Origin of the sequence: Streptomyces sp. NPDC004732, assembly GCF_040609235.1 — a bacterium.
GTDB lineage: Bacteria > Actinomycetota > Actinomycetes > Streptomycetales > Streptomycetaceae > Streptomyces.
The window spans coordinates 226,810-282,805 of the sequence record NZ_JBEXJR010000001.1 but is presented as its reverse complement, the minus strand read 5'-3'; the positions used below and the strand labels follow the sequence as shown (position 1 = coordinate 282,805).

Sequence of the window (55,996 nt, the reverse complement as noted above, 5' to 3'; positions counted from 1 at the left end):
GACGTCGTCATGTGCTGCTGTACCTGCCGTGTCTAGGGGAAGTTCCGGGGACGCGAGACGCGGGCGGGCCGCCGTGGGATCACCACCGGCGCTGCCAGAGGCCCTGCCGTTGAACGCATGAGCTTGATTGCCGAGGTTGCCGGCAGGCGTCTGAGCACATCACCGTAGGTGGCCGCGGCAGGGGAGCGGGGCCTGATGACCAAAACGCTGATGTGCGGCCGGGGCCGGAAGCCGGAAGCGCCCGGCCGAGCCCCCTCGTCCCGCGTGAGTCGGCGGACGTTGCCCGAACTCGGCGCAGAGGAGCACGGAATGGTCTGGCTGGAGGCCGACCTGCCCTCCGGGCTTGGGAGGAGAAGCGCGGCCCCTCACCGTCCCGTTGCGTCAGGCGTGAGCGGCCTGGTGCACCGCGGCAACCTCCCATGCCATGAGGGGCAAAGCGAGGGCGACATGGTGGACGCATGACTGTGCTTGCAGCAGCCCCGGTAACTTCCTGTCGCGACGTGCCCTGGTCGCGGGCGCGCGAACTGGCCCACGCGGCTCCCACGCCCCTGTCGGCCGGGCGGGTGCCGCTCACGCGAGCCGCGGGGCTGACACTCGCCGAGGACCTGTGTGCCCGTCAGCCGCTGCCGCCCTTCGACACCGCGGCCATGGACGGGTACGCCATCGCCGGGCCGGGCCCGTGGCTGCTGTCGGCGGACGTCGTGCGCGCGGGGGCTGTCGATGTGCCCGAGGAAATGGCCGAGGGCGAGGCAGTGGAGATCTCCACCGGGGCGCAGGTGCCGTGCGGCGCCGAGGCGGTGCTGCCGCAGGAGCACGCGGTGCGTGCGGGGGCGGGGGTGCGTGGCCCGGCGCCGGTTTCGGGGAAGCACATCCGCCGGGCGGGCGAGGACGCTTCGGTGGGCGCGTGCCTGGCTCCTGCCGGGACGCGGGTCGGCCCCGCGCTGCTGGGTCTGGCCGCCGCGTGCGGCTACGACACGCTGTTGGTACGGCCCCGGCCCCGGCCCCGGCCCCGGCCCCGTGTCCGGATCCTGGTCACCGGTGACGAACTCATCCACGCAGGGCGGCCTGCCACCGGCCAGATACGCGATGCACTCGGTCCTTTGCTGCCGCCGCTGGTGAACACGCTCGGCGGCGAGGCCACCGACGTACGCCCTGTGCCGGACCACCCTGTCGGGGCACTGGCGACCGCCGTCCTCGCCACGTCGTACGACACCGACGTGATCGTGGTGACCGGCTCCACCTCGGTCGGCGCGACCGACCAGCTGAGACGGCTGCCGGCCGAGCACGGTGCCCGGTGGGTGGTGGACGCGGTTGCCTGCCGCCCCGGCCACCCTCAGCTACTCGCCCAACTCCCGGACCGACGCTGGACCGTGGGTCTTCCCGGCAACCCGTACGCGGCCCTGACCGCCGTCCACACCCTGCTCGCCCCGCTCCTCGCGGGCCTGACCGGACGCCCACTGCCGGCTCTGCCCCACGTCCCGCTGACCGGTGGCATCCTGGTTGTGTCATTCTCCGGGGGCTCTGGCCTGCGAAGGCGGACCGGTGGTGGGTGTGTGTGCGAGCCGCTGGCGGGTCGGGCGCAGTCGATGGCGGTCGTCCATGTCGGCGGCGGCAGGTTACGCCCACAGGAGCACGGTCACGCCATCGGAGCCCTGGTAAATGCTTCCCGTGGCCATTCTCGTGTAGGCCCTCTGGCCGTGGTGGCGAGAGGTATAGGAGTGCGTTACGAGGTGGAGCACCCCTGCGTGCTGCCGGGGAAGCCCGGCGTCGGCGTCGGCGTCGGCGAACCACACGTAGACGAAGTTCGTGTCGTTCCTGGCTGTAGTGCCGAGATCGGGTCCGTACCAGTGCTTGTGGGGGCGGCGGTCGCCCACGTGCGGAGCCAACGCCTGGACGGCGTCATCAGTGTCCAGCGCATCCGCCCAGGGCCGGAATAGGGAGTGCAACTGCGCCTGCTGCTCCCACCGATCGCGGCGGTCGGCGGACCGGGCCTTCTGGCGCTTCTCTTCATAGCGCCGCTCTTCTTCCTCCAACAGGTGGGCAGAGTACGTCGGCGCAGCAGTCAGCCATTCCCGGACCTCTTGGGCTCGGAGTTCCATCTGTCTGCGCTCTGCCTTCCTCCGTGCCTCGAACCGTTCCACAAGGCACGCGGAGCATGTGATCCGTAACTGGTTCCAGCCCTCCCTCCAACTCACCGGGTGCCGCCGACCGCAGACATCGCAACGTCGTCTCACGGGCACAGGCTAGTCAGAACAGCCGGAAGGGGCCCGGTACTACGCAGGTCTGATGCCCTCGTAAGAAGCACCCCGACAGCGCGCCAGCCGGGCATCACAAGAAGTGGACCAGAGCCTCTCCGGGGAGGTCGATTCGACGTGAGTTCGGGAGTCGCTCGCCGCGCGCAATCTCAGCTCCGCTGGTTCCTGTGATGGATCTGGCGCGTGGCGGCTACATGGACGGGGTGCGCAGTAGTTCTTGAGTGAGATGGTGCAGGCGCATAGCGGTTTCCTGGTTGAACGACGCGCCTTTGAGGGGGAGTTGGCGCGTGTTGCGGTAGACGGTGAACCGGTCACCCTGCGGTTCGTCCAGGAGTCGAGCCATCGGGGTGACGGCCTTCGCAACGGAAGTAGCGAAAACGGCGAAGGACGCCTTGGTGAGGGTGCGTAGCGGTTGCGGTAGGTGGTTCGGCATACCAGTCGCCACAACGCCGGGGTTGTAGCCGATGTAGCGGATCCGGGTGTCAGCGTGCACGGCGGCGAAGGCGACGCCAAGAAGATCGTTGGCGCGGAAAGACTGCAAGGTGGCCTTGGTGCCGCCGTAGCGCCGTGCGAGTTGCAGGTCTTCCCAGTGGATCCGGCCCAGGGGAATGCCCGGAGTTCCGACGTTCATGACGACGGGGTGCTGCGCGGCCTCCATCACGTCGCGCAGACCGTGGCTCAGGACGAATCGGCTCAGGTATGCGAGGGCGAAGCTGTGCTCAAACCCTTCATCGGTAACCGCGCGAGGGCCGAAGAGGCGGTAACGCTGGGCGCAGAGGACGAGCTTGTCCACCGAGGGGCAGGTGTTCTCGATTCTGGTGATGAGTTGCCTGGTCGCTGAGACCGACGTCAGGTCGGCCTGCAGGAAGGCGGCACGGTCAACGGCCGAGATGGCCGCCGCTTCCGCCAGGAGGGCCTCGCCCTTGGCGGGAGTGCTGCCGACGGCAAGCACGCGCGCTCCTTGTCGCAGGTAGTGCAGGGCGAGCCCTTTGCCGAGCCCGTCGGTACCCCCGGTGATGACCACGGTCTGCATTCCTGGTTCCCCTCTCCCGCGGGTTGGGGCGGCAGATGGGCTGCCTGGCGCCACGGAATCGCTATGCGGATATCTCGTATCCGCTTACGGGGACCGTACCATGGAACCGGATATGCTCTATCCGGTTCGGTCGGATCGGTGCGAGGAGTCGTTCATGGGCAGTCAGACGGAGGACGAGGACGCAGCCGTGGCAGGCGGACGCCCGCTGAGGCGGGACGCGGAGCTCAATCGTCAACGCATCCTCCAGGCCGGGCGCGAGATTTTCGCCGCACGCGGCCTCCAGGCCACCCTCAACGATGTCGCGCATCATGCTGGGCTTGGAGTGGGCACCGTCTATCGGAAGTACCGCGACAAGCAGACCCTCTCGGAGGCAGTCTTCGGCCAGGAGCTTGACGAGATTGCAGCGATGGCCCAGGAGGCCCGGGAAGAGGACGATGCCTTCGACGCCTTGGCCAGCTTCCTTGAGAGAGCGCTGGCGAGGGCAGCGAAGAACCGTGGGCTGCGCGAACTGATGCGCCAGGGCACCGTCGAGGCCGACGGCCTCGCTCGCGCGCGGCGGGAAATCACAGCCCACTGCAAGCACCTTGTGGAGAGGGCCAGTGCCGAAGGCGCGTTGCGCGACGGCATCACAGAGGCCGACATCGCACCGATCGCCGCGATGATCGACGCTGTCTTGTCACTGCCCGGCGAACATCCGTCTGAGATGTGGCGACGCTATTTCGCGATTGTTCTCGACGGGCTCCGCGTCCACCCGGATCAGAGGCCCTTGCCCAGTCCTGGAGACGCGACCTGACCTCGACCAGCGCAGTCAGGACCGCCCTGGGTCCCGGAAGGCCGTCTGCTCAGCCGATGGCGGTCTGTTCAGCCAGGGCTTCGGTGTGGGCGAGGCGGTAGGAGTCAGTGCCGGTCTGGATGATCGCGCCGTTGAAGGTGAGCCGGTCGACGATGGCCGCGCAGAGCCGCGGATCGGTGAACGTCCTCGTCCACCCCGAGAACGACTCGTCGGAGGCGATCGCGACGCTGTTCTTCTCCTCGCGTTCAGTCAGAACCTGGAACAGCAAATCGGCGCCGTGCCGTGGACACACGGGGGCTGCCGGTGATGATGATGGTCACTCCGGCGAGTGTCCACGACGCGTACGCGGCCCGCGACTTCCTCATCCGGCTCCGCCTCGCCCACCCCGAGATCACCCTGGTCTGAGCCGACTCCGCCTACGGCGGCGAGCTCGTCACCTGGGCCCGGGACCGTCTCCACCTCACCCTCAAAACTGTCAACCGGCCCAGAACGAAGGGGTCCGTTCTGTTGCCAAAGAGGTGTGACGGAGGCCTCAGGAGGAGAGCAGACCGTGGGTGGCGGCGCGTGTCAGTTCCGGATGGCTGAGGACATCCGTGCTGTCGACGAATTGGTCGGCTGTGCCGATCGGCGGCAAGGAGCTGATGTCAGGGTCGGTGATGCGGTTTCTCAGCGCCGCGGTGAAGCGTTCGGCGTGCAGGACCTGGAATGGTCTGGTGTGGAAGGGCCGTGTGGCGGGGTCGACGGGGTCGGTGAGGCCGAGCTGGTTGTGTGTGGCCGCGACGGCCTCGTAGGCGCGGGTCAAGTGGTGCTCGCGGGTGTGCCAGTCGGTGGCGGCGAGGGCCTCGGTGAGGACCGGGGTGAGGGCGGTTGCCTGGGGAGTGCGGGCGAAGGCGCTGCCGAGCCATTTGCTGTAGGGCGGGTAGCGGCGGTCCATGAGCAGGCAGAGCCGCATCAGATCGCGTACCAGGCGGGCGGCGACGACAGCGGAGCCGAGTTCGTCGCCCACTTCGCCGCAGCGGCCGACGAAGGCTTCTTCCTGGGAGATGCGCTGCCACTGGCAGGCGAGGAGGTAGCGCCAGAGGTCGTGGGGGTACCAGTCGAGGTTGGCGCGGGCTGGTGCGAGTTGACCGAGTCCGTCGTGGAAGACGGCACCGGCAGTGACCTCGGCGAGGAGCTGAGTGGGGGTGGCCAGCCAGTCCGTCAGGGTGATGCCGGAACGCGGGTCGAAGCCCAGTTGCGCGGTGAACCAGGCGCCTGGGTCTGTGACTTCGACCCGGTGGTGGACTGGCCCGTCAGTTGTCTGCATGACCCGGATGCCTGCTTCGCCGACGGGGGCGAAGTGCGTCGGGTAGCCGCGGAAGGTTTTCGGCAAGCGTTCGGAGAGCAGTGCCGTGATCCTCTCGCCGTGGCGTGTGACGTCCTGCGAGCGCAGGAAGATCTGCAGGCGGGGTCCCCACTCGTGGTCGGCGGAGCGGGCGGTGTCGAATCCGAGGACTTCCGAGCCGCCACCGAGGCGGGCGGCGGAGTGCCTAACCCCCGGGGCGGCCTCCTCCAGCAAAGACCGTACGGCTTCGAGGTAGAAGCGGTACGAAAGTTCCAGTCCGGGGATGAAGGACGGCGTGGTCATGCTGGAGAGGGTGCCGGATCAGCGTTTGGCCGGTCGAAGGCTTTTCCCCGTCCGGCAGGCATCAGGTCTGTCATGCGGCCCGAGACCGCGGCCGCACCTGCCGCACGTCCGCCTCAACTTCGCCCGCAGCTTCTCCACGAGATCCAACGATGTCTTAGCCACGCCCGACCAACGAGCAACTGATCGGACAATCACGCCACGTGACGGTCAGCCGAGGAAGCGGGACGGCTTCTAACGGATCCGGTGTCGCGGAGCTCCGCCCAGCGTTCGGAACGCATGCACGTGCCAATCGAAGAACGCCTCCTGGCCCGCGGTGGCGAACACCCGGTGCACCGCCTTGCCGGAGAACGACAGCCGCAGCGAGAACAGATAGACCCGCGTGTCCTGGCCCGCCAGGCGGACATGGAACTCGCCGAAGTCGACCTCGGCCTCCGCACCGGGCAGATGCGTCTGCGGCACGAACACCGCTCAGGCCCCAGCCCGGCTTCCCGCCGCACCTCCGCCCGGCGCCACTTCACATACCGACGCGCCATCGGGTACGAGATGTCGAGCGCGGCGTGCTCGTCGACGAACCGGTCGAAGATGCGCTGCGCGGTGTGCTGCTGCTTGACCGGCGCGTCCAGGTCCGTCCGCAGCATCTCGTCGATCAGATCCGTGTACGCATCCAGCCGTGACTCCCGCCGCCGTGGCGACTTGCGCGGCTCAGGCCACTGCCCGTCCAACGCACGCCGCACCGTGCGCCAGGTGACGTTGTACTTACGCTGCAACGCCCGCTGCGACAGCCCGTTCTGGCAATGGTCGCGGCGAATCGCAGCGTACAGATCGGCCTTCGAATCCGCCCCCCATCGGGCCCCTGCGAGAAAGGCACACCCCACCGTCCCACCGCAAGCCCCTGAGTCACGGCGCCGCCCTCGCCACCGCGCTCGCCGCCGTACCACCGCACTGGCAGTCAGGCGCCCCGGTGCTCGTGGTCCTGCTGCCGGGATGAGCGGCATCTTGCCTCGGCGGGCCCCGATCGAGCATCGCTTCGACCTGGCGAGCGGGGGCGAGCAGTTGCCGGGTGAGGGCGGTCGCCTTCGGGTGGTCTCAGTTGCGTGCTGCGACGCGTAGCCCGTCGATGACGATGGTGAGCATGCGTTCGCTGCGTTCCTGGGAGTCGGGACCGCTGTCGGTCTTCCACAGGAACGACACGAGCAGGAGGACCTCGTCGGCGTCGGCGTCGAGCCGTAGTTGCTTGGTGTCCTTGCAGGCGGTGAGCAGCTGGTCCAGCGCCGCGACGACCGGCGGGTGGTAGTGGCTCCCGAGGTCCGCGCGGGTGGCCGCCGCTATGGCCTGGGATGCCCCGTGCTTGACACGACCGTATGCGGCGAGTCGGCCGAACCAGAGGCGCAGTGCGTCCAAGGGGTCGTGCCCTTCGAGTAGGCGTGGGGCGGCTTCGACGAGCTCCTCGACGTCATTCCGATAGACGGCGAGGAGCAGTGCCTCGCGGTTGGGGAAGTGCCGGTACATGGTCCCCTGGCCCACACCGGCCGCCTTCGCGATCGACTGAAGGGTCGCGTCGGGGTGGCTGGCGAAGGCCCTGCCCGCGATCTCGATGATGCGGACGCGGTTGTCCCGGGTGTCCGAGCGCGCCGGGCGTCGGCGGAGCGGCGCCAACTGCCCGTGGTCGCGACTGGAATCGGGCATACGTCCCCGTCTCCCTCCTGTGGGCCGTGCTCCTGATGTCGTCATGGGGCGGAGCGCAGGAGGACGAGAGATCCGCTGTAGGTCGGCCGACTGCGCAGGTGGCCGAAGGCTTCGTCCCAGGCGCCGGATCCCAGGGCGCGGCGCAGGGAGATGTCGAAGTCCTGTCGGGCGCGGTCGTCGATGAAGCTCCAGGCCGAACAGGCTTGACGGGCGGCGGGGTTCAGGAGGAGCTCGGGTCGGCCGTAGTACGCCTCGTTGAAGCCGTCGGTGCAATCCAGCGGTACGGGGACGGGCTGGATGGTGGTGGTGGGGCCGAGCGCGGCCGTGATGCGGTCCAGGGAGGGGTAGCGGCGGGCTTCGGTCTCCAGGACGTCGGGGGCGTACTCGTAGAGCCAGAAGTCGCGCACACGTGCGGGGTCGCAGGTCAGTACGGCGACGGGGCCGCGAGTGACGCGGCGCATCTCGCGCAGTCCGGCTTCGACGTCGGACCACTGGTGGACGCTGAAGAGGGTCATCGACGCGTCGAACTGCCCATCGGTGAAGGGCAGGTCCTCGGCGACAGCATCGATGGCGGTGGCGAGCTGGGCCGGACGCTGGGCGCGCATGGCCAGGGACGGCTCGACCGCGGTGATCGTGCGCGCTGCGATCTCGTACGATCCGGTGCCCGCGCCGACGTTGAGGACAGTGCGCGCATCGCCGAGTGCTCGGGCGATGACGTGGGCGATGCGCTCGTCGGGACGGCGCAAGGAGGCGTGGGCAGGGGCCAGGACTCCGCGGCCGACGTCGTCGGCGCCGTGGTCAAAGGTACGCATGACCATGGGGGGACCTCGCCTTTCGGGTCTGGCCGGAGCTGCGGCACCCGCACCCCGAGCAATGCCTTCTATCTTGCATCTGCCACGTACATTCGCATAGTGGCCTTGTAGATGCTTGGTAGATCACCCAAAGAGTGAGGCATGTGCGTCGAGGTGCTTGGAGGTTGTGCCGACGCTGATGCGCCCGGTTACTGGTTGTCGTCTTCTTGGTGGGAGTGCCGCAGGCCAGTGCTGGGGTCAGCGATGTTGTGATAGCCGCGTTCCTCCCAGAAGCCGCGCCGGTCCTGCGTCATGTACTCGATGCCCCGCAACCACTTGGGGCCCTTGTAGCCGTAGAGGTGCGGGACGACCAGGCGCAGCGGAAAGCCGTGTTCGGCGGTGAGCGGTTCGCCGTTGTGGTGCGTGGCCATGACGGTGGAGGCGGCGGTGAAGTCGGCCAGGCGGAGGTTCGCGCTGTATCCGTATTCGGCCCAGGCCATGACGTGGGACACGCCCGCAGCGGGTGGGGCGAGATCCAGCAGGGCGGACGCGGGCACGCCGAAGAACTCGTGGCCGACGGTGCTGGTGCCGGATGCGCAGTGCAGGTCCGCGAGGACGGTGACCCTGGGCATGGCGGCGAGATCGTCGAAGTCCCAGGAGTGCTTGTCCCCGCTCTGGGTGGCGCCGAAGACCTGGAGTGTCCAGCGTTCCGGGCGGAAGCGGGGCACCGGCCCGTAATGCGAGATGGGCCAGCCCTTCGCCAGACGCTGCCCCGGCGGCAACATGCCTTGCTCCATCACGCGACCCTCTGTCTCCGTAGACGCAGATGCAAGGCAAAAGCCTAAGACAAGCTCACAGGAATCACTTGCATAGGGAATAAGGGCTCGTAGATGCCGATCTCTGGCGAGGTGGCAGGGGTGCTGCGTGGCGCACTCCGCGAGCGTCACGCAGCACCCTCTGCATGGTCCGCCGACCGGTCCGCGAGAGCCGGTGCGGATCTTTCGGCGGGTGGGGTCCAGTGCATCAGTGAACGTTCGGCGGTTCTACCGGATGGTGATCCGAAGAATGTCTGGCGGCGGGGTGGATCTGTGGTTGATCATCCAGGCCAGTGGCCGTGGTCCCCGCGCTGCGCCAGGTGATCTCGGCGACGGTGTCGGGGAATTGGCCGGAGGTGATGATCAGGCGCAGGCGGCTGCCGCTGGCGGTGATCTCCTGGATGGTGCCGGGCCAGACATTGCGGGGGCTGCCGGTGGGCTTTTCGCGGTGCAGGGAGATGGCTTCGGGTGGCACGACGAGGACGCGGTCGGCGAGGGAGACGGCCTCGACGGGGTCGTGGGTGACGATCAGGCAGACGCCGCCGAAGCCCGACAGGTGAGTGCGCAGGGTGTGCCGTACGTGGGCGCGGGTCGTCTGGTCGAGCGCGGCCAGAGGTTCGTCGAGCAGCAGAAGCCGGGGGCGCGTCGCCAATGCGCGGGCCAGGGCGACGCGTTGGGCCTGGCCGCCGGAGAGCTGGGCGGGCTTGCGGTGGGCGAGGTGGCCGACGCCGTGCCGGTCAAGCCACTCCTTGGCTTCGTGGCGGGATTCGGCGCGAGGGATGCCGTGGGCGCGCAGGCCGTAGGCGGTGTTGGCGAGCGCCGTCAGATGAGGGAAGAGGGCCCCTGTCTGCGGGACCCAGGCGACGCCGCGCTTGTGCGGGGGCATGTCGGTGACATCGGTGACATCGGTGTCGGCGAGCCGGAGCTCGGCGTGGGCGCGGGGGGTGAGGCCAAGCAGAGCACGCAGCAGGGTTGTCTTGCCTGCCCCGTTCTCTCCGACGGCGGCGATGGTGGTGCCGGGGGCGGCGTCCAAGGTGAGCTGGTTGAAGCTGGTGACCTCGGCATGCAGGGGCCAGTGTGCCTGCGGGGCTGAGGACTTGGCGGCCGCGGGAGCGGCGTCCTGCAGCGCGGCTGCGGGCTGAGCGTGCGTGTCCCGCGGATCCTCGGCCCGAGGGCGTGCGGTGCGACCGGCGGTGCCACCGGTCCAGCGCCCGCGGAGGCCGATCAGCACGGCCATGGCGATGGGAGCAGCAGGGAGACCGAAGTGGCGGCCTCGGGCTGATCCTGGAGGAGGAGGTAGACCTGCAGGGGCAGGCTCTCGTCATCCATGAGCAAGCCTTGGCCCACCTCTACGGCGAATGCCGCCAGATCCCGGCCGTAGGCCTAGCAGACGCGCAGCTTGCCCCATGGTGTAACGCTGCATATGAGAAACATTAGAAAGAAAAAGTGTGTATTTGCAATGCGTCAAGATCATGCCGTTACCAGAAGCGGATACGGAAACTGAGGCCCAAGGAATCATTGCGGCCAAGGAAGAGGTCCCGAATAACTCATGACTTTCGGGGTCGCCTGATCTGCCAGGCATACCGGGTCCGCCGACTGGCGGATGCCATGCTCCGTGCAACGGTCCCGCTTTCGGGCATTAACGTGTGAATCATGCAGGCCAGCCGCCTGACAGATCACCGCCCAATTACTTTGTGAGGCATTCCTTCATGAGCCTGAGCATCCGTAACCAGATCGTCGGCACGGTCACCTCCGTCACCCCGGGCGAGGTGATGGCGACCGTCAAGGTCCGTCTCGACGGCGGCCAGGACGTCACCGCCGCGATCACTTTGGAGGCCGTCAAGGAGCTCGGCCTCGCCGAGGGCTCCACGGCCAAGATCCTCGTAAAGTCCACCGAGGTTTCCCTGGCGACCGGCGCGGTCGAGGGCCTGTCCATTCGTAACCAGATCCCCGGCACCATCACCGACGTCGCCACCGGCGGTGCCATGGCGTCCGTCAAGATCTCCGTCCAGGGCGGCGAGTTGACCGCCGCCATCACCAAGGACGCCGTCGCCGACCTGAAGCTGGCCTCCGGCTCCTCCGTCGTCGCGCTGATCAAGTCGACCGAGATCTCCCTGGCCGTCTGATCCCCACACGCCTCAAGGCAGAGCAAGGGCCTCACACCGCAGCCGGTGTGAGGCCCTTGGCGGACCTGCCTCTATGCGCGGGCGGCTTCCACGGCCGTCACCACTCCCAAGGAGAACAGCGCGAACCCCAGCACCGCCCCGGTCACGCCAGATCCAGCAACTGCTCGTAGAAGCCGCCGAACCCCCGCCGCTTGTCGACGAAGTGGAGTTCCAGGATCCAGTGGCAGACCCGGCCTCTGCGATCGGTGCGGCGCAGCGCAGAGTCGTTGTCAGGGGTGATGTAGGACTCGGCCTTCGCCCCGTCGTTGGTCTCGTGCGGGAACTCCCCGACGAGGTGGCCGGCGTGCCAGATGCCGATCTCCCAGCCTGCCTCGGCAGCCAGGCGCTCGACCTCGGCGTACAGTTGCTTGCCGGTGATGCCCGGATCGGCGGCGAACACGGCACGCCCGGCGTCGAAGATGCGCGGCAGGTCGTGCAGGAGCCGATGCTTGTCCGGGTCGTCGCCGAAGACGTACGTCCGGCCGAAGTCCGCCTCGTACTCCTCGAAGATCGGACCGAAGTCCACGAACGCGATGTCGTCCTCGCCGATGACCCGGTCCGGCGGGTTCTCCCGGTACGGAGCCAGGGTGTTGGGTCCAGAGCGGATGATCCGCTTGTGCCAGTGCTTGGTCGTGCCGAACATGTCGTTCGCCAGATCCCGGATGCGGTCGCTCGCCTCCCGCTCCCCGACACCGGGCGCGACCAGTGAGCGCGCCTCCACCTCGGCGAACAGCGCAATCGCCTTCTCCTGTGCCGCCACCAGACCCGCGATACGCCGGGCCTCCTCCGGCCCTGCTGGTGTGTCCGTCACGCCGATTCCCCCATCTCCCCTGTGGTGCCGTGGCCCGCACACCAGGCGGGCGTATTCCGCAAATGCAACCCTAGTTGATGGGTTCCTTAATACCTGCTGGGGTTCCTACGCCAACTCCCTTGCATATGGTGGTTCTCGCACATGCCATCGCTAGCGCCGGGGGACACCGGGTGCGTGAGCCGCCACTCGGTATCCGATTTCTGGGGGACGAGTGCTGCGACAGTTGGAGTATCTGGTCGCGCTGGCCCGCGAGCGGCACTTCGCGCGGGCCGCCGCCGCATGCTTTGTGTCGCAACCGTCGCTGTCGGCCGGGATCCGCAAGCTGGAGGCCGAGCTCGGGGTCGCCCTCATCCGGCGCGGGAGCCGCTTCCACGGCCTGACACCCGAAGGCGAACACGTCCTGGGCTGGGCGCAACGCGTGCTCGCCGAACGCGACGCGCTGCGACAGGAACTTGCCTCTCTGCAGGGGGAATTGACCGGCACCTTGCGTCTGGGGGCGATTCCCACCGCGCTGACCGCCTCCTCGCTGCTCACCACGCCGTTCTGCGAGCGCCACCCAGGTGTGAAGGTGAGCCTGGAGTCGCTCTCCTCGCGCGACATCACCCGCCGCCTGACCGGCTTCGACATCGACGCGGCCCTGACCTACCTCGACGACAGCTCTCTGCGCGACATGCGGTGCCTGCCGCTGTACGAGGAGCGGTACGTGTTACTCACACCGGCCGACGGGCCGTATGCCGAGGGCACCGAGGTGAGCTGGGCCCAGGCGGCGGCACTGCCGCTGTGCCTCCTCTCGCCGCGCATGCGCAACCGCCGCATCCTGGACGAGAACTTCGCCGCCGACAACGCGACGGCCGCACCTGCGGTCGAGTCCGACACGGTCGCGGGCCTGTACGCGCACCTCGTCACCGGCCGCTGGTCGAGCGTCATCTCGCATGCCTGGCTGCACATGTTCCCGACCCCGCCCGGCATGCGCGTGGTGCGGCTCTCCGGGCCCGCCCGCGGCCCCCGGGTCGGACTGGCAGTCGTGGCGCAGGACACCCAACCGGCCATGGTGCGTGCCCTGTTCGCCGTCGCACGCGATGCCGGAGTGCGAGACGCCCTGGACGACTTGCTCAGCTCCCACCTGGGCTCATAGCCCAGGGCTCACCGCGGATAGAAGACTTCGTTTTGACCACGGCGGGTCAGGCGCGGACCGTGAGAGACATCCCGCACGTCCGCCCTCTCCAACGAGGAGCCGTGACCATGGCCAAGGTGCTCTGCGTCCTGTACGACGACCCCGCCACCGGATATCCCACCGCCTACGCCCGCGACGATCTGCCGCGCATCGAGTCCTACCCCGACGGCCAGTCGGCGCCCACACCCAAGGACACCGGATTCACCCCCGGCCACCTCCTGGGCAGCGTCTCCGGCGAACTGGGCCTGCGGGCCTTCCTGGAGAGCAGGGGCCACACCCTTGTGGTCACCTCCGACAAGGACGGCGGCGGCTCGGTCTTCGACCGCGAGCTGGCCGATGCGGACGTCGTCATCTCGCAGCCGTTCTGGCCCGCCTACCTGACCGCGGAGCGCATCGCGGCCGCCAAGAACCTCAAACTGGCCGTCACCGCCGGGATCGGCTCCGACCACGTCGACCTGGACGCCGCCATCGCACACGGTGTGACCGTCGCCGAAGTGACGTACAGCAACAGCATCAGCGTCGCCGAGCACGTGGTCATGATGACGCTCTCGCTCGTCCGCAACTACCTGCCCGCCCACCAGGTGGTCCTGGACGGCGGCTGGAACGTCGCCGACTGCGTCGCTCGCTCCTACGACCTGGAAGGCATGCATGTCGGCACCGTCGCGGCCGGACGCATCGGCCTCGCGGTCCTGCGCCGCCTGGCCCCCTTCGACGTGAAGCTGCACTACACCGACCGGCACCGGCTCCCCGCCGGGGTCGAGGAGGAACTGGGCCTGGAATTCCACGAGTCGGCGGCCGACATGGTCCCACACTGCGACGTCGTCACCATCAACGCGCCGCTCCACCCGGAAACAGAGCACCTCTTCGACGACAAGCTGCTCGCCACCATGAAGCGCGGCGCGTACCTCATCAACACCGCCCGCGCGAGGATCGTCGACGAGGATGCCGTTCGACGTGCCCTGGACGATGGGCAGTTGGCCGGTTACGCGGGTGACGTCTGGTATCCGCAGCCCGCGCCCGCCGACCACCCGTGGCGCACCATGCCGCACCACGGAATGACCCCGCACATCTCCGGATCCTCCCTCTCGGCACAGGCCCGCTATGCCGCGGGCACCCGCGAGATCCTGGAGTCCTGGCTCGACGGGACCCCCATACGCGACGCATACCTGATCGTCTCCGGCGGCGCCCTCGCCGGTACAGGCGCCCGCTCGTACGCCGTGAATCCCACCGCCGAGAGTTAGGGGCCACCCCTCGGTCGGTGTCTGTGACACCCAGCCGGTCGGCCGCGGCAGGGGATCTAGAGTGCGGGTGTGTCGGCGTACAGCATTGGGCAGGCAGCGAGGCTGCTCGGCGTGAGTTCGGAGACCGTCCGGAGGTGGGCGGACTCCGGACGGCTCGGCATGGTCCGGGACGGCCCGGGGAACCGTGCGATCGACCGGGTGAGTGTGGCGGCGTTCGCGCAGGAGCGGGCGCAGGGGATGCATCCGCTGTCGGAGAGCCCCGTTGCCACTTCCGTACGGAACGCGTTCGTCGGGATCGTGACCGGGGTGGCGCTCGACGACGTCGCCGCGCAGGTCGAGATCCAGTCGGGGCCGCACCGCATCGTCTCGCTGGTGACACGGGAGTCCGTCGAGGCGCTCGGCATCGAGGTCGGCGTCACGGTCACCGCACGCGTGAAGTCGACCGATGTGCACATGGACACTCCTTGAACCGGCGCCGCCTCGGTGAGCCTCTCAGCGGCACAGGAGTGCGGCGCGCAGGTCGAGTTTGTGGTCGAGGCGGGAGAGGTCCCGGCCGGTGAGCTCCTGAACCCGTTCGATGCGGTAGTGGACGGTGTTGACGTGCAAGTGCATGGCTTCGGCGGTGCGGGCCCAGGAGCAGTTGTGGGCGAGGAAGACCTCCAGGGTCTCCAGAAGCCTGTGGTGTGAGGCCAGTTCGCTGTCGGCCAGCGGCCCGAGAGCCGTGGCGCTGAAGACCGTTCGCACGCCGACGGGGACTCCAGCCAGGAGTGTGTCCAAGGAGGAGAGTTCCTCGACGGCGGTCACACGACCGGTCGTCGGGGAGTCGTGCCGTGCCGCCGCGAGAGCGTAGCGGGCCTGGGCGAGGGCGGCGTGGAGTGTGGTGGGCTCGGCGGTGGCGGCACTGACGCCGACGTGCAGCGGACTCTCGGGTCGGCAGCCGTTCAGGAGGGACCAGGGTCCGCGGAGCGACGCGGTGGCCTCGCTGCCACTTCGTACGACGGCGACGGCTTCCCCCTGCAGGGTGGTGCCGACCGCGAAGTCTGTGGAGGGGAGGTGCCGCAGCGCTTCCGTGAGTGCTTCCGTGGCGACGCTGTCCGTCAACTGCCCGCCGGTGGTCGTGACCACGACCTGCCAGGGTCCCTGTACGAGCGGGCCGCAGGACTCCAGGGCGTTTGTCAGAGCGACGGTGTCCGCGCCGCCCCTGTCGACGAGAGCAATCAGCTCCTGTCCGGTCCGGCGACGAGCCGCATGCTTGCGATCGTGGTGGTGACGGTACTGCCCGATGACTTCGGCTATCTCGTGCAGGGCCCGGGGAGGTGCTCCACCGGCCTGTGGCACGTGGAGGTACCAGGTGTCGTACGGCGTGGTCTCGGCCTGGACGCGCAACGTTTCACCGGTGAGGTCGCGCAAGTTCTCCACGGCCTGCGCGGCCGGGAGGCCAGGGGCCGATGCGGTGCGGGCGATCGTGCGTCCGCTGCTGGTGAGCACGTAGCACGACGGTGTGCCGAACGGAGCCAGCGCGCTCGCCAGCAGCTCGTCGGCTTCGGCGCCTTGATCGAGGAGGCGGCCCAGTTCGCCCCTTACGTTCTCGGGCAGGGCGAAGTGGTCCGCGGGGCGGCGGTTGAGGTCGCCCCACTGGCGCCGGTACACGGCTTCGGTGATCGCCCGGAAGTTGGTGTGCGCCGGAACGGCCAGGAGCGCGATGCCGTGTTCGCGGCAGGAGCCGACGATGTCGGCGGGGACGGAGCCGTGGGTCTCCTCTCCGGCGAGGAGTGCCGTGGCTCCGGACTCCGCCAGGGCGGAGACGAATCGCTCGGTTCTGGCCCGACGGTCCGTTTTGCTCCACCACACCAGGCCGCTGAGCACGATCTCTCCGGGCTGGAGAAAACGGGCGGGGTCCTCCAGGTCGGTCGCGGTCACTCCGCTGATCGCCTGGCTGAGCAGATTCTCGCCACCCCAGATGAGAGTGAGATCGAGTTCCTCGATCTGGAGGAGGTCTCCGACGTGCATGTACTGACTCCTTGCATAGCCACCGAGCCCTCGCCTCGGCTTCTCACATCCACTAGGTGGGTGCGAGTCGAGTCATCGTAAATGCAAGGCTCTGATGACGGTGCGGCTCTTGGATGATTCACCAGGGCGGGAACGGTCGGGAGGGAGGTTTTCCGTGCCGCGCACCAGTCGTTTTCGGCCTGTCGCCGGGCTTCACTGACGTAGGAGGCAGAGACCGAAGACGGGGGAGACATGGATCTGAACACGGTTCTCGACGTGCGTGACGCACGCCGTCACGAGCCCTGGCGTCCCGGCGATGCCTGGCTCGGGGGCGGAACGTACCTCTTCTCCGAACCTCAGCCGCAGCTGCGACGCCTGGTGGATCTGAGCCGGATGGGCTGGGAGCCGCTCCGCACCCTGCCCGACGGATCGCTGGAGATCGCCGCCACCTGCACCATCGCGCAGCTGTCGCGGTTCGGGCGGGCCCTCGACGCGGCAGCCGCCCCTCTCTTCGAGCAGTGCTGCCGGGCCTTCCTCGCCTCGTTCAAGATCTGGAACATGGCGACGGTCGGCGGGAACCTCTGCAACGCCCTGCCCGCAGGGCCGATGATCTCGCTCACCGCCGCCCTCGACGGCGAGTGTCTGCTCCAGGCCCAGGACGGTTCGCTCCGGCGGGTCAAGGCGGCCGACTTCGTCACCGGAGCCGGCCGCAAGGACCTTGCGGAGGGCGAACTCCTGCGCTCGGTGACGATCCCCGCCCGCTCGCTGGACTGTCGTACGGCTTTCCGGCAGGCGTCCCTCTACGGCCTCGGACGCTCCGGTGCGCTCGTCATCGGAACGCTGGATCCGTTGGACGGTTCGCTGGCCGTGACCCTCACGGCCGCGACCCGACGGCCGTTCCGCCTCTGGTTCTCCTTGCCCCCGCACCGGGACGAGCTGCGCGCGGCGATCAGGTCGGCCGTGGGCGAATCCGACTGGTTCGACGACATCCACGGGCTGCCCGAGTGGCGACGGCACATGGGCTTCCACCTCGCCGAGCAGGTCCGCCACGAACTCACCCGGGACGGTGTGCGATGAGCTTCAGCATCCAGGTCAACGACAACACCTTCGACTCCGAGCCCCGCCCTGGGCAGTGCCTGCGCACGTATCTGCGCGAGCGCGGCTGGTTCGGGGTGAAGAAGGGCTGCGACGCGGGCGACTGCGGTGCGTGCACCGCGCACGTGGACGGGGAGCCGGTGCACAGCTGTCTCTACCCGGCAGTGCGGGCGGAGGGCCGGTCGGTCACCACGGTGGAGGGCCTGGCCGACAAGGGCGGTGAACTCCACCCCGTACAGCAGAAGTTCCTTGATGCCCAGGGCTTCCAGTGCGGGTTCTGCACGGCGGGATTCCTGATGACCACGGCCGCCCTCGAACAGGAGAAGGGCAGTGCCCACGACGACGGCAAACTGGACGACCTCCCGCGCGCCTTCAAGGGCAACATCTGCCGCTGCACCGGATATCGCGCCATCGAGGACGCCGTCCGCGGCGTGCAGCACACCGAGCGCCCCTGTGCCGGAAAGGCGGTGGGCAAGAGCCTCGGTGCCCCGGCCGGACCCCAGGTCGTGACGGGCACCGCCCGGTACACCTTCGACGTCGAGGTCCCCGGACTCCTCCACATGAAGCTGTTGCGCTCCCCGCACCCCCACGCCCGCATCCTCGCCATCGACACCTCCGCGGCCCTGCGGGTGCCCGGCGTCCACGCCGTCCTCACCCACGAGGACGCCCCCGCCACGCTGTACTCCAGCGCCCGGCACGAGCACCCCACCGAGGACCCCGACGACACCCGCGTCCTGGACGACACCGTCCGCTACGTGGGCCAGCGCGTCGCCGCCGTCGTCGCGACGAGCGAGCAGGCGGCCGAGGAAGGCTGCCGACGGATCGACGTGACGTACGAGGAACTGCCCTACGTCACCGATCCGGAGGATGCCATGCGTGACGGAGCCCCCGTGATCCACGCGGGCAAGGGACCGGAGGTACGGATCGCCCGCGTCGAGAACAACGTGGCCGGCGAGGTGCACGGCGAGATCGGCTCCGTCGACGACGGGTTCGCGGAAGCCGCGGTCGTCTACGAGGAGACCTTCCGCACCCAGCGCGTCCAGCACGCCAGCCTGGAGACCCACGGCTGCGTCGCCTACTTCGAACCGAAGGAGGACGGCACCGGCGAACGGCTCAGCGTGCGCTCCAGCACCCAGACGCCCTTCCTCACCCGCCGTGCCCTGTGCGCCCTCTACGGGCTTGGAGAGGACGAGGTCCGCGTCGTCGCGGGCCGGGTGGGCGGCGGCTTCGGCGGCAAGCAGGAAATGCTGACCGAGGACATCGTCGTCCTCGCCGCACTCAAGCTGCGCCGCCCGGTCAAGCTCGAATACACCCGCGCCGAGCAGTTCTACGGCGCCACCACCCGCCACCCGTTCACGATCGGCATCAAGCTGGGCGCCCGCGCCGACGGCACGCTGACCGCGATCCAGATGCGGGTGGTCTCCAACACCGGCGCATACGGCAACCACGGCCCGGCGGTGATGTTCCACAGCGTCGGCGAATCCTTCGCCGTCTACCGGGCCCCGAACAAGAAGGTCGACGCCTACTCCGTCTACACCAATGGCGTCCCCGCGGGCGCTTTCCGGGGCTACGGCCTGGGCCAGGTCACCTTCGCCGTCGAGTCCGCCATGGACGAGCTGGCCCGCCGCCTGGACATGGACCCGCTCGCCTTCCGCGAGAAGAACATCATCGGCCCCGGCGACCACATGCTCAGCCCGATCGGCGAGGAGGAGGACCTGCACATCGCCTCGTACGGCCTCGCCCAGTGCCTGGGAATCGTCCGCAGGGCCATCGCGGATGACCAGAGCGCCGACGACGTGCCGGAGGGATGGCTGACCGGCCAGGGCACGGCCATGGCGATGATCGCCACGGGACCGCCCGGCGGCCACTACGCCGACGCGACCGTCAGCCTCCTCTCCGACGGGACCTACGACATCGCTGTCGGCACGGCGGAGTTCGGCAACGGCACGACCACCGTCCACAAGCAGATCACCGCGGGCGCCCTCAACACCACCATGGACCGGATCGCCATCCGCCAGTCGGACACCGATGTCGTCCGGCACGACACCGGGGCCTTCGGTTCGGCAGGAACGGTCGTGGCGGGAAAGGCGGTCCTGCTCGCCGCGGAGTCCCTGGCCGGGCGTCTGAAGACCTTCGCGGCCCGGTACGTGGGTGTGGCCCGCCACTTGTGCACGCTCGGCGCGGAGGGGTTCGACTGCGCCGGCCGGACGGTCACTCTCAAGGAGCTCCACGAGGCGGCGCACGCCCAGGGGGCACAGGACGAGATCACTGCGGACGGCCACTGGGGTGGCACCCCGCGCTCGGTGGCCTTCAACGCCCAGTGGTTCCGGATCGCCGTCGACCCGGACACGGGCGAGATGAAGATCCTGCGCAGCGTGCACGCCGCCGACGCGGGCAAGGTCATGAACCCGCTGCAGTGCCGCGGCCAGATCGAGGGCGGAGTAGCCCAGGCCCTCGGCGCCACACTCTTCGAGACCGTACGACTCGACGAGCGCGGCGAGGTGACCACGGCAGCCTTCCGGCGCTACCGCCTCCCGCAGTACGCCGACGTGCCACGCACCGAGGTCCACTTCATGGAGACGACCGACGCGATCGGCCCCCTGGGAGCCAAGTCGATGAGCGAGAGCCCCTTCAACCCCGTGGCCCCCGCCTTCGCCAACGCACTGAAAGACGCCACCGGCATCCGCTTCACCGAGATGCCGGTGACCCGGGACCGAGTCTGGAAAGCGATGGATCAGCGGGCGGTGTGCCGGGCCGACTCCGTGGCGCAGTGACCTGCCCACCACGCGGAGCCCCGAGCGCTCAAGCCGGGTAGGCGTGGGTCTGCGCCGCTTTGACCGCTGCCCAGACCTGTGCACCTTCGTGCAGGTCGAGTTCCGCGGCGGCGACGGTGGTCAGATCGGCGGCCAGCGGGAGCTCACCGGTGAGGTCCACGCGGATCTGGTCGCCGTGCGTCTCCAGGCCGGCGACCTCGCATCTCCACAGGTTGCGTGCGCTGGACCCGCTGGGCCGGTCGCGGTACAGGGTCACGGCCCCCGGCGGGAACGCGACGAAGACCGGGCCGTTCAGATCCTCGGTCGTCGTGATCGCGGGCCCGGCATCGAGACGGACGGCGTGCCCCTCGGCCCGGCCTCGGTAGAGGTTGAGGCCGACCAACTGGGCGATGTAGTCGGTGCGCGGGTGCCGGGCGATGTCGGAGGGCGTGCCTTCCTGGACCAGGCGGCCGTGCTCGATGACGACCAGACGGTCGGCGAGCACCATGGCGTCCAGCGGGTCGTGGGTGACCAGTATGGCCACCGCCTCGAAGTCGGCCAGGTGCCGCCGGAGTTGGGCACGCACCTCCAGACGCGTGCGGGCGTCGAGCGCGGCCAGGGGCTCGTCCAGGAGCAGGAGCCGCGGGCGGGTGGCCAGGGCGCGGGCGAGGGCGACACGCTGGGACTGTCCGCCGGACAGTCGGCGGGGCTTGGCACCGGCGTGGTCGGCAAGCCCCATGCGGTCCAGCCACGCGGCGGCCTGGGTTCGGGCTTCCGCCTTGGACACGCCGTGGCAGCGCGGCCCGAATGCCACGTTGTCCAGGGCGGACAGGTGGGGGAAGAGCAGGTAGTCCTGGAAGACGACGCCGACGGGGCGGGACTCGGGCGGGGTGCGGTCCAGGGAGGCACCGTCGAGGTGGAGGTGGCCGCCGCTGGAGAGGGGAGTGAGCCCGGCGAGCGCGCGCAGTGCGGTGGTCTTGCCCGCGCCGTTCGGCCCGAGCAGCGCCACCACGTCGCCGGGCGCGGCTCTCAGCGTCACGTCGAGGTGGAAGGCGCCCTGGTGGACGACGAGTCGGGCATGGAGGCCCTCGCCGAGTCCATTGCTGGCGGCGTGGTCGACCGGGGTGTCTTCGGTGTGGGTCATGAGGCAGTCATCCAGCGGTCGCGCAGCCCGGCCAGGACCGCGATGGACACGGCGAGCAGCACCAGGCTCAGCGCGATGGCTGCGGCCGGGTCGCTCTGCAGGGCGAGGTAGACGGCCAGCGGCATGGTCTGCGTACGGCCGGGGAAGTTGCCCGCGAAGGTGATGGTCGCGCCGAACTCGCCGAGCGCGCGGGCCCAGGCGAGGACGGAGCCCGCCGCGATGCCCGGCGCGATGAGGGGGAGGGTGACCCGGCGGAACGCGGTGAAGCGCGATGCTCCCAGCGTCATGGCGGCCTCTTCGTAGCGGGGATCGGCGGCCCGCAGCGTGCCCTCCACGCTGATCACGAGGAAAGGCATCGCCACGAACGCCTCCGCGATCACGACACCGGTCGTGGTGAACGGCAGCGTGATGCCGAACCACGAGTCCAGATACTGCCCGACCACACCATTGCGTCCGAGCGCCATCAGCAGCGCCACACCGCCCACCACGGGCGGCAGGACGAGCGGCAGCGTCACCAGGGCACGGACCAGCCCCCGCCCGGGGAACTCCGTACGGGCCAGCACCCATGCCAAGGGCACCCCGATCACCAGACTCACCGCTGTTGCGGCCGTGGCACAGAGCAGGGACAGCTGAAGCGCCTGCCAGACCTCCGGACTGGTCAACTGCTCGGGCAGATCGCGCCACGGAGCCCGCAGGAGAAGGGCGACCAGCGGCAGCAACAGGAAGGCCAGGCCCACCAGGGCGGGCACCAGGAGGGGCAGCGGCACCCCGCGGCGCCGGACTCGCCCCTGCGCGCGGACGCGCCTGCGCCGCGGCCCACCGGTCAGGGTGTCGGCCGCGGCGCCGGACTTGTCGAGCTGGGTCACGGCTTGAGGAACCCGGCGGCGGTGAGGACCTTCTGGCCGTCGGCGGACTGCACGAGCTTGATGAACGCCTTGGCCGCTTCGGCGTTGGGCGCGTCCTTCAGCAGGGCGATCGGGTAGTCGTTGATGGCATCGGCCGATTCGGGGAAGTCCACGCCCTCCACCTTGTCACCCGCCGCCTTCACATCGGTCTTGTAGACGACCGCGGCGTCGGCCTCCTTCAGCTCCACCTTCGTCAGGGCGCTCTTGACGTCCTGCTCGTACGAGACCGGGGTGAGCTTCAGCTTGCTGGCATCCAGCGCCTTCTGCGCGGCCGCGCCGCACGGCACCGTCTTGTCGCACAGGACGACCTTGAGGCCGGACTTGGTGAGGTCCTTCAGCGAGGAGACCTTGTCGGGGTTGCCCGGCAGGGTCGCGATCTCCAACTGGTTGCGGACGAAGGTCGACGGGGCGCCGGCCGCATCCTCCTTGTCCGTCACGATCTTCATCGTCTTGGGGCTCGCGGCGGCGAACACATCGGCCGGGGCGCCCCCGGTGATGCCGGCGGCGAGCGAGTCGCTGCCGCCGAAGTTGAAGGTGACCTTCGTGCCGGGGTGGGCCTTCTCGAAGTCCTTGCCCAGCGTCGTGAAGCTCTCCTTGAGCGAGGCGGCAGCGAAGACCGTCACCGTCCCGGACAGCTTCTTCGACGAGGACTCCGAGGTGTCCGACTTGGTCGAGGAGTCGTCGTCGGAGGAGGAGCAGGCGCTCAGCGCCAGCAGCGCGGCGGCACCTGCACCGGCCACCTGCAGGGTCCGGCTGGTGCGGCGGGTCCGGCGCGCGGATCGGGTCATCACGGGTCTACTCCCTTTAGTCCTGTTAGTCCTGAGGACTTTTCTACGGTCTCTCGACGACCACGTTGGTCGACTTGATCACGGCAGTCGCCGGAACACCGGGTTCCAGCTTCATGTCTTCAGCCGACTCCCGGCTGACCATGGACACCACCCGGAACGGTCCGGCCTGGATCTCGACCTGCGCCGATACGTCACCCAGGATCACCTCGGTGACGATGCCGGAAAGGCGGTTGCGCGCCGAGGAAGCGTTGTTCGTGCGCTCGGCGTGATGCGCCTCGCGGGCGAAGGCGGCCAGCGCCGGTCCGGGGATGATCCGGCGGCCCAGCTCGTCGCGCTCGGCGTGCAGCCTTCCGCCGTCGACCCAGCGCCTGAGGGTGTCGGCGCTGACGCCCAGTAAGGCGGCCGCTTCGCCGATCCGGTAGGTGTGCATGCGGGGATCATACTGCCGCATTTGCGAGGGGTAAGTCTCTTGTTGCATCGCATGGGCTGGATGTCTGTGAGGTGGGGGTGGTATGTGCGTTTGTACGGGGCGGGGGCGCGGGTAACGTCATCCGGGAGGTAGTAGCCAGTGAGTCAATCCCTCGTGGAATCGGTCGCCGGCCCGATGGCGGAGCTCGCCCTGACCGGCGACCTTGCCCGCCCGGCCCGGTTGACGGTGCCGGAACTGTCCGCCTGGCCCCAGCACCGGGTGCAGGTCAGCTTCGAGTGCGCCACCAGTGGCATGCAGCACCATCACTTCTCGGGGCCGCTGCTGCACGACGTGCTGGCCGACGCCGGTCCGGTCTTCGATCCCGTGCGGCGCAAGGACCGCCTGCGCTTCCTGATCGCCCTGTCGGGCGCGGACGGTCATCGCGTCCTGTTGACCTGGGCCGAGATCGACCCCGACTTCGGCGGCGCTCCCGTCCTGCTCGCGCTCAGTCTCGACGACACCCCGCTCGACCGGGCCGGCCCTCAATTGGTGCTGCCCCAGGACCGCTGCGGCGGTCGGCACATCAGCGGGATCAACACCATCCGGGTCGACGGTCGCTACTCGTCCTGGGAGTAGTCTCGGCGCCTGCCAATGGCCGAATGATCCGTGAAGCCTTGCCGTACGACCTGTCCGGCCACGAGGCGCTCGTGGTGATGGATGGTCCGATGTCTGGCTACAGCGACGACGATTTCCCCACCCGGCAGGCGGAGCTGGCGCTGCTGCGCTCAGCGCTGGACGCTCAGGTTCCGGTGCTGGGGGTGTGCCTGGGAGCGCATTTGCTGGCCTTGGCTGCGGGTGGCACGGCCCGTGCGGGAGAGGCAGCCCAGGTCGGGTGGGGCCCCGTGCGGCTGAAGCCCGCGGCCGACAGGGATCCGCTGTTCGCCGGGGTGACGGAGCAGATGCGGGTGCTGCACTGGCACGGCGACACCATGGAGCTTCCAGAGGAGGCGGTTCTGCTGGCCTCCACCGACCGGTATCCCATCCAGGCATTCCGGGTCGGCACGGCGGCATGGGGGATCCAGTTCCACCCGGAGGCCGACGTCACCGCCGTGGAATCCTTCGCGACGGCCTTCCCTGAGGCGGCGGCCACCGCACCTCGACCGGTCGGGGCCACCCCGGCGGAGTCGGCCACGCCGACACCCTGCCGGGATCAGATCCTGGGCCGGTTCGCCGACTTGGCATCAGCTCGTGCCAGCCATACTTCGACCCGCGCATTCTTCACTCCGAGGGCCGACAGCTGGGAGGAGCGGTTCGCCGCGGACGAGCCCAGCTACGAGGCGGCCGTCGCCCGGATGGGACTCGGCTCGGGACAGAGGGTTCTCGATCTGGGGTGCGGCACCGGCCGAGCACTGCCTGCGCTGCGAGCCGATGTCGGGGACATGGGGATGGTCGCGGCGGTGGACGCCGTCTTCAGCGCCGGACTGCTCAACCACCTCGCCGAACCCACCGCGACCCTGCGCGAATGGGCCCGGGTCACGGCTCCTGGCGGCAGCCTGCAGCTCTTCCACCCCTCAGGCCGTGCCGAACGCGCCGCCCGGCACGGACGGCCCCTCGACCCCGATGACCCCCTGGAGGAGGCCAACCTCCGGCACGCGCTGCGCACGACCGGCTGGGAGATGAGCTGCTACGAGGACGCCGAACGCCACTTCCTGGCCCGCGCTGTACGTGTCGGCTGAGCCTCTCGAGATTGACCCGATTCGCGGGTCAACCCAGTCGGCCGAGCAAGGGTGGCCGGTCCGTCACTGTTCAGTACACGTCACGGATGTACCCCTGGTCGGCGGCGAGTTGTTTGACGAACGCAGTGGCACCGGACTCGTCGAGGCCGCCATGGATGATAGCGATCTCGCGCAGGACTCGGTCTACGTCCTTGGCCATGCGGGAGGCGTCGCCGCACACGTAGAAGTGCGCCCCGTCCTGGAGCCAGGACCACAGTTGAGAGCCGCCTCGCGCGTGGTGTCCCTGCCGCAGTTCTGGCTCTTCACCCGCGCCCCGCGGGACGCGATCACGCTCGGCGGGGTTGCCGCGGCCCTCACCGTGTTCGGCGGCACCCTCGGCCAGGGCTGGAGCCCTCAATTCCTCACCGGGAACGCGGTGTTCACCGTCGTCGCCTACGCCGCAGGGGTGGGTCTGGGGCTGTGGGTGTACCGCTTCGTCGGCCAGAGCAACGAGCGGCAGGAGCGCCTGACCACCGAACTGGCCGTTACTCAGGAGGAGTTGGCGGCCGCGTATCAGCAGCAGGGCGCGGCCGAAGAGCGCGAACGGCTCGCCCGGGAGATCCACGACACCCTCGCCCAGGGCTTCGCCTCCATCGTGGTGCTCGCAGAGGCCGCCCGCGCCGCCACCGTCACCGACCCCGTGCGCTGCGCCGAGCAGCTCACCTCCATCGAGCAGACCGCGCGCGAGAACCTGGCCGAGGCCCGGGTGCTCGTCGGCTCCGCCCCCGTGAGCGGCGTCGCACCCGGCTCGCTGGCCACCACCCTGCGCAGAACCCTGGACCGTTTCGTCCAGGACACCGGCCTCACGGTCACCGCCGAACTGCCCGACATGGACCTGGACCAGCGCACCCGCGTCGCCCTGCTGCGCTGCACGCAGGAGTCCCTCGCCAACGTGCGCAAACACTCGGGCGCCTCCACCGTGGGAGTGGTCCTCACCGAACTCGCGGGCGGTGTCGAGCTGGAGATCACCGACGACGGCTGCGGCTTCGTCGTCGGGGAGTCCTCTGGGTTCGGCCTCGACGGCATGCGCCGACGGCTGGCCGAACTCGACGGTGAACTCGCCGTCACCAGCTCCCTCGGGGACGGTACCCGTGTCCTCGCCAGCCTTCCCACGCACAGTCAGGACTGACCATGACGAACACCGCGTACGACCGGATCCGCGTGGTCGTGGTCGACGACCACGCCGTGATGCGCGCCGGAGTCATCGCCCTGCTGGCCGACGAGCCCACGATTGAGATCGTCGGCGAGGCGAGCGACGGCCGCGAGGGCGTCGACCTCGTCGAGCGGCTCGCCCCCGATGTGGCCCTCCTCGACCTGCGCATGCCGGTGCTCGACGGTGCGGCCGCCACCACCGAGATCGTCGCCCTGCCGATGGCCACCCGAGTGCTGATCCTCACCACCTACGACACGGACATCGAGATCGAACGAGCCGTCGAGGCCGGCGCCGTCGGCTACCTCCTCAAGGACACCACCCGCGAGCAGCTCGCCGATGCCATCCGCTCGGCGGCGCGCGGTGAGACGGTCCTCGCGCCCAAGGTCGCGGAGCGCCTGGTGGCGCGGATGCGCCGCCCCGAGCCGGTCGTGCTCACCGCCCGCGAGCGGGACGTGCTGCACGGCGTCGCCGACGGCCTGTCCAACGCCGAGATCGGCCGTCGTCTGGTCATCGGCGAGGCCACGGTGAAGACACATCTGCTGCGGGTCTTCGCGAAACTCGACGTCAGCGACCGCACCCGCGCCGTCGTCATCGCCCTGGAACGCGGACTCCTTGCGCACTCCTGAGGCCCGGGCGCACTAGAACGCACTGATGCCAGCACCCCGTTGACCCCCAGTGCGTGCTCCGGGCTGAACTGAGCGTTCGGCGGCAGCACCGGCACGCCAGGAGCACCGGATGTGATGCCGGCGAGGAAGCCGACCAGGCACTGGCGCTCGTGCTCGGCCAAGACCGGCGGTGGAGTGCGATCAAGGCCGAAGATGGCGGAGGGTGTGGCAGGGAGGGCAGCCTGTGTGGCGGCGGTCCCCGCTGAGAACGGAGCAGGCGTGGAGCTGGGCCGGGTGTCGGTGCCCATCCCGACATCGAGCACCATCCCGCAGCCGACACCACAATATGAGCAGACTGTCCCCACCTGCGTCGGGGGCGAAGTCACGGGCGGTGGCCCCTTTATCTGTGGGATCGGATGCTTCCGTGACCGAAGCTACGCAGTGATCAGTGATCATTGCGCTGCTGTGACACGGCCGGGTCACCTTGGGTTACGCCCACCACGCAGTTGTGTTCCAGAGGGTGAGTTCGCCGGGCAGCGCCCGGCCGCCAGTGCTTCGCACTCCAAGCGTTCGTTGACGACTTGTTGTCTGCGTGGCTGGACAGCGTCCGCAGACGTGGTGGTGTGTGTTGGGGGGGGCGAGCCGTCCGCCGTGCCAGGGATGCCCCTCACCCAGTGACGGGATGACCTACCGGCCGCCGGGGGAGGCCAGGTGCGTGGGCATCAGGCGCGGTCGATATGTACGTTGGTCGACTTCACGCGGGCGGTGGCCTCCATGCCGACCTCCAGGCCCAACTCCTCCACGGCCTCCCGGGTCAGCAGCGAGACCAGGCGATGCGGCCCGGCCTGGATCTCCACCTGAGCCGCGACATCGCCGAGCTTCACCGCGGTCACGATGCCCGGGAAGGCGTTACGGACAGAGGTGTAGGAGGCGTCCTCCTCACCACCGTTCTGGGCGAGCTCGACCGAGAAGGCGGCCAGGTCTTTCCCGTCGACGAGACGACGCCCGCCCTCATCGCGCTGGGTGGTCACGCGCCCGGCATCGGCCCACCGACGTGCCGTATCCGGGCTCACTCCCAAGAGGCGTGCGGCCTGCCCGATCGTGTAACTCTGCATGCGCGCAAGAATACGTGCAGAACTATTTTCCTCTGTCTCGACGCGTCAAAGCACGCTGCACTGGGGAAGTGCGACGGATGCCGCGGGGCTCTGTTCCCCGTTGCGTGCATTCTCTGTCACCTGCGGGCGCCGGTTGTCGGAACCTTTTTCTGGCGTCCACGTGGTCTAGATCGACGCCGTGCACCAGGTGGGGCGGCGATGGCATCCTGTCCGGCGGCCCATGCGGCGTGGCCGACGTGCCCGACTGCGATCAAGGTGCGGTATCGCATATCCGTTGTGCTCGGGCTTGGATGCAGTCTGCGCCAAGGTGAAGTCTTTGGCCTCTCCTCGCACTCCGCCATCGTGAGCATGTGGAGACCGTGGTGGACCAGTGGCGGAAGGACTGGCCTGGGCGGAGGGCAGTCGTGGAGGAATGGGGCCTCCAGCGTTGGGGAAGGTTGGGGCCCGGCGGCGTGCGGGCGATCCGTGATCATGTTCCCGACCGGCGCCTCGTGCACCAGGCCCATGCCGCCTTCCTGCCCGATGGCGGCAAGCTTCGGAGCGCGGTCCCGCAGACCTGGTCGGTGCCCGCCTGGGAATTTATGGTCGACGAATAGCACGTCGTCGGCGCATTGGCGTACTGAGAGGCAACCTGGTCCTGATTGGACCGTCGAGGCCCAGGTCCGTGGCACTGACGAGGCTGCGGTTGCCGAGGCGTTTGGGCTGGCGTGCCGAGAGGCAGCCGACCGAGCCACGCATCCAGAGATGTACGGCGACCCCGCGGATTGGTAGGTCCCTGCCACGGAGTACAAGGGGGAGCGGCAGCCGCCTTCGGCGTATCACCGATGGCTACTCTGCGTAACCCTGCCGGAGGCTGGTCCAGTCCGGTGGGACGTAGTGGTACCTGTAGGTCGGGGTTCACGGCAGTGATTACAGCCTGCGCGGGCCCCAGCCGATTCTCCCCAGAGGCCTCCAGGTGCGCCTGAGAGCAGCCGATCCGCATCTTGCGCGCGGATGTCCCCACCGTTGACGTGGTTACTCAGAGCCAATCTCGACGCTTGAATACAAGGTACAAAGCGAGGCAAACAATCCCCATTAGGGCAACGGCGAAGGGGTATTCGAGAACCCAGCGTAGTTCTGGCATGGCCTCGAAGTTCATGCCGTAGATCGTGCCGACCAGCGTCGGGGCGAAGAGAATGGCCGCCCACGACGAGATCTTCTTGAAGTCGTCGCCCTCGCGGCACTAACCTGCGGAAACTGGCTGCAGAGGCTGTCTGACCTCCGGCGATCCGTATTTTCGGCCCTTCCGCCGTGCTGCCCGTGGATGCGCCCGATTCTCCCCAGCTGCTCCCCAACGGGCCTTCATTCTCCCCGGATTCTCCCCGACCAAGATGCCTTCGATGGCGATTTGCCGCTGGTCAGAGGGGCGACTTGAACCGCGAGCTGTCATGGTCGGCGACGTGTCAGCCCCCTTGTCTAGCCTGTGAACCGCACGTTGACGTATGGATCGAGCGGGGGTTGATGCAGTGCAGTCCTCACGACAGCCCGTGGTAATCGACAAGAAGATCGATTTCCTACTGTTCCATGACATGCCCTGGGACGACTTCGAGCGGTTGGTCTGCGAACTCGTGCAGGCGGTGGAGTGTCTGTCGCCGTGCCACCGCTACGGAACGCCCGGGCAGGCGCAGGGCGGTGTCGACATCGTCGGGCGTGCAGCGGACGGCGACTGGCACGCCTTCCAAGTCAAGCAAGTGACCCGGTTCACGGACACAAACGCGAAGAAGGCGCTGGACACCTTCGTCCACGGTCCGCGCCCTCAGGGCGCGGCGCGCCTGGTCATCGTCACTTCGTGCAGGGGGACGCGCACCCAAGTGCGCGATCTGGCCCACGACTACCAGGGTCGGTATCCGGGACTGTCTCTCGGTGAGATCTGGGACGCAGAGCACCTGGGGATCCTGCTGCGTAGTCGGCCGCTCATCGTGGCCCGCTACTTCGGAGACGAAGCGGCTCGCCGGTTCTGCGATCGCGAGGCATCGGGGGAGCTCTCGCCCACGGAGAGCGCGGGCGGCCTGGACCGTCCGGGCATCCCAATCGCCGCCGCCGACCCCTTCGACCTGGAGGTCCACGAGGCGATCATCGTCGACCACGCCACTGACGATGGTGGGCCACTGCCCTCATACTTCCGCAGGCCCTTCGACGATGAACTCGGCACCGCCGTGAACCAGGCCCTCGCAGGGCGAAGCGTCATGAAGGTGCTTCTCGGAGACTCCTCCACGGGGAAGACACGAGCGGCATGGGAGGCGATTCAGCGGCTGCCCGGGGAGTGGCGACTGTGGCATCCGGCTGCCCCTGAGGACCTGCTCGCCGCGATCGACTTGGTAGGCCCCCGAACGATCCTGTGGCTCAACGAGATCAACCGCTACCTCATCTCCGGCGACGCCGATCGGGACGAGCAGGTCGCTTCCAGGCTGACGGGATTGCTTCGAAGCGCCCGATGCGTACCAGTGCTCGTCCTCGGTACGGCTTGGCACGAGCACTGGGCCACGATGACCACCGCGCCACGAGACGAACGCGCGCAGACGAAATCCCTGCTGGCCAGGTGCCCGATCCGAGTACCGGAAACGTTCAGTGAGGACGAGCTCACCATTCTCACCGCGGGGTCCGAGGTCACCGATGAACGGATGCTGCAGGCCGCGCGCCTCGCCGAGAGCGGACATGTTATCCAGTACCTGGCCGGTGGCCCGGCCCAGTTGGAGCGTTACGAGACGGGATCCCCCACCGCCCGCGCGGTGTTGCAGGCCGCCATGGACGCCCGTCGACTGGGCCACGGCCTCGATCTCCCGCGTGCCTTCCTCAAGAACGCTGCCGCGGTGTACCTCACCTCGCTGCAACGCGACCTGGCACGGCCCGACTGGTTCACGCGAGCGGTGGAGTACCTGTCAGCCCCGTGTCGTGGTGTACGTGGGCCTCTGACGCCGGCCCCGGGCCCATCTCTGTCGGACCTATCGGAACCGAGCCATTACCGACTCTCGGACTTCGTCGAACTGCACGCGAGAAGGCGTCGCCAACTGGATTGCCCGGCTGCGGGGTTCTGGTCCGCCGCCGTACAACATGCCGCCAGCGCGGGGGACAAGGGCAAGCTGAGCCGCGCGGCCTTGGCCCGCGGTATGAGGACGGACGCCGAGGCACTGGCCATGGCGGCGGCAGAGGAAGGCGAGGGCGCGGCACTGTCCGCGTTCGCCCTGTCGCTCGAAGACCGCGGCAAGGGCGAGGACGCTCTGTCCTATTTCGAGTTGGCCGCCGAGCTCGGCGATGCTGAGGCTCAAGTCCACCTGGCCTGGCGGTACGAGCGTGCGAAACTGCTCGACGAGGCGGAATGTTGGTACCGGAAGGCCGTCGAATCCAGCGGCAGGTTCGACGCTGCAGCGGGGCTCGCGTCCGTCCTGTCCCAGCGCGGAGACGACACGGCCGCGGAGCGGCTCTACGAGGCAGTCCTCGACCGCGGCTTCTTCGGAGCCCGGGCCGTCGAGTACCAGGCCCGCTGGCTGGCAGATTGCGAGCACCACGAGCGCGCCCTCCACCTCGCGACGCGATCGTTCGAAGCGGGCAACAGCGAAGCTTTCACCGGGCTTGCCTGGACCTATAGGTACACGGACACGCCTCGGGCAATCGAGGTGTTCCTGCATGCAATGGAGGCGGGCGACACGAACGCTCCGCGCGAACTTGCCTGGGTGTATGAGGAGGAGGGCGACACGGCCCGCGCCGAACGCTTCTGCGAGATTGCCGTGGCCGTGGGCGAGACGAATGCTCTGCGGGGTCTGGGCATGATCCGTCGTAGCAAGGGTGACTACCGATCGGCCGCTGGCCTCCTCTGGAGGGCTTACAACCTCGGCGTGGGCCACGCCTTGCCAGAGCTTGCCAGACTGCGGGAGGAGGAAGGCGAGCTCAAACGAGCGGAGCGGCTCTATCGGCGCATACTCCAGGAGGGGGACCCGAGCGCGGAGGCGGATCTAGTCCGCATCCTGGAGACGACGGGAAGAACACGCCAAGCTGAGGAACTGGCCGCTCGTTCCGTGCCCCTCATCGAAGCCCTCGCGCGCGCCCGCGCCGCCCGCGGAGAGCGCGAGGCGGCCGAACAGCTCCTGCTCCCAGCCATCCGCCAGGGTGACCCGCACCTCCTCTTGACTCTCGCAGCCCTCCGCCGACAACGCGGCGACATCGCGGGCGCGGAACGAGCCCTGCGCCAGGCACAGGACGCAGGTGTCCGCTTCGCCGCGGAGCGGCTGGCGGAGCTGGAAGCCGAAGCCGCCCGACCGGAGGCGCCCTGAGGTTCGAGAACGAGTCCGAGCTGCGTAGCGCAAGTAGATTTGCTCGGTTCTCTGCCGGCTGTGTCGTCCCATCATGTGACGCAAGAGAGCCCGGGATTCCCGGCAGGAAGCAGCTTCACCTGTCCGGCCGGAACACGCAGTGGGCGGTCGGCTGCGGCGTTCCACAGGACCACGTTGCCTTCGGCGACGCCGAACGAAAGGTAGGGGGTGCGTGGCACAAGCGCTCCGCCCTGCTCGTTCAGGGCGTGAACCGAGACTGTGGGACGGACGCAGACCCAGTCCGCTGAGATACCGAAATACGGTGGGGCCTTGGTGTGATGAGAGGCTGCTCGCTTCAGCTTGTCGGCCGCGTGCTGCGGTGACGCGAAGGTCCACTCGGCGGCTGTGAGCAAGCCAAGGGTGAGGAAGAGTGCGGCCATGGTGCCAGCGAAGACGCTCCGCGGCCGTATGAAGTGAAAGTAGCGCAGGACGCCCCAAACGGCTGCTACGAAGAGGATCGCCGCGAGGGTGGGCCACAGTAGTTTCACCGCCGCGACGAGCTGGTACGCCCCGCTGACCGCCGTCTCTTCCGGTGACAGGGACAGCTCGTCCGCGTAGCCGTCCTGCAGGATCCTGCCGGTGAGGGGCAGAGCCGCGACGAGCAGTGTGGCGAGCAGGGGAAGCAACGTCGCGGCCAGTATCTGCCATCGCCAGCGGCGCCCCAGCAGGATCAGACCGGTCACGTAGAAGCCGATTGCTGCCGTCACCCAGGCGGACCGGGAGTCGACGCCGTCGAAGAGCCCAGGGACGCCCAGCGTGTAGACGGCCACTGCGAGGGTTGCGATGACGCAGATAATTAGACAGTGGAGCCGAGAGTGAGCCAACGGCAGGGCGAAAGCCGTCCACCAGGCTGGGACGGCACAGACGACAGCGAGGAACCAGCACACTGCGGCCGCAGCGGGTATCAAGTGCTGAGCTGTTGACAGGAAGAGGGACATGGCGAGCAGTGGCCCGCCGAAGAGCGCCAGAGCCCTGTTGAGGGCGTCCTCCCGATGATGGATAGTCCCGGTGCGCCCCCGTCCGTCGAGCGGCCGCACGTCGAGGTCCGCTCGGGGTCCGTCCGTGCGCAGATGCCGGGCCAGGTGTCGGGCGGCGTCCTTGCTCGCATGGATGCGCACGCGGACGTCGAGGAGCCCAGTGTGCGTCGCGCACCAGCGCGTGACTGTCCGCCAAAGCCGACGGAAGCCCGGTGTGACGGTGCCTTCGGGATCGTGTTCGACCGAGTGCACCTGCCACTCGGGCTCTAGGACCCGATCGATCTCGTCACGCCGGAACAGCCGACCGTAGATCACAGTCTGTGCCGACCGGCTCAACTCCGTTATCTGCCAAGCTGCTTCGCGGTCGGCACGCCAGGTGGAGCCCTTGATCGGAACCTCCACCCACCAGAACTCGCTGAAATTGACGTTGGAGTCGAACGCCTGGCGGACCGTGCGTCGTTCCTTCGGGCTGAGCTCGTGGCACGTCCAGCCCAGCTCCCGTATCCGCCGCATGGCCTTGTCCCACTGCGGCCTGCCGCCTTGCAGCTCGATCAGGGTGGTTACCGTGCAGTCCGGTCCACGGGGAATCATCGAGCACCCTCGATATGGTCGGCGAAGTATGTTTCTTCAGCCAGCATGGCGGTGTCCGTCCTCAATCTGTCTCGACCGTCGGAGGCCAGAGAGACGACGACCAGCGCGGGCGGGGTCGTCGTCCCAGTGCTTGCATCAGGCGAAGGCAAGAGCCCTGAAGGCGTTGCGGACATTAGTGAGGGGCTGCCGATCGCGGGTGTAGTACAGCTTGTCGAAATCCCAAAGATATTCGCTCTTGTGAACTTCAGTGCTCGGTGCAGCCCGCTATCTACAGCCAATCCCGCCGCTTGAAGATGAAGTACAAGCTCACGCACACCACCGCCATCAGCAGGATCGCGAACGGATACCCCGCCGCCCACTTCAGCTCGGGCATCGTCTCGAAGTTCATGCCATAGATCGTTCCCACCAACGTCGGTGCAAACAGGATCGCCGCCCACGACGAGATCTTCTTGATCTCCTCGTTCTGTTCGAAGCCCGCCTCCGCCAGCGCTCGCATCTCCGCGTTCTGCTGCTGGGTCACCAGCGTCGCGTTGACCGTGAGGATGTCGGTCAGGGCCTGGCGGAAGCCGTCGACGCGTTCGCTGGTGTGGGTGACGTGGTCGGCCACGTCGCGCAGGTAGCGCTGGAGTTCCTCGTCCGTGCCGTACTTCGCGAAGCCTGCCATCAAGGAGTGCAGCATGCTGACCAGGGGGCGGGTCGCGCGTTGGAACTCGACCATTTCGCGGGAGAGTTCGTAGATGCGGCGGGAGACCTCCGGGTCGCCGCGGAAGACCTCCGTCTCGATCTCGTCGATGTCGTTCTGGACGCCCGCGACGACCGGGACGTAGCCGTCGACCACCGCGTCGAGGATGGCGTAGAGCACCGCCTCCGGGCCGAGTCTGAGGAGATCGGGGGTCTCCTCCATGCGGCGGCGGACGCCGGACAGGTCGGGGGCGGCGCTGTGGCGGACCGTGATGACGAAGTCAGGGCCCACGAAGACGTGCAGTTCGCCGAAGTCGACCTCTTCGGGGGCGTCTAGGTAGCGGGCGGCGCGCAGGACGACGAAGAGTGTTTCGCCGTAGCGCTCCAGTTTCGGGCGCTGGTGGGCCTCCATCGCGTCTTCGAGCGCCAGCTCGTGGAGGTCGAACTCGGCGGCCAGGGAGAGGAGCTCCGCCTCCGTCGGGCGTGCGAGGCCGATCCACGCCATGCCGTCCGGCTGCTCGCGCAGTTCGCGGAAGGTGTCCGCCAGGGAGGCGGGCGTCGCCACGCGGACACCGTCGCGGTACAGGGCCGCCTCGACGACGCTGCCCGCGGGGGGACTCTCCGGTGTCGTGGCCGGGTCCTTCGGCGGCTCCGTGGTGTTCGCGGCGGGCGGGGGCGTCGGAGGGCGCGTCGCGCGCCGCCACGCGTGCTTTCGGGTGTTCGCGGGCGGTTCGGGGCGAGCTCGGCGCTCCGTCATGGCGACCACCTTCGATCGGAGGGGAGGAACAGGAGGGGAGGGGGTGGGTGGTCTTCGCGTTCTTGGGGGTCGCGGGTCCGTGGGCCCCGAGCAGGATATGCGTCCGTCGTGGTGCGGGGCGGGAGCGGCACGTGGGGGGCTTCGGGGCGCGGAGTGGTGGGAGTTGCGGACCGTATGTGTCCGCAACCCCCGCTAACGTGCCGACCATGAAGAACACGACGGCCTCGGGTCCGGCAGGCCCCGCCACCAAGCCCGCGCCCGCCCGCGCCGCCGCCCCCGTCCTCGGCACCCGTGCTCTCAACCGCGCCACCCTCGACCGGCAGCTCCTCCTGCGCCGTTCCCGCGATCTGTCGGTCAAGGACGCCGTCACCCACCTCGTCGGCCTCCAGGCGCAGAACGTCAAGCCGCCCTACTACGCCCTCGCCGCGCGCCTCGCGGACTTCGACCCCGCCGAGCTCTCCGCGCTTCTGGAGGCGCGCGAGCTGGTCCGCATCGTCACCCTGCGCTCCACCATCCATCTGCACACCGCCGCCGACGCCCGCACCCTGCGGCCGCTCGTCCAGGACGCGCGCGAGCGGGAGTTGACGGGGTTCAGGAAGGGGCTCGTCGGTGTCGATCTGGCGGCGCTCGCGCGGATCGCGCGGGCAGCCGTCGAAGCGGAGCCCCGCACGATGAAGCAGCTCCGTGAGGTGCTGCTCGTGCGGTGGCCCGACGCCGACCCGCAGTCCCTCGCCGTCGCCGCCCGCTGCATGCTGCCGCTCGTCCAGGTCACCCCGCGCGGACTGTGGCGGCGCAGCGGGCAGGTCGCGCTCACCACGGTCGGGCAGTGGCTCGGTGACGACGAGTCGGCTGGATCCTCCGGTGCCGCCTCCCTCGACGACGCCGTCCTGCGCTATCTCGGTGCCTTCGGGCCCGCCTCCGTCAACGACATGCAGACCTGGGCCCGTCTCACCCGGCTGCGGGAGGTCTTCGAGCGGCTCAGGCCCCGGCTGCGTACGTTCCGCGACGAGAACGGCGTCGAGCTCTTCGACCTGCCCGACGCGCCGCGCCCCGACCCCGACACCCCTGCCCCGCCCCGCTTCCTCCCCGAGTACGACAACCTCCTCCTCTCGCACGCCGACCGGACCCGCGTCATCCCCGACGCCTACAAGGGCCGTACGTGGAAGGTGAATCAGCCCTACTGCGTCTTCCTGCTCGACGGGTTTCTCGCGGGGGTGTGGAGGGTGGTGGAGGACGCGAAGAGTGGCGTCGCCGTGCTCACCATCGAGCCGTTCGGGGCGCGGCCCGGTCGCGCTCAGCGGGAGGAGTTGGTGCGGGAGGCGGAGTGGATGCTCACGCGGATCGCGGAGACGTCATCCTCGTACGACATCCGCTTCGGGAGCGTCATCGACGTGTGATGGCGTGCGTCCCTGCTGCAATGCACACCGTCAGGCCCGCAAGTACGTCAGGACCGCCAGCACCCTGCGGTGTGTCTCGTCCGTCTGGGGCAGGTCCAGCTTGGTGAGGATGTTGCCGATGTGCTTGCCGATCGCGGCGTCGGACACCACGAGCTCCCTGGCTATCGCGCCGTTGGACTTGCCCTCGGCGATCAGGGCGAGCACCTCGCGTTCGCGCGGGGTGAGCTGCTCCAGCGGGTCCCGGCGGCGGCGCAGCAACTGGCGCACCACCTCGGGGTCGACCACCGTCCCGCCGTCCGCCACCTTGCGCAGCGCCGCCACGAACTCCTCGACCTGCCCGACGCGGTCCTTGAGGAGGTAGCCGACGCCCGATCCGTCGCCGGAGTCCAGGAGTTCGGCGGCGTACGACCGTTGTACGTACTGACTGAGGACCAGGACGGGGAGTGCGGGGCGCTTCTCGCGCAGCCGCACCGCCGCGTGCAGGCCCTCGTCCTGGAAGTCGGGCGGCATGCGCACGTCCGTCACGACGATATCGGGGGTGTGCTCCTCGACCGCGGCGATCAGTGCCCGTGCGTCTCCGACGGCCGCCACCACCTCGTGGCCGCAGCGGGCGAGCAGGCCGATGAGGCCCTCCCGCAGCAGCACGCTGTCCTCGGCCAGCACTACGCGGAGCGGTCGGCCGCCCTGGTCAACTCGCAAGGAAACTCCACTCGCAACAGAGTCGGCCCACCCGGCGGACTGGTCAGCGCCAGTCTGCCATCCAGGACCGACACCCGGTCCGCGAGGCCGGTGAGACCGCTGCCCGCCGAGGGATCCGCGCCGCCGCGGCCGTCGTCGCGCAGCTCCAGGAACAGGCGTCCGTCGCGATGGTCACCGCTGATCCGCGCACGCTCCGCCCCGCTGTGTTTCGCGACGTTGGCGAGCGCCTCGCAGACCACGAAGTACGCCGCGGACTCCACCGCCGGTGCCGGGCGGCCCGGCAGTTCGAGGTCTACGTCGACGGGGACCGCGCAACGGTCGGCGGCGTCGGCGACCGCGGCCTGGAGCCCGTAGTCGGTGAGGACCTTCGGGTGGATGCCGTGGATGAGTTCGCGCAGCTCCGCGAGGATCTTGCCCGCCTCGCCGTGGGCCTTGGCGAGCTGGTCGGCGAGCGGTCCTTGCGGGGCGTCGAGCCGGGCCAGGCCCAGGGTCATCGACAGGGCGACGAGGCGCTGTTGGGCGCCGTCGTGCAGATCGCGCTCGATCCGGCGCCGTTCGGCCTCGAAGGCATCCACCAACCGGGCGCGGGAGCGGGCCAGTTCGACCACCTTGGCGCCGAGCTCGCCCTCGGGGGAGCTGATCAGCAGCCGGGTCAGACCGGCGCGGGCGCCCGCGGTGGCAGCCAGCGCGTATGCGCCCAGGGCCAGCAGGAGCAGGCCGAGTACGGCCATGCCGAAGGCGGTCGGCCACGTGGTGACCGTCCACTGCTTGAGCACCTTCGCCTCGTGGCCGTCGCCGACCGTGGCCATGAGGAGGGGCGTGGCGACGACGGAGAGGGGGAGGAGCAGGGCGATCACGATCGCCACGGCGTCGACCGGCCACAGCAGCCCGGCGAACAGCAGGGCGTAGCCGAGCTCCCGCCACGTCACCGGTTCGCGCAGCCGGGTGGTCAGCCAGGGCCGGAGTCCCGGCGCGGACGGCACCTGGTGACGGTCGGCAGCGGGGTCGCGGTCGATCAGGCGCAGCCTGCGCCGCTCGACCGCGGCCACCGGGATACCGCTGAGGGCGACCAGAACGAGCAGCGGCAGCCCCACCAGGACGAGGGCGAGCGCCCCGCAGACCACCGTGAGCACCACGAGCCCCACCAGGGCGGCGACGCCCGTCACCGCGCCCGTGAGCAGATACGCGGCGGAGCGCCAGGGCCAGGCCGACAGCAGGAAGCCCGGCCGGGACATGGCCTGCCACACGTTCCGAAGATGCATGCGCATGACCGTAAGCGGCCTCGGAGAGGCGGTGCCATCGGGGCAGGGTCCGTATCAGGGGTATGCCTGGCCCTACCTCGGGTCTCGGTCCCGCCGTACTGCGTCACCAGGGGTTTTCGCTGTTTCGTGGTGCCACCGACGAGCCGAGGAGCAGGTACTGGTGGCAAGACACATGACCGACGACGGGATCCGATTGCACTCCGTGACGCGGAGGTTCGGATCGGGGAGTACGGCCGTCACCGCCCTCGACGGCGTATCGCTCGCGTTTTCGCGGGGCACGTTCACTGCGGTGATGGGACCGTCCGGGTCCGGCAAGTCGACCCTGCTGCAGTGCGCCGCGGGCCTGGACCGGCCCACGTCGGGCTCGGTCGCCGTGGGCGGTACGGAGCTGACCACGTTGAGCGAGACCAGGCTGACCCTGCTGCGGCGCAAGCGCATCGGCTTCGTGTTCCAGGCGTTCAACCTGCTGCCCTCGCTGACCGCCGAACAGAACGTGGCCCTGCCCCTGCGCCTGGCAGGACGACGCCCGAAGAAGGCACAGGTGCGCGAGGTGCTCCACCGGGTCGGACTCGGCGACCGGGCGCGCCACCGGCCGACGGAGCTGTCCGGCGGTCAGCAGCAGCGGGTCGCCCTCGCCCGCGCCCTCATCACCCGGCCCGACGTGCTGTTCGGCGACGAGCCGACCGGCGCGCTCGACTCGCGGACCGGCCGCGAAGTGCTGACGCTGCTGCGGGGCATGGTCGACCGGGACGGCCAGACGGTCGTCATGGTCACGCACGACCCCGTCGCCGCTTCCTACGCGGACCGTGTTGTCTTCCTCGTGGACGGCCGTGTCAACGGCGAGCTGCGCGGAGCCGTTGCCGGGGACATCGCGGCGCACGTGACGAAGCTTGAGGCGGCACCGTGCTGAGTGCCGAGCCGAGTGCCGTGCTGAGCACCACGCTGCGCACCCTGCGCCACCGCTGGACCACCCTCGTCGGCAGCTTCGTCGCCCTCTCCCTTGGCGTGGCCCTGATCGCCGTCATGGGGCTGGCCCTGGCCTCCTCGCAGGACGCGCCGGACCGGGGCCCTGAGCGGTTCGCCGCCGCGCCGGTAGTCGTCAAGGGACAGGACACCCTCAGGGTGCCGACCCCCGTGGACCACCGCACCCAGAAGACCCGGCAGCTCGCGCAGCCGCGCCCCGTGCCCGACAGCACGGTCGCGAAGCTGCGCGGCCTCGGGACCGTCGTCCAGGACCGGTCGTTCGCCGTGCGCGCCGAGGGCGGCCCCGCCGATCTGGTCGGCCACCCCTGGTCCACCGCTGCCTTCGCACCGTACGAGCTTGACGCGGGACGCGCGCCCGAGGCCGCGGACGAAGTCGTCGTCAGCGGTGACTGGGCCCGTCCGGGCACCCGGCTGCGCACGGGCGGCGGCACGGTGCGCGTCGTCGGCACCGTGGCCGGGCTCGGCTTCGAGAACGCCGTGTTCCACACCGACGCCCGCGCCGCCGAACTGTCGCCGCGCAGCCTCCAACTCGTGGTCGACGCCGACGCGGCGGCCGTGCGCGAGGCGGTACGCGGCAGCGAAGGCGTCCGGGTCCTCACGGGGGACGCGCGCCGGTACGCCGATGCCGACCCCGACCGGGACAGCGAGGCGCTCACCGCGATGAACGCCATGTTCGGCACGGCAGGCGGCGTCACCGGATTCGTGTCGGTGTTCGTGGTGGCCTCCACCTTCGCGTTCGCGGTGGCCCAGCGGCGCCGCGAGTTCGGACTCCTTCGCACGGCCGGGGCGACCCCGGGGCAGATCCGCCGCATGGTCCTCTCCGAGGCGCTGGTGGTCGGTGTGCTCGCCTCGGCGGTCGGCTGCGTGCTCGGCTCCTACGGGGCGCCGAAGCTCGCGGAGTGGGCGGTCCACGAACGCCTCGCGCCCCGCTGGTTCACCATCGGCGAGTACACCTGGCCCTACCATCTGGCGTTCTGGACCGGCCTGTTCGTGGCCCTGTGCGGCGCGCTGGCCGCGTCCTGGCGTGCGGGTCGCACCGGGCCCACCGAGGCGTTGCGCGAGGCATCCGTGGACACCCGGGCCATGACAGGGGGCCGTTGGCTGGTCGGCTCGGTTCTCCTGGCCACCGCCGCGGTCACCCTCGTCCTGGCCCTGGTGACGAGCCCGGGCGACCTGCTGCAGCGCAAGACTTACGTGAGCAGGCCCATGCTGCTGATCACCGCGGTCGCGCTGCTCGCGCCGGTACTGGTGGGGCCCATGGCGAGGCTGATCGCCTGGCTGCCCGCCCGGCTGCCCGGCGCCGGGGGGATGCTCGCGCGCGAGAACGCGGCCGCCGGGGTGCGCCGCACCGCAGCCGTCGCGGCTCCCGTGCTGGTCACGGTCGCGTTGGCGGGCTCGCTGCTCGGCGCCACCGCGACGCTCGGCGAGGCGAAGGCCACCGAGATGCGGGAGCGGACGGCCGCCGACTTCGTAGTCACCGCAGCGGCCGACACCGGCTTCGACGAGGCGACGCTGGAGCGGCTGCGCGCCGTGCCTGGCACCCAGGTCTCGGCGAGCGCGTCGAGCGCCGTGTACGTCCTGGAGGACGGCGCGGCGCTCATCAGGTCCGACGCCAGGGCCGTCGAGCCGGAACCGCTCGCCGCAACGGCTCGACTCCCGCTGGCCGCGGGGAAGGTGAGCGACCTGGACGACGACTCGATCATCGTCAACGAGGAATGGGCGGAGCACACCGTGGGCGAGCGGGTGGACGTGTGGCTCGGCGACGGTACGAGGAAGTCCCTGCGGATCGCCGCCGTCATGACCACGGGCACCGGCGACAACGGCGCCTACGTCACCCCGCGCAACGCCCCCACGGCCCCCATCGACCGGGTCGACGTACGCCTCTCGGACCGCGCGGACCCGGCCACCGTGGCCGCGGGTCTGCGGCAGGCGGTACGGGCGTCGGGCGGAGAGGTGCTCACCACGGACGCCTGGGTACGGGCGATGCGCCCCGAGACCAACCGGACGACCCGCCTCGGCCTCTTCATGGTCCTCGGGATCGCCCTCCTCTACACCGGCATCTCCCTGGCCAACACCATGGTCATGGCGACCTCGGACCGGGTCCGCGAGCTGGCCGCGCTGCGGCTGGCGGGCGCCACCCGGTGGCAGGTGCTGCGGCTGGTGGGCGCCGAGGCCTTGATGGTGGTCGTGATCGGCGGGCTGCTGGGGGCGCTGGCCGCCGGACTCAACCTGGCGGGCATGTGGGGCGCGCTGGGCCTGCTCTCGGTGTGGACGCCCGTCGAGATCCCGTGGACGACGCTCGCGGCGGTCCTGAGCGCCTGCGCACTGCTCGCCGTGACCTCGGCGGTCGCTTCGGCCGGTCTTGCTCTGCGCCGTGGGGCGATGGGGCCTGCGGGCGTACGGGAGTGACGTCCCGGAGCGGCGGTGTCTTGGTCGACGGCGTGCCGGTAGGCGGCCTGTGGGGCGGGGGCGTCTCTTGCCGCCTCGCACGTGCGCTTCCCCGCCGTTCCTCCGGCCGGTCTCGCTGCGCCGTGGGGCGTTGGGCTTGTAGGCGTACGAGTGGAGCCCCGGAGTGGGGACGTGCTGGTCGGCGGCGTCCCGGGCTGCGGCGTCTCGTGTCGCCGCGCGCGTGCGCTTGCTCGGGGTCGCACCGGCCGGTCTTGCTCTGTGCCGTGGGGTGGTGGGGTCTATGGGTGTACGGGAGTGCCGCCCCGGAGCGGCGGTGTCCGGGGCGGGGGCGTGTCGTGTCGCCTCGTGCAGACGCTTCCTTGTGGTCGCTCCGGCCGGTCTCGCATTGCGCCGTGGGGTGTTGGGGCCTGTAGGCGTACGGGGGTGATGCCCCGGAGCGGCGGTGTCCGGGGCGGGGGCGTGTCGTGTCGCCTCGCGCGTGCGCTTCTTCGGGGTCGCTCCGGTGGTCTCGCTGCGCCGCAGGGGCGATGGGGCCTGTAGGCGTACGCGAGTGGCGCCCCGGAGCGGCGGTGTCCTGGTCAGCGATGCCCGGGGCGGCGGCGTCCCGTGTTGCCGCGCGCATACGCTTCCCCGCATGGAACTGCGGCAGCTCAGCTACTTCGTGACCGTCGCCGACGAGCTGCACTTCGGGCGTGCGGCCGAGCGGCTGCACATCGTTCAGTCCGCGGTGAGTCAGCAGATACGTCGTCTGGAACGGGAGCTGGGCGCCGAGCTCTTCGACCGTTCGCCCCGGCACGTGCGGCTGACGGGGGCGGGGGAGCGGCTGCTGCCCGAGGCGCGGGCCGTGCTGGCCGCCGCCGAACGGGCGCGGGCCGCGGTCGCCCCGCCCGTCGGGCTGCGGCTCGCCACCAGCACCGGGTTGGGGGAGCACCTGGACCGGGTGCTCGCGGAGTTCGCAGTGCGGGCGCCCGGGGTGCCGGTGGAGCTGGTGTCGGGTGGTGCGCGTGAGCGGATCGAACAGGTCGTCGACGGGCGGGTCGATGCCGCCTTCGTACGTTCCGCGGAGCCCGTGCCCGGTGTGCGGATCGTGCCGCTCTGGGACGACCCGCTGGTGGCCGTCCTTCCTGCCGCGCATCCCCTCGCCGGAGGCGCGGACGTGGCGCTCGGTGACCTCGCGGAGCTGCCGCTGGCGATCACCGCGCGGCGCGACAACCCGCCGCTCGTGGACCTCGTCGTCGGGGCGTGCGGCGATGCGGGGTTCGAGCCGGTGCCCGGGGGCTTCGGGGGGTCGCTGCAGGACCGGCTCGCCACGATCGGGGCGGGGATCGTGCCGCAGTGGACGGTCGTGTACGCGTCGCACGCGCGCGTGCTGCACAGTCCGCGCGTGGCGTTCCTGCCGTTCCGTGAGCCGGGGCTCGCGCTCGCCACGGGTCTCGCCGTGCGGGCGGGGCGGTCGGCCCCGGGGCTCGATGTCTTCCTCGCCGCGTGCACGGCGGTGGCGGCCGGGACCGGAACAGCCTCCGGGGCGGTGTAAGAAACCTCCGCTGACCTGCGGTGATCACGGAAACTGATCGCTGTGTTCGTCGGCTGAGCCTTGGTCGCGCGGCGCCGCTGGGCTGGACTGGGGTCGTACCGAGAAACCCCGGCCCGCCGGGGTGGCTCAGTACTCCGTCGCCGGTAACTCCGGCCCTGAGTAAGGGAGTTCAGTCATGCCCGTCGTCACCGTCCAGCAGGGTCCCCGCACCGTCGAGCTCAAGCGGGAGCTGGTCAAGCAGATCACCGACGCGTTCGTGGACGCGTACAAGATTCCCGCCGAGACCGTGCAGGTCTGGATTCACGAGACGCCGACCGACAGCTGGGGCGCCGCCGGGAAGCTGACCGCCGACAAGTAGAGCTCACCCCGGGGGCCCCGCGCCGGGTCGGGTCGGGGGCGGGTCTACGGAAGTAGGCCCGCCCGGCGCGCCGCCACCACCGCCTCCAAGCGCGTGTGCGCCCCCAGTTTCCGCATGGCCGAGCGCAGGTAGCCCTTCACGGTCTCGGGGCGCAGGCCGAGGCGCTCGGCGGCCTCCGCGTTCGTCACACCGGTGGCCACGCAGGACAGGACGTCGACCTCGCGGGGGGCGAGGGCGACGGGGCGGTCCCGGGGCTGCGCAGGGACAGTGGCAGCCGACTCCAGCCGACCGCACACCGCGAGGAGTTCGGCCCGGAGCGCGGCGTCGGTCACGCGCGGCGCCAGGGCCCGCAGTGCGCCGTGCGCCTCGCGGACCTGCTCCCACGCCCCCGGCCCGGGACCCGCCTCTGCCGCTGCCGCGGCCCCCGCCTCCCGGGCCGCCGCGAGCAGCGACCGCACCTCGTCCCGTACGACCAGGGCCTGCTCCACGTCGCGGGCCGCCGCCACCGCCGCCGACAGCGTCCGGTCGCCGAGCGGCTGGGCCGTGCGCAGCGCGCCGTACAGCACTCCGCGCACCCGGCGCCGCACCACCACGGGCACCGCGAGCACCGACCGCAGGCCCTCCGCCGCCACCGCCGCGTCGTACTCGTGGCTGATGTGCCGCGACACGTGGTAGTCGGTGACCGCGCAGGGCCGTGACAGGGCGACCGCCTTGCCGCCGAGGCCGTTCCCCGACGAGATGGCGAGGCCCTGCAGGGCGCGCGTACCCGTGCCGATCAGCTCGCCGATGCGCACCTGGCGCGACCCTTCGAGCAGTCCGCCGAAGGCCACCGGGAGCCCCGTGCCGCGGCGCAGCCGCAGCAGAGCGGCCCGCATCTCCACCGTCTCGCCGCCGTCAGCCGACACGCGCCCGCCCTTTCACCTCGCGACACCCCCGTTCGGGGGTAGTGAGACCCGCATCACGAATTACACGATGTTCCGTAGCGTCCGGCAATGAGTACGGCACTACGAGCGAATGAGTACGGCAGTACGAGCGACGGTACGAGCATCAGCACGACCAGCAGCGTGATCCACCGCGAGAGCGGGCGACTAGGGGTGCACATGACGAGTGACGGCACGAGCGCCACGGAGCAGTTCCGTACCGCACGGGATTTCCTCCTGCGGCATCGAGAGGACTACGCCGCCGCGTACGAAGGCTTCGCCTGGCCGCGGCCCGAGCGCTTCAACTGGGCGCTCGACTGGTTCGACGTGATCGCGCGGGGCAACGACCGCACGGCCCTGCACATCGTCGAGGAGGACGGCGCGGAGTCACGCTTCTCCTTCGCGCAGCTGTCCACCCGCTCGAACCGCGTCGCCAACTGGCTGCGCGCGCGGGGCGTGCGGACCGGTGACCGCATCGTCGTCATGCTCGGCAACCAGGCCGAGCTCTGGGAGATCGCCCTCGCGGCGATGAAGCTGCGCGCCGTCGTCATCCCGGCGACGCCGCTGCTCGGCCCCGTCGACCTGCGCGACCGCATCGACCGCGGCCGCGCCCGGCACGTGGTCGTGCGCCCCGAGGACACCGCGAAGTTCGACGACATGCCCGGCGACTACTCGCGGATCGTCGTCGGGGGAGAGCGCGAGGGCTGGACCGCCTACGCGGGAGTCGACGACGCCACTTCCCACACCACCGCCACCCCCGACGTCTTCGAGCCCGAGGGCATCACCCTCGCCGACGACCCCCTGATGCTCTACTTCACCTCCGGCACCACCGCCCAGCCCAAGCTGGTCGAGCACACCCACGTGTCGTACCCCGTGGGCCACCTCGCGACGATGTACTGGATCGGCCTCAAGCCCGGCGACGTCCACCTGAACATCTCCTCGCCCGGCTGGGCCAAGCACGCCTGGTCGAACCTCTTCGCGCCGTGGAACGCCGAGGCGACGGTCTTCATCCACAATTACGCGCGCTTCGACGCCGGACGGCTCATGGCGGAGATGGACCGGGCGGGCGTCACGTCGTTCTGCGCGCCGCCCACCGTGTGGCGCATGCTCATCCAGGCCGACCTGACCCAGCTGCGCACCCCGCCGCGCGAGGTCGTCGCGGCCGGTGAGCCGCTCAACCCCGAGGTCATCGAGCAGGTGCGGCGGGACTGGGGCGTCACCATCCGCGACGGCTTCGGGCAGACCGAGACCGCCGTGCAGGTCGCCAACTCGCCGGGCCAGGAGCTGAAGCCCGGCTCGATGGGCCGCCCCACGCCCGGCTTCGCCGTCGAGCTCCTCGACCCCGTGACCGGCGCGCCGGGCGCGCCGGAGGGGGAGATCTCCCTGGTCCTCGGGACGGACCCGGTCGGCCTGATGGCCGGGTACCACGGCGACCCCGAGCGTACGGCGCAGGCGATGGCGGGCGGCTACTACCGCACCGGCGACATCGGCTCGCGCGACGCCGACGGCTACATCACCTATGTCGGCCGGGCCGACGACGTCTTCAAGGCGTCCGACTACAAGATCTCCCCGTTCGAGCTGGAGAGCGCGCTCCTGGAGCACGAGGCGGTCGCCGAGGCCGCGGTCGTGCCCGCGCCGGACCCGGTGCGGCTCGCCGTGCCCAAGGCGTACGTCGTGCTCGCCGCAGGGTTCCAACCGGGCCCGGACACCGCGAAGTTGCTCTTCGAGCACTCGCGTGCGGTGCTAGCTCCCTACAAGCGCCTGCGCCGCCTCGAGTTCGGCGCGCTCCCCAAGACCGTGTCCGGCAAGATCCGCCGCATCGAGCTGCGCGAGGCGACCGCGGCGGGTTCGGACGCGGAGTACCGCGAGGAGGACTTCCGATGAGCGCAGAGCTTTCCTACGCGCACGGCACGAGCGGCACGCCGCTCCTCGGCGACACCATCGGACAGAACCTCGACCGGGCCGTTGCCGCCTGGCCGGACCGGGACGCGCTCGTGGACGTCGCCGCGGGCACCCGCTGGACGTACGCCGAATTCGGCGCGGCCGTCGCGCAGTTGGCGCGCGGCTTCCTCGGGGCGGGCGTCGCCAAGGGGGACCGGGTCGGGATCTGGGCGGTGAACTGCGCCGAGTGGGTGCTCGTGCAGTACGCCACCGCCCGCATCGGCGCCATCATGGTCAACATCAACCCGGCCTACCGGGCACATGAGGTGGAGTACGTCCTCAATCAGTCCGGCGTCTCCGTCCTGGTCGCCACCCAGGTCCACAAGAGCAGCGACTACCGCGCGCTCGTCGACGAGGTGCGGCCCCGCTGCCCCGAACTGCGCGCCGTCCACTACATCGGGGACGGCTCGTGGGGCGCGCTGCTGGATGCCGCCGCCTCTGTTGACCCGGCCGAACTCTCGGCACGTGAAGCCGAGTTGAGCTGCGACGACCCCGTCAACATCCAGTACACCTCCGGCACCACCGGCTTCGCCAAGGGAGCCACGCTCTCCCACCACAACATCCTCAACAACGGCTACTGGGTGGGCCGTACGGTCGGCTACACCGAGCAGGACCGGGTCTGTCTGCCCGTGCCCTTCTACCACTGCTTCGGCATGGTGCTGGGCAACCTCGCCGCCACTTCGCACGGCGCGTGCATCGTCATCCCCGCCCCGTCCTTCGACCCGGTCGCCACGCTGCACGCCGTCGAGCGGGAGCGCTGCACCTCGCTGTACGGCGTGCCGACGATGTTCATCGCCGAGCTCAACCTCGCCGACTTCGCGACGTACGACCTGAGTTCGCTGCGCACCGGCATCATGGCGGGCTCGCCCTGCCCGGTCGAGGTGATGAAGCGGGTCGTCGCCGAGATGCACATGGCGGAGGTCGCCATCTGCTACGGCATGACCGAGACCTCGCCCGTCTCCACACAGACGCGCCGCGACGACGACCTGGAGCGCCGCACCGGCACGGTCGGCCGGGTCCTGCCCCACATCGAGGTCAAGGTCATCGACCCCGCGACCGGCGTGACGCTGCCGCGCGGCGCCTCCGGCGAGCTGTGCACGCGCGGGTACAGCGTGATGCTCGGCTACTGGAACGAGCCCGAGCGGACCTCCGAAGTCATCGACTCCGGACGCTGGATGCACACCGGTGACCTCGCGGTCCTGCGCGAGGACGGGTACGTCCAGATCGTCGGCCGCATCAAGGACATGATCATCAAGGGCGGCGAGAACATCTACCCCCGGGAGATCGAGGAGTTCCTGTACGGCCATCCGAAGGTCGCGGACGTACAGGTGGTCGGCGTACCCGACGAGCGGTACGGAGAGACGCCGCTGGCCTGCGTGATCGTGCGGGACCCCGAAGACGTCCTCACCCTGGAGGAGCTCCAGGCCTACTGCAAGGGGAAGTTGGCCCACTACAAGATCCCGGCCGCCCTGCGGATCCTGGAGGCCTTCCCGATGACGGTCTCCGGGAAGGTGCGCAAGATTGAGCTCAGGGAGCGGTACGGGGAGTGACGGCGGTCCCCGGCGGGGTTCAAGGGCAGGCGCTGAGGTCGAGGCGCATGCAGAGGCGGGGCCAGCGGTCGAGGCCGAGCTCCGCCTCGTGCGCGCGGATCCTGCGCAGGGCCGGGGTGAGCTCGGTGTCCGCGAGCGGGCGGAAGCCGATGCGGGCGTAGTACGGGGCGTTCCACGGGACGTCGGTGAAGGTCGTCAGGGTCAGCGCGGTCGCACCCTCCGCGCGGGCCCGCTCCGCCACGTACTCGATCAGGGCGCGGCCGATGCCGCGGCGGGCGGCTCTGGGGTGGACGGTGACCTGCTCGATGTGGAGCGCGTGGTCGTCGGGGAGGGGGTCGGCGATCAGGTACGCGGCCGGGGCGCCGTCCGCGTCCACCGCGACCCACGCATGACCGGCCCGGCGGTAGCGGTCCAACTCCTCGACCGTGAACGGCTCGTCGTCCGCGATCGCGGCCATGCCCAGGGCGCGGAACGGCTCGCCCGCGGCTCGCTCGATCTCCTGGAGCGCGGGCAGATCGGCGGCGGTGGCGGGGCGGATCAGCATGGGGGCGAGTATGCCCCGACCAAATCCTGTTGTGCGGCAGGGGGCTGACCGGGGATCGTTGGCCGGTCCGCCAGCAGAGCCATTGCGTCGATCCGTGAGGTGAGTGTGCGCCTGTCCAAGGCCGGTGACCGTGACGTCGACAACGGATCCGCCGCCGCGGGGCCACCCGGTCTGAGCCGGGGCATGGTGCTGCTGCTCGCCGTCACCTGTGGCGTCGCCGTCGGGAACGTCTACTTCCCGCAGGCCGTCAGCCCGCTGGTCGCCGACGGACTGAACGTGTCGGCCGACACCGCGGCGCTCGTCGTGACCGCCACCCAGTTCGGGTACGCGGGCGGCATCTTCCTCCTCGTACCGCTCGGCGACCGCATCCCCTACCGGACGCTCATCGTCACGCTCCTCTCCCTCACCGGTCTCGGCCTGCTCGGCGCGGCCGCCGCGCCGGGGATCTCGCCACTGATCGCCGCGAGCGTCCTCGTCGGCGTCACCACCGTCGTGGCGCAGGTCATCGCGCCGACGGCGGCCGGTCTGGTCCCCGAGGAACGGCGCGGTGCCGTCGCGGGCACGCTGCTCAGCGGCTCGATCGGCGGGATGCTGCTGTCCCGCGTCTTCGGCGGCACGGTGGGGGAGTGGCTCGGCTGGCGTGCCCCGTACCTGATGACGTCGGTGATCGCGCTGCTCATTGCGTGCGTACTGGCGCGTGCGCTGCCCCGGTCGACGGCACCGTCCCGGCAGCGCTACCCGGCCCTGCTCGCCGAGTCGCTGCGGCTGCTGCGCACCGAGCCCGACCTGCGCCGCTCCGGCTTCTACCAGGCGATGATCTTCGGCGGCTTCTCCGCGCTGTGGACCGGTGTCGCGCTGCTCCTGACGGGGCCCGAGTACGGTCTCGGCGCGTCGGCGGTGGGCCTGCTCGCGCTGGTCAACGCGGCGACCATGCTCTGCACGCCGGTGGCGGGGCGGCAGGTGGACCGGCGGGGGTCCGACGCGGTCAACCTCGTCTGCATGGTCGCGGTCCTCGCGGCGTCGGCCGTCCTCTTCGCGGGCGGCATCGGCGGGGCCGTCGGGCTCGCGTCCCTCGCGGTGGGGACGCTGCTGCTCGACGTGGCGATGCAGTCCGGCACGGTCGCCAACCAGGTACGGATATTCGGGCTCAGCGACGAGGCGCGGGCCCGTCTCAACACGGCCTACATGACCTGCGCCTACCTGGGCGGAAGCGTCGGTTCCTGGCTGTCGGTGCAGGCGTACGGAGCCTTCGGCTGGCCGGGCGTGTGCAGTCTGGTCGCCCTGCTTGCGACGCTGGCGCTGACCCGCCACGTGGTGCACCTGCGCGGCGCGGCGGGCTCCGGCACCGGGCAGCCCCGCACGCCGTCTTAGGCCCCCGCCGCCACCAGCTCGTCCGCCGCGCTGTTGACGGGCTGGGGCGTGCCGGTCGCGTCCATCGTGAAGAGGGGGACGCCGAGGGTGTCCGCGCGGGTGCGGGCGCCGGGCGTGTACCCGGCGAGGGAGAAGAAGGCGCACGTCACGGGTGTGTCGCCCGCCTCCGTCATCGCGGTGAGCCAGAGGCATTCGACGTCCCGCAGGGTGGTGGGCCGCAGTGCGGGCTCGACCTGGGCCAGCATGCCGCGCGCGACGATCCGGGACCCCGATGGCGGGCGCCGGGCGGCGCTGCGCGTGTTCAGGTAGCCGAGCCAGCGCAGGTACAGGGCGGCCACGGTCACGGCGTCGCGGGCGTCGCGGATCGTCACGGGGCGGAAGGCGGGGCGGGGGCGCGGGGCGGTGCGGGGCAGCGGGATGTGGGAGGGGAGGCCGGGCGGGGCCTTCGGGCTGCCGGGAGGCGCGTTCTCGCCGCCGGGCAGTTCCTCGTCGGCGGGGTGCTCGGCCGCCGACTCCCCGGCCTCCACCCCCGCCCCTGTCGCCGCCTTCCCCGCCTTCCCTGCCTCCTCCACCGTTCCGGCCACCGGAACACGTAATACCGCCCCACAAGCGCAGTCCAGCTCCGGCTGGGGCCAGTGGCCCTCGCGGCCGCAGGCCCCGCAGCACGCCGTGACCCACTCGTCCGCCCAGGTCCGGTCCGTGATCTGGGCCACCGTCGCGCCCCTGGCCACCGGCGGGGCCACGGGGGCGCCGCACGCGCAGGGATAGGACGGGGGAGCGTACAGATGCTCGCGTCCGCACTCCGGGCACCGTATCGGCACTGTCGGGACCATCGGCACGCCACTCTCCGTCACCGTCACCGTCGCCACCATCGGTCTCTCCCATCCTCCACCCAAGCGATGGCCGACGGCTGCCAGTTGGGTCAACGCCCCGGCGCCGGGTTCCGCGGAGCCGTTCCGCCGATCTCTCTTGACGCTGTCCGGCATGCCCGCATACATTGCTTCCGTATAGCAGAACTAAATTTCCACAATGCGGAAACAGAAGCTCACCGCGGGGCGCGACGGGAGCCGGATCCGCCAGCCGAATCCGGCAGCCGAAGAGCTGTCGAAGCTGTCGAAGCAGGAGAACCCCATGGCTCGTATGACCGCTGCCCGCGCGGCAGTTGAGATCCTCAAGCGCGAAGGCGTCGTCAACGCGTTCGGTGTGCCGGGCGCCGCGATCAACCCCTTCTACAAGGCGCTCAAGGAGGGTGGTGGCATCGACCACACCCTCGCCCGCCACGTCGAGGGCGCCTCGCACATGGCCGAGGGCTACACCCGGACCAACCCGGGCAACATCGGTGTCTGCATCGGCACGTCGGGACCGGCAGGCACCGACATGATCACCGGTCTGTACTCCGCGACCGGCGACTCGATCCCGATCCTCTGCATCACGGGCCAGGCGCCGACGCACCTGCTCCACAAGGAGGACTTCCAGGCGGTCGACATCGCGACGATCGCCAAGCCGGTCGCGAAGATGGCCGTCACCGTCCTGGAGGCCGCGCAGGTCCCCGGCATCTTCCAGCAGGCGTTCCACCTGATGCGTTCGGGCCGTCCAGGACCGGTCCTCATCGACCTGCCGATCGACGTCCAGCAGACCGAGATCGAGTTCGACCCGGAGACGTACGAGCCGCTGGCGGTCTACAAGCCGTCCGCGACCCGTGCCCAGATCGAGAAGGCCATCGCCTTCCTGGTCGAGTCCGAGCGTCCGCTGATCATCGCGGGCGGCGGCATCATCAACGCCGACGCCTCCGACCTGCTGGTCGAGTTCGCCGAGATCACCAACACCCCGGTCGTGCCGACCCTGATGGGCTGGGGCACCATCCCCGACGACCACGACCTGAACGCGGGGATGGTCGGCCAGCAGACCGGCCACCGCTACGGCAACGCGACGTTCCTGGAGTCGGACTTCGTCCTCGGCATCGGCAACCGCTGGGCCAACCGCCACACCGGCTACAACATGGACGTGTACACCAAGGACCGCAAGTTCGTGCACGTCGACATCGAGCCGACGCAGCTGGGTAAGATCTTCGCCCCGGACTACGGCATCGCGTCGGACGCCAAGGCGGCCCTGGAGCTGTTCGTCCAGGTCGCGAAGGAGCTCAAGGCCGCGGGCAAGCTGCCCGACCGCTCGGCGTGGGTCGCCTCCAGCCTGGAGCGCAAGGAGACCCTGCAGCGCCGTACGCACTTCGACAACATCCCCATGAAGCCGCAGCGCGTCTACGAGGAGATGAACAAGGCGTTCGGCAAGGACACGCGCTACGTCACCACGATCGGCCTCTCGCAGATCGCCGGCGCCCAGATGCTGCACGTCTACAAGCCGCGCCACTGGATCAACTGCGGCCAGGCGGGCCCGCTCGGCTGGACCATCCCGGCCGCGCTCGGCGTCGCGAAGGCCGACCCGGACACCCAGGTCGTCGCCCTCTCCGGTGACTACGACTTCCAGTTCATGATCGAGGAGCTGGCGGTCGGTGCGCAGCACCGCATCCCGTACGTCCACGTGCTGGTGAACAACGCGTACCTGGGCCTGATCCGCCAGGCGCAGATCGGCCTGGACATCAACTTCCAGGTCAACCTGGAGTTTGAGAACCAGAACAGCCCCGAGCTCGGCGTCTACGGCGTCGACCACGTCAAGGTCGCCGAGGGCCTCGGCTGCAAGGCGATCCGCGTGACCGACCCGAACGAGCTGGGCGCCGCCTTCGAGCAGGCCAAGAAGCTCGCGCAGGAGCACCAGGTGCCGGTCGTCGTCGAGGCGATCCTGGAGCGCATCACGAACATCGCGATGAGCAAGACCGCCGACATCTCCGACGTGTCGGAGTTCGAGGAGCTCGCAACGGAGCCGGGCCACGCGCCCACGGCGATCCGTCCGCTGAAGGTCTGACGACCACCACAGCGCACACAGGGGCGGTCCACCCGGCGGGGTGGACCGCCCCTTCGGCGTGCGCGCACGAGCTCAGCAGCGGCCGCCAGGGCATGGACGGGGCGACGACGGTGAGGGCCGAGCTCGTCGGATGCGCGTGACTCTCCCGGATGCCAGAAGGGCACGGGGTGTGGGCGCAGGACTGGCACAGGGCGACACAGAGCGGCACAGGGCGACACGAGACGGTACGCAGCAGGGCGGCAGGTGCCCGGCTACTCGGCACGCACGCAAGGGCGGCAGGTGCGCACACAGAAGAGCGGCGAGTACGGGGACCGTCCCGTGCTCGCCGCTCTGGCTCAGCTGCCCTGTGGGCCGTGAAGTGGCCTGTGGGGCTGTGGAGTTGTTGCCGTCCGACCGCGCGCGACTGGCGGAACATGCATACGCGCTGCCGGACGGAGTTCGTGGGATTCGGCGGGGACCGCGGTGGTTGTGATGGAACGGGGGTTCCCCTCCCTCAGGTCGAGAAGGGAGCCGCCGGACCTTTACCACCGCACTGGCTCACAGAGCCGCCGCGGACCCGTGCCTGTCCGCGTGAGCGGACTGCCCGCGGTGCTCACGGGACCACCCCTCATCCGGGTCCGTGGCGGTGCGGGCTCAGCACCGGTGGGTCGACCTCCCGTCAACCCACCGGCGCAGCCTGGGTGTTGCTTGCTCGCTCAGTCCTCGCGCAGGGCGCGGACGGCCTTCTCGACGCGCTTGCCGTAGTCGGCGTCGGCGGCGTGGAAGTGGGCGAGGTTCTTCTCGATGACGTCGTCGCGGGAGACCTGCGAGAGGCCGCCGGCGATGTTCGCCACCAGACGGGACTTCTCGTCCTCCGACATCAGGCGGTACAGCTCGCCCGCCTGGAAGAAGTCGTCGTCCTTGGTGTGGGCCGGGGCCTCGTGCGTGCCCGTGTGGCCGTTGACGGCCAGCGGGGCCGACAGCGGGGTGCCGGTCTCGGCGGGGCCGTCGTACGAGTTGGGCTCGTAGTTCTTGCGGTCGCGGCCGTACGCGTTGGACGCCATGAGGCCGTCACGGCCGTAGTTGTCGGCCTTGGCCGCCTTGGGGGCGTTCACCGCGAGCTGGGTGTGGTTGACGCCCAGGCGGTAGCGGTGCGCGTCCGCGTAGGCGAACAGGCGGCCCTGCAGCATCTTGTCGGGGGAGGGGCCGATGCCCGGAACGAAGTTGTTCGGGGAGAAGGCGGCCTGCTCGACCTCGGCGAAGACGTTGTCGGGGTTGCGGTCGAGGACCAGACGGCCGACGCGCTGCAGCGGGTAGTCCTTGTGCGGCCACACCTTGGTGAGGTCGAACGGGTTGAAGCGGTACTCGGCCGCGTCCGCCGCGGGCATGATCTGCACGTGCAGGGTCCAGGACGGGTTCACGCCGCGCTCGATGGCCTGCAGGAGGTCCGTCTGGTGCGAGTTCGGGTCCGTGCCCGCGATCTCGGCGCCCTGCTCGGCGGAGAGGCTGCGGATGCCCTGGTTCGTCTTGAAGTGGTACTTGACGAAGAAGGCCTCGCCCTGCGAGTTCGTCCACTGGTAGGTGTGCGAGCCGTAGCCGTTCATGTGGCGGTACGAGGCGGGGATGCCGCGGTCGCCCATGAGCCAGGTGATCTGGTGCGTCGCCTCGGGGGCGTGCGCCCAGAAGTCCCAGACGTTGTCCGCCTCCTGCTTGCCCGTGAAGGGGTCGCGCTTCTGGGAGTGGATGAAGTCGGGGAACTTGATGGGGTCCTTGATGAAGAAGACCGGCGTGTTGTTGCCTACGAGGTCGTAGTTGCCCTCTTCGGTGTAGAACTTCAGCGCGAAGCCACGGGGGTCACGGACCGCGTCCGCGCCACCGAGGTTGTCCGCCACGGTCGAGAAGCGCAGGAAGACCTCGGTGCGCTTGCCGAGCTCGCTGAGGAAGTCGGCGTGGGTGAAGCCGGTGACGTCGTCCGTCACCTCGAAGTAGCCGTACGCACCGGAGCCGCGGGCGTGCACGACACGCTCCGGGATGCGCTCACGGTTGAAGCGGGCGAGCTTCTCCAGCAGGTGCTGGTCCTGGAGGAGGATCGGGCCACCGACGCCGGCGGTGGCGGAGTTCTGATTGTCGGCGACGGGGGCGCCGGACTCGGTCGTAAGCACGCGCTTCGACATCGTGACCTTCCGTGCTGTGACTGCTGAGGTGTTCGGAGCGTAAGGACCCCTGAACTGCTACGTCAACAGTTTGTTGAAGTTGATGATGGAGTTCCGGGCCGCGGCGACGCCTGGGCGCGACAGGACAGGTGTCAGCGCCGCCACGGCCCGGAAGTTCGAGAGGAGCTCTCGCCGGTGGTGCGGCTTAGAGCTCGGCGCCCGAGAGGCGCTCGACGGAGCGCAGCAGGGCGGAGTGGTCGAGGCCGCCGTCACCCTGCGTGCGCAGCGAGGCGACGAGCTGGGCGACGACCGCGCCGACGGGCAGGGCCGCACCGACGTTGCGGGCGGCGTCGGTGACGATGCCCATGTCCTTGTGGTGCAGGTCGATCCGGAAGCCGGGCTTGAAGTCCCGGTTCAGGAAGTTGTCCTTCTTGCGGGTCAGCACGGTCGAGCCCGCAAGCCCCCCGTTCAGGACGTCGAGCGCGGCCTGCAGGTTCACACC

The 55,996-nt window shown here is 69.8% G+C and carries 45 protein-coding genes and 5 pseudogenes (2 of these 50 running past the window's edge); 23 read left to right on the top strand and 27 right to left on the bottom strand.

The window, feature by feature from the left end:
• Positions 1-11: the 5' end (the start) of an isochorismatase family protein gene (locus tag ABZV77_RS01235; protein WP_356249003.1), read on the bottom strand. It extends 361 nt beyond the left edge of the window; the window shows 11 of its 372 coding nt (coding positions 1-11); its start codon is at positions 9-11; its stop codon lies off the left edge, out of view.
• Positions 12-458: 447 nt separating this feature from the next.
• Between ABZV77_RS01235 and ABZV77_RS01230 the strand changes: the two genes are divergently transcribed.
• Positions 459-1,937, top strand: a complete 1,479-nt coding sequence (locus ABZV77_RS01230) for a molybdopterin molybdotransferase MoeA (RefSeq protein WP_356249001.1) — start codon at positions 459-461, stop codon at positions 1,935-1,937.
• A gap of 508 nt (positions 1,938-2,445) precedes the next feature.
• On the opposite strand, the gene ABZV77_RS01225 is transcribed toward ABZV77_RS01230, so the two are convergent.
• Positions 2,446-3,288, bottom strand: coding sequence for an SDR family NAD(P)-dependent oxidoreductase (locus tag ABZV77_RS01225; protein ID WP_356248999.1), 843 nt, complete (start codon positions 3,286-3,288; stop codon positions 2,446-2,448).
• A gap of 100 nt (positions 3,289-3,388) precedes the next feature.
• Between ABZV77_RS01225 and ABZV77_RS01220 the strand changes: the two genes are divergently transcribed.
• Entirely contained in the window at positions 3,389-4,081 is a 693-nt protein-coding gene (locus ABZV77_RS01220) for a TetR/AcrR family transcriptional regulator (protein WP_356248997.1), read from the top strand.
• Between the two features lie 49 nt (positions 4,082-4,130).
• Here ABZV77_RS01220 and ABZV77_RS01215 read toward each other — a convergent pair.
• Positions 4,131-4,358, bottom strand: a pseudogene (locus ABZV77_RS01215) (ATP-binding protein); the annotation flags it as partial.
• A 5-nt stretch (positions 4,359-4,363) separates the two neighbouring features.
• Between ABZV77_RS01215 and ABZV77_RS01210 the strand changes: the two are divergent.
• Positions 4,364-4,600 (top strand): annotated as a pseudogene (locus ABZV77_RS01210) (transposase); the annotation flags it as partial.
• A gap of 13 nt (positions 4,601-4,613) precedes the next feature.
• Here the strand turns inward: ABZV77_RS01210 and ABZV77_RS01205 are convergent.
• The 6 genes and pseudogenes from ABZV77_RS01205 to ABZV77_RS01180 all read right to left on the bottom strand — a co-directional run.
• Positions 4,614-5,708: a DUF4037 domain-containing protein gene (locus tag ABZV77_RS01205; protein WP_356248995.1), complete on the bottom strand. Its 1,095-nt coding sequence runs from the start codon at positions 5,706-5,708 to the stop codon at positions 4,614-4,616.
• A 231-nt stretch (positions 5,709-5,939) separates the two neighbouring features.
• Positions 5,940-6,167, bottom strand: coding sequence for a hypothetical protein (locus tag ABZV77_RS01200; protein WP_356248993.1), 228 nt, complete (start codon positions 6,165-6,167; stop codon positions 5,940-5,942).
• A gap of 627 nt (positions 6,168-6,794) precedes the next feature.
• A complete protein-coding gene (locus ABZV77_RS01195; RefSeq protein WP_356248991.1) occupies positions 6,795-7,394 on the bottom strand; it encodes a TetR/AcrR family transcriptional regulator in 600 nt (199 codons plus the stop codon).
• Positions 7,395-7,435: 41 nt separating this feature from the next.
• A complete protein-coding gene (locus tag ABZV77_RS01190; protein WP_356248990.1) occupies positions 7,436-8,206 on the bottom strand; it encodes a class I SAM-dependent methyltransferase in 771 nt (256 codons plus the stop codon).
• Positions 8,207-8,394: 188 nt separating this feature from the next.
• Positions 8,395-8,970: a molybdopterin-dependent oxidoreductase gene (locus ABZV77_RS01185; RefSeq protein ID WP_356248988.1), complete on the bottom strand. Its 576-nt coding sequence runs from the start codon at positions 8,968-8,970 to the stop codon at positions 8,395-8,397.
• A 238-nt stretch (positions 8,971-9,208) separates the two neighbouring features.
• Positions 9,209-10,320 (bottom strand): annotated as a pseudogene (locus tag ABZV77_RS01180) (ATP-binding cassette domain-containing protein); the annotation flags it as partial.
• Between the two features lie 389 nt (positions 10,321-10,709).
• Here ABZV77_RS01180 and ABZV77_RS01175 point away from each other — a divergent pair.
• Entirely contained in the window at positions 10,710-11,126 is a 417-nt protein-coding gene (locus ABZV77_RS01175) for a TOBE domain-containing protein (RefSeq protein ID WP_356248986.1), read from the top strand.
• Positions 11,127-11,268: 142 nt separating this feature from the next.
• On the opposite strand, the gene ABZV77_RS01170 is transcribed toward ABZV77_RS01175, so the two are convergent.
• Positions 11,269-11,976, bottom strand: coding sequence for a M24 family metallopeptidase (locus ABZV77_RS01170; protein ID WP_356248984.1), 708 nt, complete (start codon positions 11,974-11,976; stop codon positions 11,269-11,271).
• Positions 11,977-12,187: 211 nt separating this feature from the next.
• Between ABZV77_RS01170 and ABZV77_RS01165 the strand changes: the two genes are divergently transcribed.
• The 3 genes from ABZV77_RS01165 to ABZV77_RS01155 all read left to right on the top strand — a co-directional run bounded on the left by ABZV77_RS01165 (position 12,188) and on the right by ABZV77_RS01155 (position 14,859).
• A complete protein-coding gene (locus ABZV77_RS01165) occupies positions 12,188-13,111 on the top strand; it encodes a LysR family transcriptional regulator (RefSeq protein ID WP_356248982.1) in 924 nt (307 codons plus the stop codon).
• Positions 13,112-13,218: 107 nt separating this feature from the next.
• The gene (locus ABZV77_RS01160) at positions 13,219-14,391 is read left to right on the top strand and encodes an NAD-dependent formate dehydrogenase (protein WP_356248980.1); all 1,173 of its coding nucleotides are present in this window, start codon (positions 13,219-13,221) and stop codon (positions 14,389-14,391) included.
• 69 nt (positions 14,392-14,460) lie between these two features.
• Positions 14,461-14,859, top strand: coding sequence for a TOBE domain-containing protein (locus tag ABZV77_RS01155; protein WP_356248978.1), 399 nt, complete (start codon positions 14,461-14,463; stop codon positions 14,857-14,859).
• 24 nt (positions 14,860-14,883) lie between these two features.
• Here the strand turns inward: ABZV77_RS01155 and ABZV77_RS01150 are convergent, their stop codons facing one another.
• The gene (locus tag ABZV77_RS01150) at positions 14,884-16,401 is read right to left on the bottom strand and encodes a PucR family transcriptional regulator (RefSeq protein ID WP_356248976.1); all 1,518 of its coding nucleotides are present in this window, start codon (positions 16,399-16,401) and stop codon (positions 14,884-14,886) included.
• Between the two features lie 231 nt (positions 16,402-16,632).
• On the opposite strand from ABZV77_RS01150, the gene ABZV77_RS01145 reads away from it, so the two are divergent.
• Together ABZV77_RS01145 and ABZV77_RS01140 are read left to right on the top strand one after the other, a co-directional pair.
• Positions 16,633-17,457, top strand: a complete 825-nt coding sequence (locus tag ABZV77_RS01145; protein ID WP_356248974.1) for an FAD binding domain-containing protein — start codon at positions 16,633-16,635, stop codon at positions 17,455-17,457.
• Positions 17,454-20,249 (top strand): molybdopterin-dependent oxidoreductase, encoded by a 2,796-nt coding sequence (locus ABZV77_RS01140; RefSeq protein WP_356248972.1) that lies wholly within the window; start codon positions 17,454-17,456, stop codon positions 20,247-20,249. Before ABZV77_RS01145 ends, ABZV77_RS01140 begins: the two co-directional genes overlap by 4 nt.
• Before the next feature lie 28 nt (positions 20,250-20,277).
• Here ABZV77_RS01140 and ABZV77_RS01135 read toward each other — a convergent pair whose 3' ends face one another.
• Genes ABZV77_RS01135 through ABZV77_RS01120 form a run of 4 tightly spaced genes read right to left on the bottom strand, consistent with a single transcriptional unit; the run spans position 20,278 to position 23,495 of the window.
• Entirely contained in the window at positions 20,278-21,372 is a 1,095-nt protein-coding gene (locus ABZV77_RS01135; RefSeq protein ID WP_356248970.1) for an ABC transporter ATP-binding protein, read from the bottom strand.
• Complete coding sequence (gene modB, locus ABZV77_RS01130; protein WP_356248968.1) at positions 21,369-22,238, bottom strand: molybdate ABC transporter permease subunit; 870 nt, start codon at positions 22,236-22,238, stop codon at positions 21,369-21,371. Before modB ends, ABZV77_RS01135 begins: the two co-directional genes overlap by 4 nt.
• Positions 22,235-23,065: a molybdate ABC transporter substrate-binding protein gene (gene modA / locus ABZV77_RS01125; RefSeq protein ID WP_356248966.1), complete on the bottom strand. Its 831-nt coding sequence runs from the start codon at positions 23,063-23,065 to the stop codon at positions 22,235-22,237. The genes modB and modA overlap by 4 nt, the downstream gene beginning before the upstream one ends.
• Positions 23,066-23,108: 43 nt before the next feature.
• On the bottom strand, positions 23,109-23,495 hold the full coding sequence (locus tag ABZV77_RS01120; RefSeq protein ID WP_356248964.1) for a helix-turn-helix transcriptional regulator: 387 nt from the start codon (positions 23,493-23,495) through the stop codon (positions 23,109-23,111).
• A 174-nt stretch (positions 23,496-23,669) separates the two neighbouring features.
• Here ABZV77_RS01120 and ABZV77_RS01115 point away from each other — a divergent pair, with 174 nt between their 5' ends.
• The 4 genes from ABZV77_RS01115 (at position 23,670) to ABZV77_RS01100 (ending at position 27,028) form a co-directional block, all read left to right on the top strand.
• Positions 23,670-24,110 carry a molybdopterin-dependent oxidoreductase gene (locus ABZV77_RS01115; RefSeq protein ID WP_356250121.1) on the top strand — a complete coding sequence of 147 codons (441 nt, stop codon included), beginning with the start codon at positions 23,670-23,672 and terminating at the stop codon, positions 24,108-24,110.
• A gap of 23 nt (positions 24,111-24,133) precedes the next feature.
• Complete coding sequence (locus ABZV77_RS01110; protein WP_356248962.1) at positions 24,134-25,210, top strand: methyltransferase domain-containing protein; 1,077 nt, start codon at positions 24,134-24,136, stop codon at positions 25,208-25,210.
• A 151-nt stretch (positions 25,211-25,361) separates the two neighbouring features.
• The gene (locus tag ABZV77_RS01105; RefSeq protein ID WP_356248960.1) at positions 25,362-26,378 is read left to right on the top strand and encodes a sensor histidine kinase; all 1,017 of its coding nucleotides are present in this window, start codon (positions 25,362-25,364) and stop codon (positions 26,376-26,378) included.
• Between the two features lie 2 nt (positions 26,379-26,380).
• On the top strand, positions 26,381-27,028 hold the full coding sequence (locus ABZV77_RS01100; RefSeq protein ID WP_356248958.1) for a response regulator transcription factor: 648 nt from the start codon (positions 26,381-26,383) through the stop codon (positions 27,026-27,028).
• 5 nt (positions 27,029-27,033) lie between these two features.
• Here ABZV77_RS01100 and ABZV77_RS01095 read toward each other — a convergent pair.
• From ABZV77_RS01095 to ABZV77_RS01085, 3 genes and pseudogenes are all read right to left on the bottom strand, one after another.
• Positions 27,034-27,228 (bottom strand): annotated as a pseudogene (locus ABZV77_RS01095) (hypothetical protein); the annotation flags it as partial.
• Between the two features lie 501 nt (positions 27,229-27,729).
• The gene (locus tag ABZV77_RS01090) at positions 27,730-28,122 is read right to left on the bottom strand and encodes a helix-turn-helix transcriptional regulator (protein WP_356248956.1); all 393 of its coding nucleotides are present in this window, start codon (positions 28,120-28,122) and stop codon (positions 27,730-27,732) included.
• A gap of 1,018 nt (positions 28,123-29,140) precedes the next feature.
• A pseudogene (locus ABZV77_RS01085) lies at positions 29,141-29,338 on the bottom strand (CorA family divalent cation transporter); the annotation flags it as partial.
• A 310-nt stretch (positions 29,339-29,648) separates the two neighbouring features.
• Between ABZV77_RS01085 and ABZV77_RS01080 the strand changes: the two are divergent.
• A complete protein-coding gene (locus ABZV77_RS01080; protein WP_356248954.1) occupies positions 29,649-32,429 on the top strand; it encodes a restriction endonuclease in 2,781 nt (926 codons plus the stop codon).
• Between the two features lie 71 nt (positions 32,430-32,500).
• On the opposite strand, the gene ABZV77_RS01075 is transcribed toward ABZV77_RS01080, so the two are convergent.
• Positions 32,501-34,036 carry a hypothetical protein gene (locus ABZV77_RS01075; RefSeq protein ID WP_356248952.1) on the bottom strand — a complete coding sequence of 512 codons (1,536 nt, stop codon included), beginning with the start codon at positions 34,034-34,036 and terminating at the stop codon, positions 32,501-32,503.
• A 268-nt stretch (positions 34,037-34,304) separates the two neighbouring features.
• Entirely contained in the window at positions 34,305-35,474 is a 1,170-nt protein-coding gene (locus tag ABZV77_RS01070; protein WP_356248950.1) for a magnesium and cobalt transport protein CorA, read from the bottom strand.
• Between the two features lie 206 nt (positions 35,475-35,680).
• On the opposite strand from ABZV77_RS01070, the gene ABZV77_RS01065 reads away from it, so the two are divergent.
• Positions 35,681-36,871 (top strand): winged helix DNA-binding domain-containing protein, encoded by a 1,191-nt coding sequence (locus ABZV77_RS01065; RefSeq protein WP_356248949.1) that lies wholly within the window; start codon positions 35,681-35,683, stop codon positions 36,869-36,871.
• A 30-nt stretch (positions 36,872-36,901) separates the two neighbouring features.
• Here the strand turns inward: ABZV77_RS01065 and ABZV77_RS01060 are convergent, their stop codons facing one another.
• Both ABZV77_RS01060 and ABZV77_RS01055 read right to left on the bottom strand, forming a co-directional pair.
• The gene (locus ABZV77_RS01060) at positions 36,902-37,570 is read right to left on the bottom strand and encodes a response regulator transcription factor (RefSeq protein ID WP_356248947.1); all 669 of its coding nucleotides are present in this window, start codon (positions 37,568-37,570) and stop codon (positions 36,902-36,904) included.
• The gene (locus ABZV77_RS01055; protein ID WP_356250119.1) at positions 37,534-38,805 is read right to left on the bottom strand and encodes a sensor domain-containing protein; all 1,272 of its coding nucleotides are present in this window, start codon (positions 38,803-38,805) and stop codon (positions 37,534-37,536) included. The genes ABZV77_RS01060 and ABZV77_RS01055 overlap by 37 nt, the downstream gene beginning before the upstream one ends.
• Positions 38,806-39,004: 199 nt before the next feature.
• Between ABZV77_RS01055 and ABZV77_RS01050 the strand changes: the two genes are divergently transcribed.
• The 4 genes from ABZV77_RS01050 to dmpI all read left to right on the top strand — a co-directional run bounded on the left by ABZV77_RS01050 (position 39,005) and on the right by dmpI (position 44,117).
• On the top strand, positions 39,005-39,742 hold the full coding sequence (locus tag ABZV77_RS01050) for an ABC transporter ATP-binding protein (RefSeq protein WP_356250117.1): 738 nt from the start codon (positions 39,005-39,007) through the stop codon (positions 39,740-39,742).
• 17 nt (positions 39,743-39,759) lie between these two features.
• Positions 39,760-42,225: an FtsX-like permease family protein gene (locus ABZV77_RS01045; RefSeq protein WP_356250115.1), complete on the top strand. Its 2,466-nt coding sequence runs from the start codon at positions 39,760-39,762 to the stop codon at positions 42,223-42,225.
• A 634-nt stretch (positions 42,226-42,859) separates the two neighbouring features.
• The gene (locus tag ABZV77_RS01040) at positions 42,860-43,759 is read left to right on the top strand and encodes a LysR family transcriptional regulator (RefSeq protein ID WP_356248945.1); all 900 of its coding nucleotides are present in this window, start codon (positions 42,860-42,862) and stop codon (positions 43,757-43,759) included.
• 175 nt (positions 43,760-43,934) lie between these two features.
• Entirely contained in the window at positions 43,935-44,117 is a 183-nt protein-coding gene (gene dmpI, locus ABZV77_RS01035; protein WP_356248943.1) for a 4-oxalocrotonate tautomerase DmpI, read from the top strand.
• A gap of 44 nt (positions 44,118-44,161) precedes the next feature.
• Here dmpI and ABZV77_RS01030 read toward each other — a convergent pair whose 3' ends face one another.
• On the bottom strand, positions 44,162-44,992 hold the full coding sequence (locus ABZV77_RS01030) for a helix-turn-helix transcriptional regulator (protein ID WP_356250113.1): 831 nt from the start codon (positions 44,990-44,992) through the stop codon (positions 44,162-44,164).
• Between the two features lie 225 nt (positions 44,993-45,217).
• On the opposite strand from ABZV77_RS01030, the gene ABZV77_RS01025 reads away from it, so the two are divergent.
• Both ABZV77_RS01025 and ABZV77_RS01020 read left to right on the top strand, forming a co-directional pair.
• Positions 45,218-46,921 carry an AMP-binding protein gene (locus ABZV77_RS01025; protein WP_356248941.1) on the top strand — a complete coding sequence of 568 codons (1,704 nt, stop codon included), beginning with the start codon at positions 45,218-45,220 and terminating at the stop codon, positions 46,919-46,921.
• Complete coding sequence (locus ABZV77_RS01020; protein WP_356248939.1) at positions 46,918-48,528, top strand: AMP-binding protein; 1,611 nt, start codon at positions 46,918-46,920, stop codon at positions 48,526-48,528. The genes ABZV77_RS01025 and ABZV77_RS01020 overlap by 4 nt, the downstream gene beginning before the upstream one ends.
• Positions 48,529-48,547: 19 nt before the next feature.
• On the opposite strand, the gene ABZV77_RS01015 is transcribed toward ABZV77_RS01020, so the two are convergent.
• The gene (locus ABZV77_RS01015; RefSeq protein ID WP_356248937.1) at positions 48,548-49,072 is read right to left on the bottom strand and encodes a GNAT family N-acetyltransferase; all 525 of its coding nucleotides are present in this window, start codon (positions 49,070-49,072) and stop codon (positions 48,548-48,550) included.
• A 183-nt stretch (positions 49,073-49,255) separates the two neighbouring features.
• Here ABZV77_RS01015 and ABZV77_RS01010 point away from each other — a divergent pair, with 183 nt between their 5' ends.
• Complete coding sequence (locus tag ABZV77_RS01010) at positions 49,256-50,443, top strand: MFS transporter (protein WP_356250111.1); 1,188 nt, start codon at positions 49,256-49,258, stop codon at positions 50,441-50,443.
• Here ABZV77_RS01010 and ABZV77_RS01005 read toward each other — a convergent pair.
• Entirely contained in the window at positions 50,440-51,276 is an 837-nt protein-coding gene (locus tag ABZV77_RS01005) for a hypothetical protein (RefSeq protein ID WP_356250109.1), read from the bottom strand. The two genes, ABZV77_RS01010 and ABZV77_RS01005, sit on opposite strands and share 4 nt — an antisense overlap.
• A gap of 298 nt (positions 51,277-51,574) precedes the next feature.
• Between ABZV77_RS01005 and gcl the strand changes: the two genes are divergently transcribed.
• A complete protein-coding gene (gcl, locus tag ABZV77_RS01000) occupies positions 51,575-53,362 on the top strand; it encodes a glyoxylate carboligase (protein ID WP_356250107.1) in 1,788 nt (595 codons plus the stop codon).
• Between the two features lie 695 nt (positions 53,363-54,057).
• On the opposite strand, the gene ABZV77_RS00995 is transcribed toward gcl, so the two are convergent.
• Both ABZV77_RS00995 and ABZV77_RS00990 read right to left on the bottom strand, forming a co-directional pair.
• Positions 54,058-55,515, bottom strand: coding sequence for a catalase (locus tag ABZV77_RS00995; RefSeq protein WP_356248935.1), 1,458 nt, complete (start codon positions 55,513-55,515; stop codon positions 54,058-54,060).
• 184 nt (positions 55,516-55,699) lie between these two features.
• Positions 55,700-55,996, bottom strand: partial view of a 2-hydroxy-3-oxopropionate reductase gene (locus ABZV77_RS00990; RefSeq protein WP_356248933.1) — the 3' portion only. Its footprint extends 594 nt past the window's final position; 297 of the gene's 891 nt are visible here — the last part of the coding sequence; the start codon falls outside the window, past its right edge — the gene reads right to left on this strand; the stop codon is at positions 55,700-55,702.

What these genes read in the sequence shown, in the direction of transcription:
- ABZV77_RS01230 (WP_356249001.1), top strand. Translation starts at nt 459, where the DNA reads ATGACTGTGCTTGCAGCAGCCCCGGTAACTTCCTGTCGCGACGTGCCC.
- ABZV77_RS01225 (WP_356248999.1), bottom strand. Translation starts at nt 3,288, where the DNA reads ATGCAGACCGTGGTCATCACCGGGGGTACCGACGGGCTCGGCAAAGGG.
- ABZV77_RS01220 (WP_356248997.1), top strand. Translation starts at nt 3,389, where the DNA reads ATGGAACCGGATATGCTCTATCCGGTTCGGTCGGATCGGTGCGAGGAG.
- ABZV77_RS01205 (WP_356248995.1), bottom strand. Translation starts at nt 5,708, where the DNA reads ATGACCACGCCGTCCTTCATCCCCGGACTGGAACTTTCGTACCGCTTC.
- ABZV77_RS01195 (WP_356248991.1), bottom strand. Translation starts at nt 7,394, where the DNA reads ATGCCCGATTCCAGTCGCGACCACGGGCAGTTGGCGCCGCTCCGCCGA.
- ABZV77_RS01190 (WP_356248990.1), bottom strand. Translation starts at nt 8,206, where the DNA reads ATGCGTACCTTTGACCACGGCGCCGACGACGTCGGCCGCGGAGTCCTG.
- ABZV77_RS01185 (WP_356248988.1), bottom strand. Translation starts at nt 8,970, where the DNA reads ATGTTGCCGCCGGGGCAGCGTCTGGCGAAGGGCTGGCCCATCTCGCAT.
- ABZV77_RS01175 (WP_356248986.1), top strand. Translation starts at nt 10,710, where the DNA reads ATGAGCCTGAGCATCCGTAACCAGATCGTCGGCACGGTCACCTCCGTC.
- ABZV77_RS01160 (WP_356248980.1), top strand. Translation starts at nt 13,219, where the DNA reads ATGGCCAAGGTGCTCTGCGTCCTGTACGACGACCCCGCCACCGGATAT.
- ABZV77_RS01150 (WP_356248976.1), bottom strand. Translation starts at nt 16,401, where the DNA reads ATGCACGTCGGAGACCTCCTCCAGATCGAGGAACTCGATCTCACTCTC.
- ABZV77_RS01145 (WP_356248974.1), top strand. Translation starts at nt 16,633, where the DNA reads ATGGATCTGAACACGGTTCTCGACGTGCGTGACGCACGCCGTCACGAG.
- ABZV77_RS01140 (WP_356248972.1), top strand. Translation starts at nt 17,454, where the DNA reads ATGAGCTTCAGCATCCAGGTCAACGACAACACCTTCGACTCCGAGCCC.
- ABZV77_RS01135 (WP_356248970.1), bottom strand. Translation starts at nt 21,372, where the DNA reads ATGACCCACACCGAAGACACCCCGGTCGACCACGCCGCCAGCAATGGA.
- modA (WP_356248966.1), bottom strand. Translation starts at nt 23,065, where the DNA reads ATGACCCGATCCGCGCGCCGGACCCGCCGCACCAGCCGGACCCTGCAG.
- ABZV77_RS01120 (WP_356248964.1), bottom strand. Translation starts at nt 23,495, where the DNA reads ATGCACACCTACCGGATCGGCGAAGCGGCCGCCTTACTGGGCGTCAGC.
- ABZV77_RS01115 (WP_356250121.1), top strand. Translation starts at nt 23,670, where the DNA reads ATGGCGGAGCTCGCCCTGACCGGCGACCTTGCCCGCCCGGCCCGGTTG.
- ABZV77_RS01110 (WP_356248962.1), top strand. Translation starts at nt 24,134, where the DNA reads ATGATCCGTGAAGCCTTGCCGTACGACCTGTCCGGCCACGAGGCGCTC.
- ABZV77_RS01105 (WP_356248960.1), top strand. Translation starts at nt 25,362, where the DNA reads ATGGATGATAGCGATCTCGCGCAGGACTCGGTCTACGTCCTTGGCCAT.
- ABZV77_RS01100 (WP_356248958.1), top strand. Translation starts at nt 26,381, where the DNA reads ATGACGAACACCGCGTACGACCGGATCCGCGTGGTCGTGGTCGACGAC.
- ABZV77_RS01090 (WP_356248956.1), bottom strand. Translation starts at nt 28,122, where the DNA reads ATGCAGAGTTACACGATCGGGCAGGCCGCACGCCTCTTGGGAGTGAGC.
- ABZV77_RS01075 (WP_356248952.1), bottom strand. Translation starts at nt 34,036, where the DNA reads ATGATTCCCCGTGGACCGGACTGCACGGTAACCACCCTGATCGAGCTG.
- ABZV77_RS01070 (WP_356248950.1), bottom strand. Translation starts at nt 35,474, where the DNA reads ATGACGGAGCGCCGAGCTCGCCCCGAACCGCCCGCGAACACCCGAAAG.
- ABZV77_RS01065 (WP_356248949.1), top strand. Translation starts at nt 35,681, where the DNA reads ATGAAGAACACGACGGCCTCGGGTCCGGCAGGCCCCGCCACCAAGCCC.
- ABZV77_RS01055 (WP_356250119.1), bottom strand. Translation starts at nt 38,805, where the DNA reads ATGTCCCGGCCGGGCTTCCTGCTGTCGGCCTGGCCCTGGCGCTCCGCC.
- ABZV77_RS01050 (WP_356250117.1), top strand. Translation starts at nt 39,005, where the DNA reads ATGACCGACGACGGGATCCGATTGCACTCCGTGACGCGGAGGTTCGGA.
- ABZV77_RS01040 (WP_356248945.1), top strand. Translation starts at nt 42,860, where the DNA reads ATGGAACTGCGGCAGCTCAGCTACTTCGTGACCGTCGCCGACGAGCTG.
- dmpI (WP_356248943.1), top strand. Translation starts at nt 43,935, where the DNA reads ATGCCCGTCGTCACCGTCCAGCAGGGTCCCCGCACCGTCGAGCTCAAG.
- ABZV77_RS01030 (WP_356250113.1), bottom strand. Translation starts at nt 44,992, where the DNA reads ATGCGGGCCGCTCTGCTGCGGCTGCGCCGCGGCACGGGGCTCCCGGTG.
- ABZV77_RS01025 (WP_356248941.1), top strand. Translation starts at nt 45,218, where the DNA reads ATGACGAGTGACGGCACGAGCGCCACGGAGCAGTTCCGTACCGCACGG.
- ABZV77_RS01020 (WP_356248939.1), top strand. Translation starts at nt 46,918, where the DNA reads ATGAGCGCAGAGCTTTCCTACGCGCACGGCACGAGCGGCACGCCGCTC.
- ABZV77_RS01015 (WP_356248937.1), bottom strand. Translation starts at nt 49,072, where the DNA reads ATGCTGATCCGCCCCGCCACCGCCGCCGATCTGCCCGCGCTCCAGGAG.
- ABZV77_RS01010 (WP_356250111.1), top strand. Translation starts at nt 49,256, where the DNA reads ATGGTGCTGCTGCTCGCCGTCACCTGTGGCGTCGCCGTCGGGAACGTC.
- ABZV77_RS01005 (WP_356250109.1), bottom strand. Translation starts at nt 51,276, where the DNA reads ATGGTCCCGACAGTGCCGATACGGTGCCCGGAGTGCGGACGCGAGCAT.
- gcl (WP_356250107.1), top strand. Translation starts at nt 51,575, where the DNA reads ATGGCTCGTATGACCGCTGCCCGCGCGGCAGTTGAGATCCTCAAGCGC.
- ABZV77_RS00995 (WP_356248935.1), bottom strand. Translation starts at nt 55,515, where the DNA reads ATGTCGAAGCGCGTGCTTACGACCGAGTCCGGCGCCCCCGTCGCCGAC.